50 protein-coding genes (2 of these 50 only partly in view) are annotated in these 57,671 nt (G+C 61.1%); 15 read left to right on the top strand and 35 right to left on the bottom strand.

Annotated features, from left to right (window positions below):
• The 5 genes from eno to rlmD form a co-directional block, all read right to left on the bottom strand.
• Positions 1-1,016, bottom strand: the 5' portion of a protein-coding gene (gene eno / locus ACJ8HN_RS15945; protein WP_033637140.1) for a phosphopyruvate hydratase. It extends 280 nt beyond the left edge of the window; only the first 1,016 of its 1,296 coding nucleotides appear in the window; it begins with the start codon at positions 1,014-1,016; its stop codon lies off the left edge, out of view.
• A gap of 81 nt (positions 1,017-1,097) precedes the next feature.
• Positions 1,098-2,735 carry a glutamine hydrolyzing CTP synthase gene (pyrG, locus tag ACJ8HN_RS15940; RefSeq protein ID WP_442523692.1) on the bottom strand — a complete coding sequence of 546 codons (1,638 nt, stop codon included), beginning with the start codon at positions 2,733-2,735 and terminating at the stop codon, positions 1,098-1,100.
• Between the two features lie 348 nt (positions 2,736-3,083).
• A complete protein-coding gene (gene mazG, locus ACJ8HN_RS15935; RefSeq protein ID WP_442523691.1) occupies positions 3,084-3,878 on the bottom strand; it encodes a nucleoside triphosphate pyrophosphohydrolase in 795 nt (264 codons plus the stop codon).
• A gap of 102 nt (positions 3,879-3,980) precedes the next feature.
• Entirely contained in the window at positions 3,981-6,212 is a 2,232-nt protein-coding gene (relA, locus tag ACJ8HN_RS15930) for a GTP diphosphokinase (protein WP_342124770.1), read from the bottom strand.
• Between the two features lie 9 nt (positions 6,213-6,221).
• Positions 6,222-7,571 carry a 23S rRNA (uracil(1939)-C(5))-methyltransferase RlmD gene (gene rlmD / locus ACJ8HN_RS15925; protein WP_442523690.1) on the bottom strand — a complete coding sequence of 450 codons (1,350 nt, stop codon included), beginning with the start codon at positions 7,569-7,571 and terminating at the stop codon, positions 6,222-6,224.
• Between the two features lie 66 nt (positions 7,572-7,637).
• On the opposite strand from rlmD, the gene barA reads away from it, so the two are divergent.
• A complete protein-coding gene (gene barA / locus ACJ8HN_RS15920) occupies positions 7,638-10,364 on the top strand; it encodes a two-component sensor histidine kinase BarA (RefSeq protein ID WP_442523689.1) in 2,727 nt (908 codons plus the stop codon).
• A 65-nt stretch (positions 10,365-10,429) separates the two neighbouring features.
• Here the strand turns inward: barA and degP are convergent, their stop codons facing one another.
• A complete protein-coding gene (gene degP / locus ACJ8HN_RS15915; RefSeq protein WP_033649228.1) occupies positions 10,430-11,869 on the bottom strand; it encodes a serine endoprotease DegP in 1,440 nt (479 codons plus the stop codon).
• Between the two features lie 180 nt (positions 11,870-12,049).
• On the bottom strand, positions 12,050-13,567 hold the full coding sequence (gene dgt / locus ACJ8HN_RS15910; RefSeq protein WP_033649226.1) for a dGTPase: 1,518 nt from the start codon (positions 13,565-13,567) through the stop codon (positions 12,050-12,052).
• Positions 13,568-13,696: 129 nt separating this feature from the next.
• Between dgt and mtnN the strand changes: the two genes are divergently transcribed.
• The 4 genes from mtnN (at position 13,697) to ACJ8HN_RS15890 (ending at position 16,266) form a co-directional block, all read left to right on the top strand.
• Positions 13,697-14,398 (top strand): 5'-methylthioadenosine/S-adenosylhomocysteine nucleosidase, encoded by a 702-nt coding sequence (gene mtnN / locus ACJ8HN_RS15905; RefSeq protein WP_033652925.1) that lies wholly within the window; start codon positions 13,697-13,699, stop codon positions 14,396-14,398.
• Positions 14,399-14,420: 22 nt separating this feature from the next.
• Positions 14,421-15,206 carry a vitamin B12 ABC transporter substrate-binding protein BtuF gene (btuF, locus tag ACJ8HN_RS15900; RefSeq protein WP_442523707.1) on the top strand — a complete coding sequence of 262 codons (786 nt, stop codon included), beginning with the start codon at positions 14,421-14,423 and terminating at the stop codon, positions 15,204-15,206.
• On the top strand, positions 15,206-15,820 hold the full coding sequence (locus tag ACJ8HN_RS15895) for a TRIC cation channel family protein (RefSeq protein ID WP_033637131.1): 615 nt from the start codon (positions 15,206-15,208) through the stop codon (positions 15,818-15,820). Before btuF ends, ACJ8HN_RS15895 begins: the two co-directional genes overlap by 1 nt.
• Before the next feature lie 200 nt (positions 15,821-16,020).
• Positions 16,021-16,266, top strand: coding sequence for a hypothetical protein (locus tag ACJ8HN_RS15890; RefSeq protein ID WP_442523688.1), 246 nt, complete (start codon positions 16,021-16,023; stop codon positions 16,264-16,266).
• A gap of 56 nt (positions 16,267-16,322) precedes the next feature.
• Here the strand turns inward: ACJ8HN_RS15890 and erpA are convergent, their stop codons facing one another.
• Together erpA and clcA are read right to left on the bottom strand one after the other, a co-directional pair.
• Positions 16,323-16,667: an iron-sulfur cluster insertion protein ErpA gene (gene erpA / locus ACJ8HN_RS15885; RefSeq protein ID WP_004932708.1), complete on the bottom strand. Its 345-nt coding sequence runs from the start codon at positions 16,665-16,667 to the stop codon at positions 16,323-16,325.
• A gap of 89 nt (positions 16,668-16,756) precedes the next feature.
• On the bottom strand, positions 16,757-18,196 hold the full coding sequence (clcA, locus tag ACJ8HN_RS15880) for a H(+)/Cl(-) exchange transporter ClcA (protein ID WP_033637129.1): 1,440 nt from the start codon (positions 18,194-18,196) through the stop codon (positions 16,757-16,759).
• A gap of 174 nt (positions 18,197-18,370) precedes the next feature.
• Here clcA and hemL point away from each other — a divergent pair, with 174 nt between their 5' ends.
• Positions 18,371-19,660, top strand: coding sequence for a glutamate-1-semialdehyde 2,1-aminomutase (gene hemL, locus ACJ8HN_RS15875; protein WP_033637128.1), 1,290 nt, complete (start codon positions 18,371-18,373; stop codon positions 19,658-19,660).
• A gap of 60 nt (positions 19,661-19,720) precedes the next feature.
• Here hemL and ampE read toward each other — a convergent pair whose 3' ends face one another.
• Both ampE and ampD read right to left on the bottom strand, forming a co-directional pair.
• The gene (ampE, locus tag ACJ8HN_RS15870) at positions 19,721-20,575 is read right to left on the bottom strand and encodes a beta-lactamase regulator AmpE (protein WP_025301586.1); all 855 of its coding nucleotides are present in this window, start codon (positions 20,573-20,575) and stop codon (positions 19,721-19,723) included.
• Positions 20,575-21,171 (bottom strand): 1,6-anhydro-N-acetylmuramyl-L-alanine amidase AmpD, encoded by a 597-nt coding sequence (gene ampD, locus ACJ8HN_RS15865; protein WP_033649217.1) that lies wholly within the window; start codon positions 21,169-21,171, stop codon positions 20,575-20,577. The genes ampE and ampD overlap by 1 nt, the downstream gene beginning before the upstream one ends.
• Before the next feature lie 84 nt (positions 21,172-21,255).
• Between ampD and nadC the strand changes: the two genes are divergently transcribed.
• The 4 genes from nadC (at position 21,256) to hofC (ending at position 25,417) form a co-directional block, all read left to right on the top strand.
• The gene (gene nadC / locus ACJ8HN_RS15860; protein WP_019455086.1) at positions 21,256-22,146 is read left to right on the top strand and encodes a carboxylating nicotinate-nucleotide diphosphorylase; all 891 of its coding nucleotides are present in this window, start codon (positions 21,256-21,258) and stop codon (positions 22,144-22,146) included.
• Positions 22,147-22,335: 189 nt separating this feature from the next.
• Positions 22,336-22,773 (top strand): prepilin peptidase-dependent pilin, encoded by a 438-nt coding sequence (gene ppdD / locus ACJ8HN_RS15855; protein ID WP_041033285.1) that lies wholly within the window; start codon positions 22,336-22,338, stop codon positions 22,771-22,773.
• Between the two features lie 5 nt (positions 22,774-22,778).
• The gene (gene gspE, locus ACJ8HN_RS15850) at positions 22,779-24,221 is read left to right on the top strand and encodes a type II secretion system protein GspE (RefSeq protein ID WP_442523687.1); all 1,443 of its coding nucleotides are present in this window, start codon (positions 22,779-22,781) and stop codon (positions 24,219-24,221) included.
• Positions 24,218-25,417, top strand: a complete 1,200-nt coding sequence (gene hofC, locus ACJ8HN_RS15845; RefSeq protein ID WP_442523686.1) for a protein transport protein HofC — start codon at positions 24,218-24,220, stop codon at positions 25,415-25,417. Before gspE ends, hofC begins: the two co-directional genes overlap by 4 nt.
• Before the next feature lie 52 nt (positions 25,418-25,469).
• Here the strand turns inward: hofC and ACJ8HN_RS15840 are convergent, their stop codons facing one another.
• The gene (locus ACJ8HN_RS15840; RefSeq protein WP_015376656.1) at positions 25,470-26,513 is read right to left on the bottom strand and encodes a GMP reductase; all 1,044 of its coding nucleotides are present in this window, start codon (positions 26,511-26,513) and stop codon (positions 25,470-25,472) included.
• 362 nt (positions 26,514-26,875) lie between these two features.
• Between ACJ8HN_RS15840 and coaE the strand changes: the two genes are divergently transcribed.
• From coaE to yacG, 3 genes are read left to right on the top strand one after another with little or no spacing between them, the layout of a single operon-like run.
• Positions 26,876-27,490, top strand: a complete 615-nt coding sequence (gene coaE, locus ACJ8HN_RS15835; RefSeq protein WP_442523685.1) for a dephospho-CoA kinase — start codon at positions 26,876-26,878, stop codon at positions 27,488-27,490.
• A 5-nt stretch (positions 27,491-27,495) separates the two neighbouring features.
• Positions 27,496-28,248, top strand: a complete 753-nt coding sequence (gene zapD, locus ACJ8HN_RS15830; protein WP_033637118.1) for a cell division protein ZapD — start codon at positions 27,496-27,498, stop codon at positions 28,246-28,248.
• A gap of 51 nt (positions 28,249-28,299) precedes the next feature.
• Positions 28,300-28,491 (top strand): DNA gyrase inhibitor YacG, encoded by a 192-nt coding sequence (gene yacG / locus ACJ8HN_RS15825; RefSeq protein WP_004932737.1) that lies wholly within the window; start codon positions 28,300-28,302, stop codon positions 28,489-28,491.
• A gap of 39 nt (positions 28,492-28,530) precedes the next feature.
• Here yacG and mutT read toward each other — a convergent pair whose 3' ends face one another.
• From mutT to secM, 3 genes are all read right to left on the bottom strand, one after another.
• A complete protein-coding gene (gene mutT, locus ACJ8HN_RS15820) occupies positions 28,531-28,935 on the bottom strand; it encodes an 8-oxo-dGTP diphosphatase MutT (RefSeq protein WP_049196040.1) in 405 nt (134 codons plus the stop codon).
• Between the two features lie 79 nt (positions 28,936-29,014).
• Positions 29,015-31,723, bottom strand: coding sequence for a preprotein translocase subunit SecA (secA, locus tag ACJ8HN_RS15815; RefSeq protein WP_049213091.1), 2,709 nt, complete (start codon positions 31,721-31,723; stop codon positions 29,015-29,017).
• Between the two features lie 82 nt (positions 31,724-31,805).
• Positions 31,806-32,336, bottom strand: a complete 531-nt coding sequence (gene secM / locus ACJ8HN_RS15810; protein ID WP_442523684.1) for a secA translation cis-regulator SecM — start codon at positions 32,334-32,336, stop codon at positions 31,806-31,808.
• A gap of 26 nt (positions 32,337-32,362) precedes the next feature.
• Between secM and ACJ8HN_RS15805 the strand changes: the two genes are divergently transcribed.
• Positions 32,363-32,878 carry a DUF721 domain-containing protein gene (locus ACJ8HN_RS15805; protein WP_442523683.1) on the top strand — a complete coding sequence of 172 codons (516 nt, stop codon included), beginning with the start codon at positions 32,363-32,365 and terminating at the stop codon, positions 32,876-32,878.
• A gap of 104 nt (positions 32,879-32,982) precedes the next feature.
• Here the strand turns inward: ACJ8HN_RS15805 and lpxC are convergent, their stop codons facing one another.
• The 16 genes from lpxC to mraZ form a co-directional block, all read right to left on the bottom strand.
• Complete coding sequence (gene lpxC, locus ACJ8HN_RS15800) at positions 32,983-33,900, bottom strand: UDP-3-O-acyl-N-acetylglucosamine deacetylase (protein WP_004932754.1); 918 nt, start codon at positions 33,898-33,900, stop codon at positions 32,983-32,985.
• A gap of 103 nt (positions 33,901-34,003) precedes the next feature.
• Complete coding sequence (ftsZ, locus tag ACJ8HN_RS15795) at positions 34,004-35,158, bottom strand: cell division protein FtsZ (protein WP_004932757.1); 1,155 nt, start codon at positions 35,156-35,158, stop codon at positions 34,004-34,006.
• A 74-nt stretch (positions 35,159-35,232) separates the two neighbouring features.
• The gene (gene ftsA, locus ACJ8HN_RS15790; protein ID WP_004932758.1) at positions 35,233-36,489 is read right to left on the bottom strand and encodes a cell division protein FtsA; all 1,257 of its coding nucleotides are present in this window, start codon (positions 36,487-36,489) and stop codon (positions 35,233-35,235) included.
• Complete coding sequence (ftsQ, locus tag ACJ8HN_RS15785; RefSeq protein WP_033637108.1) at positions 36,486-37,337, bottom strand: cell division protein FtsQ; 852 nt, start codon at positions 37,335-37,337, stop codon at positions 36,486-36,488. The genes ftsA and ftsQ overlap by 4 nt, the downstream gene beginning before the upstream one ends.
• A gap of 1 nt (position 37,338) precedes the next feature.
• Positions 37,339-38,259, bottom strand: coding sequence for a D-alanine--D-alanine ligase (locus tag ACJ8HN_RS15780; protein WP_033641257.1), 921 nt, complete (start codon positions 38,257-38,259; stop codon positions 37,339-37,341).
• Complete coding sequence (gene murC / locus ACJ8HN_RS15775) at positions 38,252-39,727, bottom strand: UDP-N-acetylmuramate--L-alanine ligase (protein WP_033637105.1); 1,476 nt, start codon at positions 39,725-39,727, stop codon at positions 38,252-38,254. Before murC ends, ACJ8HN_RS15780 begins: the two co-directional genes overlap by 8 nt.
• 84 nt (positions 39,728-39,811) lie before the next feature.
• Positions 39,812-40,876, bottom strand: coding sequence for an undecaprenyldiphospho-muramoylpentapeptide beta-N-acetylglucosaminyltransferase (murG, locus tag ACJ8HN_RS15770; RefSeq protein ID WP_004932773.1), 1,065 nt, complete (start codon positions 40,874-40,876; stop codon positions 39,812-39,814).
• A gap of 3 nt (positions 40,877-40,879) precedes the next feature.
• Positions 40,880-42,082, bottom strand: a complete 1,203-nt coding sequence (gene ftsW, locus ACJ8HN_RS15765) for a cell division protein FtsW (protein ID WP_047569331.1) — start codon at positions 42,080-42,082, stop codon at positions 40,880-40,882.
• Complete coding sequence (murD, locus tag ACJ8HN_RS15760) at positions 42,079-43,398, bottom strand: UDP-N-acetylmuramoyl-L-alanine--D-glutamate ligase (protein WP_033641855.1); 1,320 nt, start codon at positions 43,396-43,398, stop codon at positions 42,079-42,081. Before murD ends, ftsW begins: the two co-directional genes overlap by 4 nt.
• A 2-nt stretch (positions 43,399-43,400) precedes the next feature.
• Entirely contained in the window at positions 43,401-44,483 is a 1,083-nt protein-coding gene (gene mraY / locus ACJ8HN_RS15755; RefSeq protein WP_004932782.1) for a phospho-N-acetylmuramoyl-pentapeptide-transferase, read from the bottom strand.
• Positions 44,477-45,838: a UDP-N-acetylmuramoyl-tripeptide--D-alanyl-D-alanine ligase gene (gene murF / locus ACJ8HN_RS15750; protein ID WP_442523682.1), complete on the bottom strand. Its 1,362-nt coding sequence runs from the start codon at positions 45,836-45,838 to the stop codon at positions 44,477-44,479. The genes mraY and murF overlap by 7 nt, the downstream gene beginning before the upstream one ends.
• On the bottom strand, positions 45,835-47,322 hold the full coding sequence (gene murE / locus ACJ8HN_RS15745; protein ID WP_442523681.1) for a UDP-N-acetylmuramoyl-L-alanyl-D-glutamate--2,6-diaminopimelate ligase: 1,488 nt from the start codon (positions 47,320-47,322) through the stop codon (positions 45,835-45,837). Before murE ends, murF begins: the two co-directional genes overlap by 4 nt.
• Entirely contained in the window at positions 47,309-49,072 is a 1,764-nt protein-coding gene (locus tag ACJ8HN_RS15740) for a peptidoglycan glycosyltransferase FtsI (RefSeq protein WP_004932790.1), read from the bottom strand. The genes murE and ACJ8HN_RS15740 overlap by 14 nt, the downstream gene beginning before the upstream one ends.
• 42 nt (positions 49,073-49,114) lie before the next feature.
• Complete coding sequence (gene ftsL / locus ACJ8HN_RS15735; protein WP_012005204.1) at positions 49,115-49,435, bottom strand: cell division protein FtsL; 321 nt, start codon at positions 49,433-49,435, stop codon at positions 49,115-49,117.
• Positions 49,432-50,373 (bottom strand): 16S rRNA (cytosine(1402)-N(4))-methyltransferase RsmH, encoded by a 942-nt coding sequence (gene rsmH, locus ACJ8HN_RS15730; RefSeq protein WP_442523680.1) that lies wholly within the window; start codon positions 50,371-50,373, stop codon positions 49,432-49,434. The genes ftsL and rsmH overlap by 4 nt, the downstream gene beginning before the upstream one ends.
• 2 nt (positions 50,374-50,375) lie before the next feature.
• Positions 50,376-50,834: a division/cell wall cluster transcriptional repressor MraZ gene (gene mraZ, locus ACJ8HN_RS15725; protein WP_025159638.1), complete on the bottom strand. Its 459-nt coding sequence runs from the start codon at positions 50,832-50,834 to the stop codon at positions 50,376-50,378.
• 861 nt (positions 50,835-51,695) lie between these two features.
• Here mraZ and ACJ8HN_RS15720 point away from each other — a divergent pair.
• Entirely contained in the window at positions 51,696-52,136 is a 441-nt protein-coding gene (locus ACJ8HN_RS15720; protein WP_060439092.1) for an L-alanine exporter AlaE, read from the top strand.
• A gap of 37 nt (positions 52,137-52,173) precedes the next feature.
• Here ACJ8HN_RS15720 and cra read toward each other — a convergent pair whose 3' ends face one another.
• From cra to ACJ8HN_RS15700, 4 genes are all read right to left on the bottom strand, one after another.
• Entirely contained in the window at positions 52,174-53,178 is a 1,005-nt protein-coding gene (gene cra, locus ACJ8HN_RS15715; RefSeq protein WP_004932801.1) for a catabolite repressor/activator, read from the bottom strand.
• A gap of 218 nt (positions 53,179-53,396) precedes the next feature.
• The gene (gene ilvN, locus ACJ8HN_RS15710) at positions 53,397-53,888 is read right to left on the bottom strand and encodes an acetolactate synthase small subunit (RefSeq protein WP_004932806.1); all 492 of its coding nucleotides are present in this window, start codon (positions 53,886-53,888) and stop codon (positions 53,397-53,399) included.
• Positions 53,889-53,890: 2 nt separating this feature from the next.
• A complete protein-coding gene (gene ilvI / locus ACJ8HN_RS15705) occupies positions 53,891-55,609 on the bottom strand; it encodes an acetolactate synthase 3 large subunit (protein ID WP_049213085.1) in 1,719 nt (572 codons plus the stop codon).
• A 316-nt stretch (positions 55,610-55,925) separates the two neighbouring features.
• On the bottom strand, positions 55,926-57,671 hold the 3' portion of the coding sequence (locus tag ACJ8HN_RS15700) for an AMP-dependent synthetase/ligase (protein ID WP_033652908.1). 63 nt of this gene lie beyond the right edge of the window; the window shows 1,746 of its 1,809 coding nt (coding positions 64-1,809); its start codon lies beyond the right edge, outside the window; the stop codon is at positions 55,926-55,928.

The raw sequence follows: 57,671 nt of genomic DNA, 5'->3' as shown, positions 1-57,671 counted from the left end.
ATGGAGTTAGCGATGCCTTTCTCGATGCCTTCTTTCAGGATCTTGGTGTTGGTCACGAACAGATCGTCGCCCACCAGCTGGATTTTGTCGCCCAGAACTTTGGTCTGGTAAGCGAAGCCCGCCCAGTCGGATTCATCCAGGCCGTCTTCGATAGACACGATTGGGTACTGTTTGGTCAGATCTTCCAGGAAGTGAGTGAACTCTTCGGAAGTGAAGGCTTTGTTGCCTTCGCCGGCCAGCACGTATTTACCGTCTTTGTAGAATTCGGAAGCCGCGCAGTCCATCGCCAGAGTGACGTCTTTGCCCAGCTCGTAGCCCGCCGCTTTTACCGCTTCAGCGATAACCGCCAGCGCTTCGGCGTTGGAACCCAGGTTTGGCGCGTAGCCGCCTTCGTCGCCCACGGCGGTGTTCATGCCTTTGGCTTTCAGAACTTTCGCCAGGTGGTGGAACACTTCAGAACCGATGCGCACCGCTTCTTTCAGGGTTTTCGCGCCAACCGGCTGAATCATGAATTCCTGAATGTCGACGTTGTTGTCAGCGTGCTCGCCGCCGTTGATGATGTTCATCATCGGCAGTGGCATGGAGAATTTGCCTGGGGTGCCGTTCAGTTCAGCGATGTGCTCGTACAGCGGCATGCCTTTAGAAGCTGCGGCCGCTTTCGCTGCTGCCAGGGAAACCGCCAGAATGGCGTTGGCGCCGAAGTTGGATTTGTTTTCGGTGCCGTCCAGCTCGATCATGATCTTGTCGATGTTCGCCTGGTCTTTGGCATCTTTACCCAGTACTGCCTGAGCAATCGGACCGTTTACTGCAGCAACGGCTTTCAGTACGCCTTTACCCAGGAAACGAGACTTGTCACCGTCACGCAGTTCCAGCGCTTCGCGGGAACCGGTAGAAGCACCTGACGGCGCAGCAGCCAGGCCTACGAAACCGCCTTCCAGATGAACTTCGGCTTCAACAGTCGGGTTACCGCGGGAGTCGATGATTTCACGACCGATGACTTTAACGATTTTGGACATTAGGTTTTCCTCAGTACAAGTTAAACTAAAACTCCAGACAAACAGCGCGCGGTTCTCACCGCGCGCCGCCTACCAAATATTTTATTTCACCTGGCGCTTCTGATGCTCGCCTGCGGCTTTCACGAAGCCGGCGAACAGCGGATGCCCATCACGCGGCGTAGACGTAAATTCCGGGTGGAACTGACAGGCTACAAACCACGGGTGATTCGGCAGTTCAATGATCTCGACCAGCTTGTTGTCGGCGGAACGACCGGCGACACGCAGCCCTGCGGCTTCGATCTGCTTCAACAGCATGTTGTTAACTTCGTAACGGTGACGGTGACGCTCGACAATGGTCGGTTCGCCATACAGCTGACGCACCAGGCTGTTGTCGATCAGGTTGCACTGTTGGCCACCTACGCGCATCGTGCCGCCCAAATCGCTTTCTTCGCTGCGCACTTCGACGTTGCCGTCTTCGTCGCGCCATTCGGTGATCAACGCCACCACCGGGTACTTACAGTCTGGCATAAACTCGGTGGAGTTGGCGTTTTCCATGCCCGCCACGTTGCGAGCGAACTCCATCAACGCCACCTGCATGCCCAGGCAAATGCCCAGGTAAGGAATGTTGTTCTCGCGCGCATAGCGTGCGGTCATCACTTTGCCTTCCACGCCGCGGTAACCGAAGCCGCCCGGGATCAGGATCGCGTCCAGCCCTTTCAGCACTTCCACGCCGCGGGTTTCCACGTCCTGCGAGTCGATCAGCTTGATGTTCACGGTCAGACGGTTTTTCAGCCCGCCGTGCTTCAGCGCTTCGATCACCGACTTGTAGGCGTCCGGCAGCTCAACGTATTTGCCGACCATGCCGATGGTCACTTCGCCGCCCGGATTGGCTTCTTCGTAGATCACCTGTTCCCATTCGGCCAGGTTGGCTTCCGGTGCGTTCAAGCTGAATCGTTTACAAATATAATCGTCCAGCCCCTGAGATTTCAATAGGCCTGGGATTTTATAAATAGAATCAACGTCTTTCAGAGAGATAACCGCTTTTTCCGGCACGTTGCAGAAAAGCGCGATTTTAGCGCGTTCGTTAGCAGGAACTGCGCGATCGGAACGGCAAATCAGCACATCAGGCTGAATACCGATGGAAAGCAGCTCTTTTACGGAATGCTGGGTCGGCTTGGTTTTCACTTCGCCGGCCGCCGCCATGTACGGCACCAGCGTCAGGTGCATGTACAGGGTGTGCTCGCGGCCCACTTCCACCGCCATCTGACGGATAGCTTCGAGGAACGGCAGCGATTCGATATCGCCGACGGTGCCGCCGATTTCCACCAGCACCACATCGTGGACTTCGCCACCTTCGATGATGCGCTCTTTGATCGCGTTGGTGATGTGCGGAATGACCTGCACGGTCGCACCCAGATAGTCGCCGCGGCGTTCTTTACGCAGCACGTCGGAGTAGATGCGGCCGGTGGTGAAGTTGTTGCGACGCGACATTTTGGTGCGGATGAAGCGCTCGTAGTGACCCAAATCCAGATCGGTTTCTGCGCCGTCTTCGGTGACGAAAACTTCCCCATGCTGAATCGGGCTCATGGTGCCCGGATCCACGTTGATGTACGGGTCCAGTTTCATGATGGTAACGTTGAGGCCACGGGCTTCAAGAATAGCCGCCAGAGAGGCTGCGGCAATGCCTTTACCCAGAGAGGATACGACCCCGCCGGTCACAAAAATATAATTAGTTGTCATGCTGAACCTGAGAGTTTAGGTTTAAAGACGATGGAAGAACCAGGACGGGAAAGTAGTATACCCGAACCTCTCCTGACCTACAAACGATCGTTTTGCTGTCCATCATCTCGGCCGCCCTCCCGTGTTCATCAGGGTTTACTCCGCCGGCGCCGCATAAACCCTCCAGGTAAAACAAAGAGTTAGCAGAGAAAATTTCTTTTTACCGCCCCTCAGGAGCGATAAAACGCCTTAGATTTCAGTTTGTTGCCCTTTTGCTGCCGCCGGCAACCATGCGCCTCTAACCTGACCGCAAGCTTAACCGTTTCAGCTTGAGTGAACCTTGTCGTCGATCAACATTGTCGCGGCGATTCAGCTTTCCTGACGTTTCACCTGCTGCCAGGCCTCTTCCATCTGCTCCAGCGTGGCGTCTTCAAGCCGCAGCCCGCTTTGCTGGACAATCTCTTCCACCTGGCGGAAGCGGCGCTCGAACTTGCGGTTCGCCGCCTGCAGCGCGTTCTCCGCCTTGTGGCCTAAATGGCGCGACAGGTTCACCGTGGCGAACAGCAGATCGCCGATCTCCTCTTCCAGCTTGCTCTCGTCGACCACCGCCTGGCGGGCTTCGTGCATCACTTCGTCGATCTCTTCGTACACTTTGTCCAGCACCGGGCCCAGGGTGTTCCAGTCGAAGCCGACCGAGGCGCAGCGTTTCTGGATCTTGTGCGCTTTCATCAACGCCGGCAGCGCCTGCGGAATGTCGTCCAGCACCGAGTGCAGCGCTTTTTCGGCGCGCTCGCCGGCCTTCAGCTGCTCCCAGCGCGCCGCCACGGCTTCGCTGTCTCCGCCCTCGGCGTCACCGAAGATGTGCGGGTGACGGCGCTCCAGCTTGTCGCTGATGGCGGTGCACACCTCATCAAAATCGAACAGCCCCTGCTCCTTCCCCATTTGCGCGTAAAACACCACCTGAAACAGCAAATCGCCCAGTTCGTCACGCAGATCGGCATAGTCCTGCCGCTCGATGGCGTCCAGCACTTCGTAAGTCTCTTCCAGCGTATAAGGCGCAATGGTGGCGAAGGTTTGCTTGCGGTCCCACGAGCAACCGATCTGCGGGTCGCGCAGCGTTTTCATGATGTTCAGCAGACGCTGCAGCGGAGTGGATTGGGTCATAAAAAATCTCTGAGAAAGCATGGGGGCGCAGGGGAGCGCCCGCCGAATTCATGGATTTCGGGCCGCATCCGCTATCGATACGGCCCGAAAGGCGATGTGGGCTTAGTTGCCGTGCAGACGCTTGGCGTCTATCACGTCCGGCAGCTGGTTCAGCTTCGCCAGCACCCGGCTCAGCACCTGCTGGTTGTAGATTTCGATATCCATGTCGATGGTGGCCAATTGCTTCTTGGTGTCGCTGCGGCTGGCGACGCCCAGTACGTTGACCTTTTCGTTGGCCAGAATGGTGGTAATGTCGCGCAGCAGCCCGCTGCGATCGTTGGCCATTACGCGCACCACCAGCGAATAACCGCTGGAGTAGCTTTCGCCCCATACCGCGTCGACGATGCGCTCCGGCGCGTGCGATTGCAAATCGACCAGTTGATCGCAGTCCGCACGGTGGATCGAAATACCGCGCCCCTGGGTGATAAAACCGACGATGTCGTCGCCCGGGATCGGCTGGCAGCAGCGGGCGATGTGGTGCATCAGGTTGCCCACGCCTTCCACCACCACTCGGCCGTTGTCCTTGTTGCGGGTCGGCGGCGGCGCTTTCTGCTGCACCAGCTGGCGCAACGCCTCGCGATCCTGCTCTTCGGCGCTCGGCTTGTTGAACTTGCCCTGCAGGTAATTCACCATCTGGTTCAGGCGAATGTCCCCGCCGCCGATCGCCGCCAGCACCTCGTCCAGCGAGTTCATGTTGTAGCGCGGGATCAGCAGCTTCTCGGCCTCTTTCAGGCTGATGCCGAGGTGTTCCAGTTCGTTGTCCAACATCTGGCGGCCGGCGAGAATGTTCTTGTCGCGGTCCTGCTTGCGGAACCAGTTGTGGATCTTCGAGCGCCCGCGGCTGGTGGTGACGTAGCCCAGGTTCGGGTTCAGCCAGTCGCGGCTCGGGTTCGGCTGTTTCTGGGTGATGATCTCAATCTGATCGCCCATCTTCAGCTGATAGGTAAACGGCACGATGCGGCCGCCGATCTTGGCGCCGATACAGCGGTGACCGACGTCGCTGTGAATGTGGTAGGCGAAATCGAGCGGCGTAGAACCGGCCGGCAGATCCACCACGTCGCCTTTCGGGGTAAACACATAGACCCGATCGTCGAACACCTGGCTGCGCACTTCGTCGAGCATCTCGCCGGAGTCCGCCATCTCTTCCTGCCAGGCGATGAGCTTGCGCAGCCAGGCGATGCGCTCTTCGTAGCCGGAGCGCACGGTCACGCCCGCGCCCTCTTTGTACTTCCAGTGCGCGGCCACGCCCAGCTCGGCGTCTTCGTGCATTTGCCGGGTGCGGATCTGAATCTCGACGGTTTTGCCGCGCGGCCCCAGCACCACGGTGTGGATAGACTGGTAGCCGTTGGGTTTCGGGTTGGCGACGTAGTCGTCGAACTCGTCCGGCAGATGGCGGAAGTGGGTATGCACGATGCCCAACGCCGCATAGCAATCCTGCAGGCGCTCCGCCACGATGCGCACCGCGCGCACGTCGAACAGTTCGTCGAACGCCAGGTGCTTTTTCTGCATCTTGCGCCAGATGCTGTAGATGTGTTTCGGCCGGCCGTAGATCTCCACCCGAATGCCTTCGCTGGCCATTTCGGCGCGCAGCCCGGCGACGAAATCGTCGATGAACTGTTCGCGATCGATGCGGCGCTCATGCAACAGCTTGGCGATGCGCTTGTATTCTTCCGGATGCAGGTAGCGGAAGCAGAAATCTTCCAGTTCCCACTTCAGCTGGCCGATGCCGAGCCGGTTGGCCAGCGGGGCGTAGATGTTGGAACACTCTTTCGCCGCCAGCACGCGCTCGTCTTCCGGCGCGTCTTTCACCTCGCGCAGGTGAGCGATGCGCTCCGCCAGCTTGATGACCACGCAGCGGAAATCCTCCACCATCGCCAACAGCATGCGGCGCACGTTGTCGACCTGTTCGGAAGCCATCGAGTCGTTTTGGGTGGCTTTCAGTTGGCGAATGGCGTCCATGTCGCGCACGCCGTGCACCAGCGCGACGATGCCCTTGCCGAACGCTTCGGTCAGGGTCTCTTCCTGCACGATGCCGGCGTCCACCAGCGGGAACAGCAGCGCAGCGCGCATGCTGTCGTTGTCCATGCTCAGCGTCGAGAGGATTTCCACCATCTCCAGACCACGCCACAGCAGCAGCGAGGCGTCGGGGTGATTCTGGGTCTGCTGCTCACAATAACGCCAGGTTGCGGCCAATCGCTCACATGACTGCGGGTTAGGTAGCCCCAAGCCGGCTATCCACTCATCGAGAGCGAACTCACCCGCCGTATTCAGATGTGCACTTCTTACCGCAACCATAACTTCTCCCTACTTTGCAGCGACCTCTGGCGCGCGCTCGTTGATAAACAGCGCCATTGATTCAAGATGCCCCGTGTGCGGAAACATATCCAACATCCGCACGCGCGCAAGACGATAACCGGCGCTCAACAGCACTTTGCTGTCGCGAGCCAGCGTGGTGGGGTTACAGGAAACATACACCACCCGCGCCGGCGCCAGTTTTACAATGTGTGACATCACCCCGGCCGCACCGGCGCGGGCGGGATCCAGCATCACCTTATCAAACCCTTGTGCTGCCCAAGGTTGCCGCGCAACGTCGTCCTCCAGATTCTCGTGGAAGAACGATGCATTATTCAGCTTATTCTTATGTGCATTATATTGCCCATTCGCTACCAGCGTGGCAACACCTTCGATGCCCACCACCGCAGCGGCGCGGCGCGCCAGAGGCAGGGTAAAATTGCCCATGCCGCAGAACAGGTCCAGCACCCGATCATTGGGTTGAATGTCGAGCCATTCAAGGGCCTGCGCCACCATTTGTTGGTTTACGGCGTCATTGACCTGAATAAAGTCGCGCGGGCTGAAGTCTAAGCGTAGCCCGTCAACCTGATAATACGGCGTGTCACCGCACAGTTTTTCCACGCGATCGCTGTCCGGCGCCAGGTAAACGGCGAGGTTTTCCCGCTCGCCAAACGCCAACAACGCCTGCCGATCCGCCTCTTTCAGCGCGTCGAGATGGCGCAGCACCAGCAGCGGGCCGTTATCCGCCAGCACCAGCTCTACATGCCCCAGCCGCCGTACCGCCTGCAGCCCGCTCAGGCAGGCGCGCACCGGCGCCAGCAGCCGTTCCAGCTCCGGCCGCAGCACCGGGCAGTGCTCCACCGCCACCAGCTCGCTGGAGGCCGCCTGGCGAAAGCCCATCATCAGGCGCTGCGCCTTGGGCTGCCACGCCAGGCTCAGGCGGGCGCGACGGCGATAGCCGTATTCCGGGCCGGCGATCACCGGCTCCTGCTGCGGGGTCACCCCGGTTTCGCGGGCGATCATGCGCACCAGCGCCGCCGCCTTGCTCTGCTGTTGCAGCGCCTCATCCGCATGCTGCTGCTGGCAGCCGCCGCACACGCCGAAATGCGGGCAGCGCGGCGCCACCCGCTGTGGGCTGCGGCTCAGCAAGCGTTTTAGCTTGCCTTTGGCGAACTGGCGCTTATCTTCGGTCAGCTGGATTTCCGCCTGCTCGCCCGGCAATACGCCCGGCACGAACACCGCTTTGCCGTCGTGGCGCGCCACGCCCTGGCCGAAAGGATCGAGATCGCTCACCGTCACGGTGAAGATTTGTGAGCTCTGCCGGGTCGTCACGCGGCGTTTGGGAGAGTAGAATTGCGCCATATTTGTCGATTGTGTGCTGGTTCATTAAGCTAGTGTCAGCTGTCAATTCTCCCACATTGGAATCCCATGACCAAATACAGCCTGCGTGCGCGCATGATGATCCTGATTCTGGCCCCGACCTTGCTGATTGGTTTGCTGCTCAGCACCTTCTTCGTGGTGCACCGCTATAACGAGCTGCAGGAGCAACTGGTCGACGCCGGCGCCAGCATCATCGAGCCGCTGGCGGTGGCCAGCGAGTACGGCATGACGTTCCGCAGCCGCGAATCGGTCAGGCAGTTGGTCAGTCTGTTGCACCGCCGCCATTCGGACATCGTGCGTTCGATCACCGTGTTCGATGCGCAGAACAATTTGTTCGTCACCTCCAATTATCACCACAACTTCGCTCAGCTGCAGCTGCCGAAAGGCGTGCCGTTGCCCACTGAGCTGATGCTCACCCGACGCGGCGATTCGCTGATCCTGCGCACGCCGATCCTGTCGGAAAGCCAGTATCCGGATGAAACCGCCGACGGCGGCAGCCACCCCGACAACAACCTGGGCTATGTGGCGATCGAGCTGGATCTGCAGTCGGTGCGGCTGCAGCAATATAAAGAGGTGTTCGTCTCCACCCTGCTGCTGTTGCTGTGCATGTGCATCGCCATCCTGTTCGCTTACCGGCTGATGCGCGACGTGACCGGCCCGATCCGCAACATGGTGAATACCGTCGACCGTATCCGCCGCGGCCAGCTCGACAGCCGCGTGGAGGGCTACATGCTCGGCGAGCTGCACATGCTGAAGAACGGCATCAACTCGATGGCGATGTCGCTCACCGCCTATCACGAAGAGATGCAGCAGAACATCGATCAGGCCACCTCCGACCTGCGTGAAACGCTGGAGCAAATGGAAATTCAGAACGTCGAGCTGGATCTGGCGAAAAAACGCGCGCAGGAAGCGGCGCGCATCAAGTCCGAATTCCTGGCCAACATGTCGCACGAGCTGCGCACCCCGCTCAACGGCGTGATCGGCTTCACCCGGCAGATGCTGAAAACCGATCTGAGCGCGACCCAGACCGACTATTTGCAGACCATCGAACGCTCGGCCAACAACCTGCTGACCATCATCAACGACGTGCTGGACTTCTCCAAGCTGGAGGCCGGCAAGCTGGTGCTGGAGCATATTCCGTTCGCCCTGCGTGAAACGCTGGACGAAGTGGTGGTGCTGCTGGCGCCCAGCGCCCACGATAAGGGGCTGGAGCTGACGCTGGATGTGCACAACGACGTGCCGGAGCAGGTGATCGGCGACTCGCTGCGCCTGCAGCAAATCATCACCAACCTGCTGGGCAACGCCATCAAGTTCACCGAAACCGGCAATATCGATATTCGCGTCGAGCTGCGCAAACAGCTGGATCGCCGGGTGGAAGTGGAAGTGCAGATCCACGACACCGGCATCGGCATCTCCGAACGCCAGCAGTCGCAGCTGTTCCAGGCGTTTCGTCAGGCAGACGCCAGCATCTCCCGCCGCCACGGCGGCACCGGGCTGGGGCTGGTGATCACGCAAAAACTGGTGAAAGAGATGGGGGGCGATATCTGCTTCCACAGCCAGTTGAACCGCGGCTCGACCTTCTGGTTCCACATCACGCTGGATCTGAACGAGGGCATGCTGTCGCTGGCGCCGAGCCTGCCGGATCTGAACGGCAAAACGCTGGCCTATATCGAGTCCAACCCGACGGCGGCGCAGGCGACGCTCAACATGCTGAGCGTCACACAATTGGTGATCACCCACTCGCCGACGCTGGGCCAGCTGCCGCCAGGCCACTATGACTTCCTGCTGGCCGGCGTGCCCATCCCGTTCCGCGCCAATATGGCGCAGCACGAGGACAAATTGCTGGCCTCGCTGAAGCTGGCCGATCGGGTGATTCTGGCGCTGCCGTGCCAGGCGCAGATCGACGCCGAGCTGCTTAAACAACAAGGCGCGCTCGGCTGCCTGATCAAGCCGATCACCAGCACCCGGTTGTTCCCGCTGCTCAGGATGGAGACACCGACACGCCTCACCGCGCCGCCTGAGCGTAAACGCCTGCCGCTGACGGTGATGGCGGTTGACGACAACCCGGCCAACCTGAAGCTGATCGGCACGCTGCTGGGGGAACAGGTAGAAAAAACCCTGCTGTGCGAGAGCGGCGAGGAAGCGCTGGCACTGGCGCGCGACAACGTGCTGGATCTGATCCTGATGGACATTCAGATGCCGAAGATGGACGGCATTCACGCCAGCGAGCTGATCCGCCAGCTGCCGCATCACAACTCCACGCCGATCGTCGCCGTTACCGCCCATGCCGCCAGCGGCGAGCGCGAGCACCTGCTGCAGGCCGGGATGGACGACTATCTGGCCAAACCGATCGACGAGAAAATGCTGACCCGCGTGCTATCGCGCTACCACAGCGGCGACGTGGAAAACGCCGTCGCCGACGACGCGCCGCTGTCGCTCGACTGGCCGCTGGCGCTGCGTCAGGCGGCCAATAAACCGGATCTGGCGCGCGATCTGCTGCAAATGCTGCTCGATTTCCTGCCGCAGGTGCGCGAGCGGGTGCAAGCGCTGCTCGACGGCCAGCATGACGACGAGATCCTCGATCTGGTCCATAAGCTGCACGGCAGCTGCAGCTACAGCGGCGTGCCGCGCCTCAAGCAACTGTGTTTCTACCTCGAGCGGCAGCTGCGCCAGGGCGTCACCAACGACGAGCTGGAGCCGGAGTGGCTGGAGCTGTTGGATGAGATTGAACTGGTGATCCACGCGGCGCGCGCGCATCTGACGCAACCGGCCTGAATCCTCAGGCCATAACGCAAAAAGGCACGCCGCAGCGTGCCTTTCTTTTTAACGCCAGACGCCTATCACTGCGCCAGCAGGTACAGCTGGCTTTCGCCGCGCTGGATATTCAACGCCAGCACCGACGGCTTGCTGTCGAGGATTTTACGCAGCTCGCCCAGGTTCTGGATCGGCTGCTGGTTCACGCCCAGGATCACATCGCCCTTTTTCAGGCCGATACGCGCCGCGGCGCTGCCGGCTTTCACGCTGTCGACCTTGACGCCCTTCACATTGCCGACCTGGGTGTTGCTCAGCTCGGCGCCTTCGATGCCGGTGTAGATATTGCCCGAGGCCACCTGAGTCTGCGCGCTTTGCTCCAGCGTGACGTCAATCGTCACCGGTTTGCCGTCGCGAATAATGCCCAGCGACATCTTGCTGCCGACCGGGAGCGTGCCGATCTCCGCCCGGAACGAGGCGAAGCTGGAGATGGCCTTGCCGTTCATGGTGACGATCACGTCGCCGGCCTTGATGCCCGCCTTCGCGGCGGAAGACTTCGGCATCACCTGGCTGACGAAGGCCCCGCGCTGCGCGTCGACCTTCATCGCCTTGGCCAGCTCAGAGTTCAGCTCGGTGCCCATGATGCCCAGCTCGCCGCGTTTCACCTGGCCATATTCGACCATTTGCGCCGTCAGGTTTTTCACCATGTTGCTCGGAATGGCGAAACCGATACCGATGTTGCCGCCGTCCGGCGCCAGGATCGCGGTGTTGATGCCGATCAGCTCGCCGTTCAGGTTAACCAGCGCGCCGCCGGAGTTACCGCGGTTGATCGCCGCATCGGTCTGGATGAAGTTTTCATAGTTTTCGATGTTCAGGCCGCTGCGCCCCAGGGCGGATACGATGCCCGAAGTGGCGGTTTCACCCAGCCCGTACGGGTTGCCGATCGCCACGGTGTAATCGCCGACGCGCAGCTGATCGGAATCCGCCATCTTGATCGCCGTCAGATTCTTGAAGTCTTTCAGCTGGATCAACGCGATATCGGAACGCGGATCCTTGCCGATCACCTTGGCGTCGAAACGGCGGCCGTCGCTCAGCTGCACCTGGATCTTGTTGGCGTTGTCCACAACGTGGTTATTGGTCACCACATAGCCCTTGGCGGCATCGATGACCACCCCGGCGCCCAGCGCCTGGAATTTCTGCTGCGTGCCCTGCGGCTGGCCATCCGGCCCTGGCTGTTCGCCGCCCTGACACATCGGCGAGCCCTGGAATGGCGAACCGTCCTGGCAGAACGGCGAATCTTCGCCGAAGAACTGTTGGAACTGCTGCGGCATGCGCGGCGTATTGACCGTGGTGCTGCCCTCAACGTTAATGCTCACCACGGAAGGCATCACCTTTTCCAGCATCGGCGCCAGGCTCGGCAGCTGTTGGGTGTTGGAAGAGGCGGTTTCAGCGGCGCTGGCCGTGACCGGGCCCATCGCCATACCGATACTGAATGCCAGTGCGCTCAGAACTAATGCGGTTTTTTTCATCTGTGTGTCTCTTATAAAGTCGTTCAAAAAGAATGGCCGTCTTGCGTGCTTATTCAGAGTTAATTAATAGCCCGAAGTTCCGGCACAGATGATTGGCAATAGTAAACAAATATTGTCCGTCTTTACAAAAGTCGAGACAGCCAACCGGTTGGAATTGCTGACAATTATTCTTCAGTTGAATTATTCCGCCGCCATCAATCGACGATATTCATCATAGGCGTAAAGGTCGGTCATTCCGCTGATATAGTCCTGCAATAAACGGGCGCGGAAATAATATTCCCGAATGGCTTGCTGCTCCGGCGATAAATGCTGCAGCCCCTCTACCGCCTCCGCATACGCCAGCCGATGCTTGGTAGACAGCTTGTGGAACAGGCGCGTTTCGATCGGGTAAGCGCGGTGGCTGTCCTCGCGCACCAGCTGGCTGAAGTCCGCCAGCGACATCGCCAGCAGCGGGCTGTAAATGTCCAGCAGGCCGCTGATCACCCGGTAGCCTTGCAGCTCGAGCTGCTCGACCTCCGGGTGGTTGAACACGTGCTTGAACGCCACATTTTTAAATATTTTCAGCAGCCGGTACGCCGGGCTGGAATCCTCCAGCAGCGCCTGATTGAAACTGCCCTGATAGACCGCGTCCAGATTGTCGATAAAGCGCTGCGCCGCGTGCGGCACCAGCCGCGCCACGGTAAACACCCGCAGATACATGAAGAACTGATCTTCCGCGCTGCGCCGCGCGCCGCCGCGATCGATCTTGCGAAACGCGCTGGCGACGGTCTTGTCGAACAGATCGCCCGGCGCCACTTCGCCCCACTCTTGAATCAGGTGCTGATACAGCTGCTCGACGGTGAAAATGCTCTTCTCCACCGCGTCTTCCAGATCGGCCACGCAGTACGAGATATCGTCGGCGGCCTCCATGATATAGGTCAGCGGGAAACGATCGAACTCGCCCATGTGCAGCTCGCGCCGCAGCCGATCGACGAAGGCCTCTTCCGCCAGATAGTAGCCGGGCTTTTTCATCAGATAGCTGTGGCTGGCGGGGATGTCGCTCGCCCAGTAGGCCGGGCGGGTGTATTTCAAAATGCAGCCGACCTGCGCGTAGGTCAGGTTGAGCTTCAGCAGGCTGTACACCATGCGGATCGCCTGGGCGTTGCCCTCGAAGTGGCTGAGATCCTGACGGATCCGGCTGCGCAGCCGGTTCAGATCGCTCTCCCCTTCATGCAGGCGCAGCGTCGCCACCTGGCAGCGATCGTGGCTGCCCGGCTCGCTGCCGCAGCTGGCGGGATCGAGCCGTTGGGCGAACCAGTCGTTGATCGCCGACTCGCCGAAGTGACCGAACGGCGGGTTGCCGATGTCGTGCATCAGGCAGGCCATTTCCACGATGCTTTCAAACGGATCGAGCAGCCGGGTCAGGCCGAGCTCATCAATTCTCCCCGCCTGTTTGAAGCGGTTGAGGATCTCTTTGGCGATGTGGCGCCCGACCTGCTGCACCTCCATCGAGTGCGTCAGGCGGCTGCGCACCGCCGCGTTGCGCTCCAGCGGAAACACCTGGGTTTTTTGCTGCAGACGGCGAATGGCGGCCGAGTTGACAATGCGCCCGCGATCGCTCTCGAACTGCCGCACGATGTCATACTCTTCCTCGGCCTCGATAGGTTTGCTGAAAGGCCGTTGGAAGCTGATTTTTTGCTTGAAGTCGATCCCGGACATCTGTTTCTCCGCCGTTGCGCCCTGCCCCCGTGATAACAATTCCCGGCGGCGGATGCAACGCATTATCTCTCTCACACAGCCATGATAGACTATGCCGCAATTCTCACGGCCAATCAGCGAGTGTTATTTATGAAAGTAGGCATCATCGGCGCAATGGAGCAGGAAGTCACCCTGCTGCGCGAGCAAATCGAAAACCGTCAAACCATCCAGCGCGCGGGCTGCGAAATCTACACCGGCCAGATCGGCGGCGTTGAGGTGGCCCTGCTGAAATCCGGCATCGGCAAAGTTTCTGCGGCCATGGGCACCACCCTGCTGCTGGAACACTGCAGCCCGGATCTGGTGATCAACACCGGTTCCGCCGGCGGCCTGGCCAGCACCCTGCGCGTGGGCGATATCGTGGTGTCGGAAGAAGTGCGCTACCACGACGCCGACGTCACCGCTTTCGGCTACGAGCCGGGCCAGATGGCCGGCTGCCCGGCGGCGTTCGTCGCCGACGACGCGCTGATCGCGCTGGCGGAAGGCTGCATCAAACAGCTGGATCTGCACGCGGTGCGCGGCCTGATCTGCAGCGGTGACGCCTTCATCAACGGCGCCGAGCCGCTGGCGCGCATTCGCGCCACCTTCCCGCGCGTCGCCGCCGTGGAAATGGAAGCCGCGGCGATCGCCCACGTCTGCCATCTGTTCGGCACGCCGTTCGTGGTGGTGCGCGCCATTTCCGACGTCGCCGACAGCGAGTCGCACATGAGCTTTGACGAGTTCCTGGTGGTAGCGGCCAAACAGTCCACGCTGATGGTCAACGCCATGCTGCAAACCCTGGCCAAGCGCGGTTAATGTGAGGCTGCGCTTTACCTCGATGCTCTGTTTGTTGGCGCTCTGGCTGGCCATGCCGGCCGGCGCCGCTCAGCGGGTGATCAGCCTGGCGCCCAACGCCACCGAACTCGCCTATGCCGCCGGCATGGGCGATGTGCTGGTGGCGGCGAGCGCCTATTCCGATTATCCGCCGCAGGCCGCCAGGCTGGAGCAGGTGGCCACCTGGCAGGGCATCAATCTGGAGCGGGTGCTGGCGCTCAAGCCGGACCTGATCCTCGCCTGGCGCGGCGGCAATCCGCAGCGCGTGCTGGATCAGCTCGCCGCGTTCGGCATCCCAATTTTCTATGCGGACGCCGACACCCTCGAAGGGATCGCCGGTTTGCTGGATAAGCTGGCGCAATACAGCCCGCACCCGGAGCAGGCGCATCAGGCGGCGGAAGGCCTTCGCCGCCAGTTCGCCGCTCTCAGACAACAGTACGCCGCTAACTCGCCACGGCGCGTGCTGCTGCAGTTCGGTACCCAGCCGCTGTTCACCAGCTCCGGCGCCACATTGCAAAGCCAGGTGCTGGCGCTGTGCGGCGGGCAGAACGTCTTCGCCGACAGCCGCACCCCTTGGCCGCAAATCAGCCGCGAGCAGGTGCTGGCGCGTCGGCCGCAGGCCATCGTCATCACCGGCGGCGCGAAAGAAGCCGCCAATGTGAAAGCCTTCTGGGCGCCGCAGCTGCAGGTGCCGGTGATCGCGCTGAACGAAGACTGGTTCAACCGCGGCGGGCCGCGCATCCTGTTGGCGGCGCAGCAGCTGTGCCGCCAGTTGGCGGAGATCCGCTGATGCTGGTGTTCTGGTTGGATATTCTCGGTACGGCGGTGTTCGCCATCTCCGGCGTACTGCTGGCCGGCAAGTTGCGCATGGATCCGTTCGGCGTGCTGGTATTGGGCGTGGTCACCGCGGTCGGCGGCGGCACCATCCGCGACATGGCGCTGGCCAACGGCCCGGTGTTCTGGGTCAAGGATCCCACCGATCTGGTGGTGGCGATGATCACCTGCGTCTTGACGCTGCTGCTGGTGCGCCAGCCGCGCCGTCTGCCGCAGTGGGTGCTGCCGGTGCTGGACGCCGTCGGGCTGGCGGTGTTCGTCGGCATCGGCGTCAACAAGGCCTTCGCAGCCGGCACCGGCCCGCTGGTGGCAATCTGCATGGGGGTGATCACCGGCGTCGGCGGCGGCATTATCCGCGACGTGCTGGCGCGCGAGATCCCGATGATCCTGCGCACCGAGATTTACGCCACCGCCTGCATCATCGGCGGCATCGTGCACGCCACGGCGTTTTACACCTTCAGCATGCCGCTGCAACAGGCCATGATGCTGGGCATGATCATCACCCTGGCCATTCGGTTGGCGGCCATCCGCTGGCACCTCAAATTGCCCGCCTTTATTCTCGAACGCTGAGCCGTCGCCCTGTGGGGCGGCGCTTGGCAACGCCGCATTGGGTGATTCATTAGACTAAAAACGGGCTTGGTGGTATTATTTTCACCCAATAAATAGCGTAGTGACGATGTAAAATTCTGTTATCCGCAGGTTAATCCCTTCCCCGCGCTGTTAAACCTTTTTAACTTTTTGCCGATAAGTCATCACAAGATTGCTTACGGATGGCTATTCCCGCAATGATGAAAAAAATTCTGCTTGCCTGCTGTGGCACCCTGCTGAGTGGCGCCGCGCATGCCGATGCCGTCAGCGGCCGGATCGGCGTTACTCTGACCATTGAACCGCAATGCGCCGTGCGCCTCGAGGTCGCCGCCCCACGGGCCGAATGCAGCCATGCGGCGGCGCAGCCGAACATTACCCGCCAACCGGCGCTGGAGAACGGGGCGGAAGTGATCCTCGTGGAATGGTAGGCATAAAAAAACCCGCCGGCCGTAAGGCGAGCGGGTTGATATTCTGACAGGCAAACTCAGATGCTGAACGACGAACCGCAACCGCAGGTGGTTTTGGCATTCGGGTTGGTCACCACGAAGCGCGACCCTTCCAGCCCTTCGGTGTAGTCCACCGAACCGCCGACCAGATACTGCAGGCTCATCGGATCGACCACCAGCGCCACGCCCTGCTTCTCGATGGTCATATCGCCATCGTTGACCTTGTCGTCAAAAGTGAAGCCGTACTGGAATCCGCTGCAGCCGCCGCCGGTAATGTAAACCCGCAGCTTAAGGTTCGGGTTTTCTTCGTCAGCAATCAGGAACTTAACCTTGTTTGCTGCTGCCTCGGTAAATTGCAGGGGCAGTGCCGTTTGATCACTCATACTCTTTACTCCCAACATTGTTCAGCATCAGATCGCTACTATGGCTGCCTGATTAATATTAACGATTATCCGATACCTGAGTGTTGCGTTCAAGTATTCACCGCATTTGTTGTATTTTCCTTACCTGTTTTCTCCGCCGCTTCCCGCGCCAGCTGCGCCTCCTGCCTTTGCAGCGTGCGGGCCAGGATCGACGAATACAGCGGCTTGCCGCCGAGCAGCTGCGCCACCACCGTGGCGCCGAGGCAGGTGATGATCATCGGTAAAATGAGTTGGTAGTTGTCGGTCATTTCCAGCACCAGCACGATGCCGGTCAGCGGGGCGCGCACCGTAGCGGCGAACAGCGCCCCCATGCCGGCGATGGCGAAGGTGCCCGCCTCGATGCCGTACTGCGGGAACAGGTGCGCCCCGGCCAGCCCGAAGGCGGTGCCAAACAGCGTGCCCAGCGCCAGCATCGGCGCGAAGATGCCGCCCGGCGCGCCGGAGCCGAAGCACAGCAGCGTAGTGAAGATGCGGGTAATAAAGATGAACATCAACATGCCGACGCTGTAATTGCCCGCCGCGGCGATCGGGATCAGCCCAAAGCCGCCACCCGCCGCCTCCGGCTGGATCAGCCCCAGAATGCCGCACACGCCGCCGAGCAGCCCGCCCATCAGCAAGACATTGCGCATTCTGCCGCCGTGCAGGCGCGCAAACATATCCTGAGTGCGGAAGATCAGCGCGTTGAATCCCACGCCCACCGCGCCGAATATCGCCCCCAGCACCAGATAGAGCCACAGGGTATTAATGGGCGCCGAAGAAAGTTTGTCGACCGCGATCACCGAGCCCTGGCCGTTAAACAGCTGGAACACCACGCTCGACATGATAACGCCGATAAACACCGCTTTAATCGAGATCAGGTTGTAACGAAACTGCGGCCGCATCTCTTCGATGATGAACAAGATGCCGGCCAGCGGCGCGTTGAACGCAGCGGACAACCCGGCGGCGGCCCCGGTCGCCAGCAGCGTATGACGCGCCTCGGCGCCGCGAATGCGCAGCACGTCCAATACCATGCGCCCGACGTTGCCGCCCATTTGCACCGTGGGCCCTTCGCGCCCCAGCACCATGCCCGCCCCCAGCGTGCCCATGCCGCCGATGAATTTCACCGGGATCACGCGCCACCAGCGCACCGGCCGCAGCTCCTCCAGCGCGCCTTCGATCTCTGGAATGCCCGAGCCGCCCGCCTCAGGGGCAAAGCGCCGCACCAGGTAATAGCCCAGCGCCGCCAGCGCGGCAGACAGGATAAACGCCAGCGGCCACACCAGGATCCAGGAGTCGGCGACCTGCGCCAGCGAAGCCAGCCGCTGCTGCTGCACCCACTCCACCGCCTTATCGAAGGCCACACCGAGCAAACCGGCCAGCGTCCCCACCAGCGCGGCCATCACCAGGATCGCCACCGGCGTTTTATCGCGGCGAATAAACTGACGCACCGCATCGCTGCGGCTAAGACGCGGGCTCAACGTCCCGACTGGCTGTGATTGTGATTCCGTCATCGCGAGTAATTCGTTAGGTAATTTGTAATACAAATAGGCAAGGCGGTTATTCTACCCCAACCCGGCGGCGGGCGCTGCCGTTAATGGTATCTGACTGTGATCGTTTCATAACGCGGCGCTCTCCTCTAGAATAGCGCGGTCAAATCATTCAAAAGAGAATCCAGGAGCCGATTTATGAGCCTACACAGCAAGTCCGAAAGTCTGTACGCCCAGGCGCAACAGTTGATCCCCGGCGGGGTGAACTCTCCGGTGCGTGCATTCACCGGCGTGGGCGGTGTGCCGCTGTTTATCGAGCGGGCAGACGGAGCTTATCTGTTCGATGCCGACGGCAAGGCCTATATCGACTATGTCGGTTCCTGGGGGCCGATGGTGCTGGGGCACAACCACCCGGCGATCCGCGACGCGGTGATCGAAGCGGCGCAGCGCGGTCTGAGCTTCGGCGCGCCGACCGAGATGGAAGTCAAAATGGCGCAGCTGGTCACCGAGCTGGTGCCGACGATGGATATGGTGCGCATGGTGAACTCGGGCACCGAAGCCACCATGAGCGCCATCCGCCTGGCGCGCGGCTACACCAACCGCGACAAAATCATCAAGTTCGAAGGCTGCTACCACGGCCACGCCGACTGCCTGCTGGTGAAAGCCGGTTCCGGCGCGCTGACCCTCGGCCAGCCGAACTCACCGGGCGTGCCGGCCGATTTCGCCAAGCACACCCTGACCTGCACCTATAACGACCTGGATTCGGTGCGGGCCGCCTTCGAGCAGTACCCGTCCGAGATCGCCTGTATCATCGTCGAGCCGGTTGCCGGCAACATGAACTGCGTGCCGCCGCTGCCGGAATTCCTGCCGGGCCTGCGCGCGCTATGCGACAAGTACGGCGCGCTCTTGATCATCGATGAAGTGATGACCGGCTTCCGCGTGGCGCTGGCCGGCGCACAGTCCTATTACGGCGTCGAGCCGGATCTGACCTGCCTCGGCAAAATTATCGGCGGCGGCATGCCGGTGGGCGCCTTCGGCGGCCGCCGCGACGTGATGGACGCGCTGGCGCCGACCGGCCCGGTCTACCAGGCGGGCACCCTGTCCGGCAACCCGATCGCCATGGCGGCGGGCTACGCCTGCCTGACCGAAGTGTCGCAGGTGGGCGTGCACCAGACGCTGACCGAACTGACCGAGATGCTGGCCGCTGGCCTGCTGCACGCGGCGCAGGAAGAGAATATCCCGCTGGTGGTCAACAACGTCGGCGGCATGTTCGGCCTGTTCTTCACCGACGCGCCGGCGGTCACCTGCTACCAGGACGTGATGCAGTGCGACGTGGAACGCTTCAAGCGCTTCTTCCACCTGATGCTGGAGGAAGGGGTGTATCTGGCGCCGTCCGCCTTCGAAGCGGGCTTCATGTCCGTAGCGCACAGCAAGGAAGACATTCAGCGCACCATCGACGCCGCGCGTCGCTGCTTTGCCAAGCTGTAATCCCGGCCGAATGGCCAAAAAAACGGGCGCCTCGGCGCCCGTTTTGCTTTTCGCTGCCGCTTAAAGCAGCGTGCCGTAAATGGTCAACAGCGCCACCACCACCACGATGATCATCGTCACCTTGCGCGCCAGCGTCACCGCCGCCCGCGGCGTTTGCACCGGATCCATATGCGGATCGCGCGCCAGCGAGAACTGCGCCAGCCGCGTCAGCACCTGATACGACGATGAATGCCGATCCCCCAGCGAGGCGAACCAGGCCGGCAGCGCCCGCTCGCCGTGGCCGAACAGCGCATAGGCCACCCCGGCCAAGCGCACCGGGATCCAGTCCAGCCAGTTCAGCAGGTGATCGATGCCCGATTGCGAACGCTCCAGCGGCGTATTGTGGCGCGCCAGCCAGGTTTGATAGGCGCGCAGGAAGGCATACCCCGCCAGCGCGATCGGCCCGTAAGGCCCAAAGACCACGAACCAGAACAGCGGCGCCAGGTAATAACGGAAGTTGATCCACAGCAGCGCGTTTTGCAGCTCGCGCAGGCGCAGCTCTTCGCTGCAGTCCACCGGCAAACCGTGGATCAACGCCAGCTCTTCCGCCATCTGATCGCTGGCGTGGGTATCGCCCTGCCGCGCCGCTTTCAGGTAGGCGCGGTAGTGTTTGCGCTTGATGCCGGCGCCGACGCACAGCAGATCGATGACGATCCACAGCAGCAGCGTCACCACGCCGAAGAACAACCCGTGCGACAGCCACAGAACGCCCCAGACGACCACCATCCAGGCGGCGGTCATCGCCAGCGTCTGCGCCAGCGAAACCCGATGCAGCCGCTGAAACACCACTTCGAGACGGTGATCCAGCTGCCAGTGTTCTCCCAGCTTAAACAGGCGCTCCCAGGCCAAAACCAGCAACAGCGTAAACAGCGTCATTAGCGATTCCTCTCCCTTTTTCTTGTCTCAAGCATAGCGTCGGCGGGCGCGCCGCGTTGTTCCAGAGATGCCAGATAGCGATCCCAATCGAACGCCGGCCCGGGATCGGTCTTGCGGCCGGGGGCGATATCGCAATGCCCGGCGATATTGGCCGCCAGCGGCGGATAATGTTCGGCCAGCAGCGCGGTGACCGCCTGCAGCGCGCGGTATTGCGCCTCGGTGTAGGGTAACTGGTCGGTGCCTTCCAGCTCGATGCCGATGGAGAAATCGTTGCACCGGTCGCGCCCCTGATACAGGGAAACACCCGCGTGCCAGGCGCGCTGGTCGAAGGGCACGTACTGCACGATCTCCCCGTCGCGGCGGATCAGGCAGTGCGCCGACACCCGCAGCTGATGGATCTCGGCAAAATAGGGATGCTGTGCGGGATCGAGCGTGCCGGTAAACAGCTGGTCGATATAGGGGCCGCCGAACTCGCCGGGCGGCAGGCTGATGTTGTGGATGACCAGCAGCGACGGCGGCTCGTCATCCGGGCGCCGATCGCAGTGCGGCGAGACCACTCGCGTCACCCCGATAATCCAGCCATTTTCCAACTGCATCAGACACCTCTCTGCGGTGGTACTTATTCCTGCAACAGAGTAGCATGTTCCCCTACGATCTAACCGTCCATTTCGGAGTTTTCCATGCCGACACGCCGCTACAGTGCCGACAGTCGCCGCACCGAGCTTCTTGAACGAATTGAAAGTGATATTCCCTATGCCGTCGCCCAGGCGCTGCGCGAAGACCTGGGGGGTGAAGTCGACGCCGGGCGCGATATTACCGCGCAATTGTTACCGGCGGACAAGCAGGCCGAAGCCACCGTCATCACCCGCGAAGCCGGCGTATTCTGCGGCCGCCGCTGGCTGAATGAGGTCTTTATTCAATTGGGCAACCAGGTGCAGGTGGAGTGGCTGGTGGCGGACGGCGACCGTCTGACGCCGAACCAACCGCTCTGCCGGCTGCGCGGCCCCGCACGAGTGATGCTGACCGGCGAGCGCACCGCGCTGAACTTCGTGCAGACGCTCTCCGGCGTGGCGACCGAGGTCAGCCGCTATGTGGCTCTGCTGGAAGGCACCCGGACTCGCCTGCTCGATACCCGCAAAACCCTGCCCGGCCTGCGCACCGCGCTGAAATACGCCGTGCTGTGCGGGGGTGGCAGCAACCACCGGCTGGGGCTGTCCGACGCCTTCCTGATCAAGGAAAACCACATCATCGCCTCCGGCTCTATCAAGAACGCGGTGGAAAAAGCCTTCTGGCTGCACGCCGACGTGCCGGTGGAAGTGGAAGTCGAATCGCTCGATGAACTGCAGCAGGCGCTGGACGCCGGCGCCGACATCATCATGCTGGACAACTTCAGCGTCGAGATGATGCGCCAGGCGGTCGCCCAAACCCAGGGCCGCGCCCAGCTGGAAGTATCCGGCAACGTCACCAGTGAGACGCTGCGCACCTTCGCCGAGACCGGCGTGGATTACATTTCGGTCGGCGCGCTGACCAAGCATGTGACCGCGCTCGATCTGTCGATGCGCTTCAAATGATCCCCTCGCCCCCGGCCGCTGCCGGGGGCGTTACCGTAAAATTGCGAAGCCCCTCGCACCCTTTTATTCACCGCTGCAAACAACGTCATTACTGATGGAAGCGCGCCGAGAAACGCGCAAAAGCCCCTCGCCGTGCCCCCGCGCAAACCGCTACCGTTGCCTTCCACACCCTTATGGAGGAGACAACGCATGGAAACGCAACGCGGCTTTACCCTGATAGAACTGATGGTGGTGATCGCCATCATCGCCATCCTCAGCGCCATCGGCATTCCCGCCTACCAGCGCTACATCCAGAAAGCGGCGATGACCGACATGCTGCAAACCATGTCGCCGTACAAACTGGCGGTCGAGCTGTGCGTGCTGGACGAAGGCGCCCCCACCGGCTGTGAAGCCGGCAGCAAAGGCATTCCCACCGGCGGCACGTCGCGTTACGTCAGCGGGGTGAAAGTCGTCAAAGGCGTGATCACCCTGACCGGCACCCAAACGCTGCAGGGGCTGGCGGTGGCATTAACCCCCAAAGTGAACGCCGATGGGCTGACCCGCTGGAGCCGGCTGTGCAGCAGCGAAAACGCAACGCTGGTTGAAGTGTGCCAGGAAGTCTTCCGCTTCGACAACGCGGCGGAGTAACGGCGATGAACGCGCAAATCAGCGAAGAAGTTCACGCCCTGTGCCGGCGCTATCAGGCGCTGGCGCTGAACGAAGATCCGACCACCCTGACGATCGCCCTCAACGAAGAGGCGCCGCAAGGGCTGCTGGCGGCGCTGCGTTTCGCCACCGGCAAGCGCATCCATCTGGAGCAATGGCCGGCGGCCAGGCTGGAGCAGGCGCTGAACCAACGCCAGGAACCGCTACCGGCGCCGCTGGCGGCCGAAGAAGACAGCGCCGACATCGCCTACCCCGACGACGGCGACGCGCCGGTGGTGCAGTTCATCAACCAGACGCTGCGCCTGGCCATTCAGCGTCGCGCCTCGGACGTCCACTTCGAGCCCTTTCGGCAGCATTTTCGCATTCGCCTGCGCATCGACGGCGTGCTGCAAACCCTCGCCTCGCCGTCACCCCAGCTGACCGCACGCCTCATCGCCCGGCTGAAGATCCTCGGCCAGCTGGATATCGCCGAGCGCCGTCAGCCTCAGGACGGGCAGCTCAGCCTGACGTTGGACGGCGCTCGCTATGCCATGCGTATCGCCACTCTGCCGACGCTACACGGCGAAAAGGTGGTGCTGCGCGTTCAGCAGGGCGAACAGCAGGAGCTGCCGCTGGATCAACTGGGCATGGGCCGAGCGGATCTGGCGCGCTACGCGACGGCGCTGGCCTGCCCGCAAGGTTTGATCCTGGTGACCGGCCCGACCGGCAGCGGCAAGACGGTCACGCTGTACAGCGGTCTGCGTCAGTTGAACGATGCGCAAAGCAACCTGTGCAGCGTCGAAGATCCTGTCGAGATACCGCTGTTCGGCGTCAATCAAACCCAGATCAACGCCAAAACCGAGCTGAGCTTCGCCCGGGTGCTGCGCGCCCTGCTGCGCCAGGATCCGGATGTCATCATGATCGGCGAGATCCGCGATGCGGAAACCGCCGAGATCGCGGTCAAGGCCGCGCAAACCGGCCACCTGGTGCTGTCGACGCTGCATACCAACTCCACCGGCGAAACCCTGACGCGCCTGATGCACATGGGTATCCCCGGCTACCTGCTCGCCGGCTGCCTGAAGCTGGTCATCGCGCAGCGGCTGGTGCGCAGGCTGTGTCGCCACTGCCGCTACCCGCACAGCCAGCCGACGCATTTTCCTGCCTCGGTCTGGCCGGAGCCGCTGACCGCCTGGCGCGCCGACGGCTGCGAGCATTGCTTCGGCGGCTACTATGGGCGCATCGGCGTGTATGAGCTGTTGGCCATTACGCCGGAAATACAGGCGGCGTTGCTGGCGAACGCCGCGCCCAGCCTGCTGGCGGATGTCGCCCGCGAGCAGGGGCAGCTTTCGCTGCTGCAGGCCGGGCTGGCGCTGGCCAGCGAAGGCACGACCTCGCTGGAAGAACTGTACCGCGTGATCGACGTCGTCCAGCTCGGCGTAACCGCACCATGAAAGCGCGCCGGCTGTTTCTTTGGCAGGCTTTCGACGCCCAGGGCGCCTTGCGCCGCGGCGAACTGATGAGCGATGAAAAGCGGCAGGTGAGCCGGTTGCTGATCGAACAAGGCCTGCAACCTTGGCGGATTGGGCACGGCAAACGCATCACGCCCGGTCAGTGGCGCGGAGAACCGTTAATCCACTTCACCCGCCAGCTCGCCACTCTGTTGCAGGCCGGGCTGCCGCTGGTCAATACGCTGCAGCTGCTGGCGACAGAGCACCCTTCGGCAGCCTGGCGTTGCCTGTTGCGCCAGTTGGCAGAACAGGTGCGTGAAGGGCAGCCGCTCTCCGAAACCCTTGCCGCGCAGCCAGGCGTTTTTCCGCCTATCTATCGCCAACTGATCGCCATCGGCGAACTGACCGGCAACCTCGATCGCTGCTGCCTGCAGCTGGCACAACAGCAGGAAGCCCAGCTGCTGCTGCGCCGCAAAGTAGCGAAAGCGCTGCGCTATCCTCTCTTCATCTGTGCGGTGGCGCTGCTGGTCAGCGTGCTGATGCTGGTGATGGTGCTGCCGGAATTCGCCAAGGTTTATCAGTCGTTCGATGCGCCGCTGCCCTGGTTTACCCAAGGGTTATTGGGGGTGTCCGCGCTGCTGATCGCCGTTGGCCCCTATTTGGCGCTGCTGCTCGGCGCATTACTGTTCGGCTATTGCCGCTGGCTGCATCCGCGCCCGCCGTGGCGCCGACGTGAGCAGGCCGCCTTGCTGCGCCTGCCGCTGATCGCCCGGCTGGTGAGCGGCGGCGCGCTGAGCCAAACCTTTCGTATTCTGACCATGACCCAACGCGCGGGGCTGACGCTGGTGGAAGGCTTGAACGCGGCGGCGCTGGCGGCCGACCATCTGCTGTACCGGCAGGCGCTGGAGCAGGTGCAGCGGCAGCTCGCCGAAGGCGAGGCGTTTCATCACGCCCTCGCCCTGCAACCGCTGTTTCCGCCGCTGTGCCGGCAGCTGGTGCGGGTGGGCGAAGAATCGGGCTCGCTGGACGCCTTACTGGATAAATTGGCGCAGTGGTATGAACGGCAGACGCACGAGCTGGCCGATACGCTGGCGCAAACGCTGGAGCCGCTGCTGATGCTAGTGGTGGGCGGGATTGTCGGCGCTTTGGTGATCGCCATGTACCTGCCTATCTTTCAACTGGGCAGCGTGCTGGGATAAAAAAGAGGATAGCGGGCACCGCAGTACGCGACGCCCGAATGCAAGGTGCGGCTTATTTGCTGCCGAAGACGCGGTTTTCCTGCTCCGCCACGCGGATAAAGGTGGTGCGCTTGGTCAGCTCTTTCAGGCGCTCGGCGCCAACGTAGGTGCAAGCAGAGCGCAGGCCGCCGAGGATATCGCGCACGGTAAACTCCACCTCGCCGCGCAGCGGCAGCTTGACGGTTTTGCCTTCGGCCGCGCGATACTCCGCCACGCCGCCGACGTGGCGCTTCATCGCCGACTCGGAGCTCATGCCGTAGAACAGCATGAACTTTTCGCCGTTCTCTTCCACCACGGTGCCTTCACACTCGTCGTGGCCGGCCAGCATGCCGCCCAACATCACGAAGTCAGCGCCGCCGCCGAAGGCTTTAGCGACGTCGCCCGGCACCGAGCAGCCGCCGTCGCTGACGATTTGGCCGCCCAGCCCGTGGGCCGCATCGGCGCATTCGATCACCGCCGACAGCTGCGGGTAGCCCACGCCGGTCTTCACGCGGGTAGTACAGACTGAGCCCGGGCCGATGCCAACCTTAACGATGTCGGCGCCGGAGAGGATCAGCTCTTCCACCATCTCGCCGGTCACTACGTTGCCGGCGCAGATCACGTGATTCGGGCAGGCTTCGCGCGCTTTCTGCAGGAAGGCGACGAAGTGTTCAGAGTAGCCGTTGGCCACGTCGATGCAGATGAATTTCAGCGCCGGAGACAGGGCCAGGATCTGCTGCATTTTGGCGAAGTCGGCTTCGGAGGTGCCGGTGGACACCATCACGTGGCGCAGCACCGATTCCGGCATGCGCTGCACAAAGTCAGCCCATTGCTCGACGCTGTAATGTTTGTGTACGGCGGTGAGAACGTCGAAAGAAGCCAGGGCCTCGGCCATGCGGAAGGTGCCCACCGTGTCCATGTTGGCGGCGATAATTGGCACGCCGGACCAGCTGCAACCTGAATGCTTGAAGGTAAACTGACGTTCCAGTTCAACCTCGGAACGGCTTTTCAGCGTGGAGCGCTTAGGGCGGATCAACACGTCTTTAAAGCCCAACTTCAAATCTTCTTCAATACGCATGACTTATGATTTCCTGGTTAATGGCGACGGATCGCAAGGAGGATGTTCGAATCTCTGCCCGACGGCTTTCCAGTGGCGCAAAAAGGCGGCGGCGAGATTAATGCCAGTTCCAGTGACGTTATAATACGCGCTAATAATCGCCGAACAAGACTGCGAATTCGCCTTTATTTACGCTACAATCCGACAAATTTACCTGCATAATCGCAGTGTGATTGCCCGCTCATTTTTGCCGTGCCGCTGCGCTTTTTCTCGCCGCCCGAACGGTGCCGACGCGCAAGCGCCGCCTGCCGACTTGCACTTCTGCGCGATCGCTTTATGATTCGACTATTATTTTTTTATGAACATCGGATGCACCTAACACCATGGCCTACATTGTTGCGTTGACCGGGGGCATAGGCAGCGGCAAGACGACCGTCGCGAACGCCTTTGCGCGCCACGGCGCAACCCTTGTCGATGCCGACGTGATCGCCCGTCAGGTCGTCGAGCCGGGCACCCCTGCCTTGGCCGCGATCGCCGAACGATTTGGTAATGAAATGTTGCTGCCGGACGGCGCGTTGAACCGCGCTGCGCTGCGTCAGCGCATCTTTAGCCATCCCGATGACAAAACCTGGCTGAACCAGCTGCTGCATCCGCTGATACACCGTGAAACCCAGCGCCAACTGACGCAGGCCGCCAGCCCGTACGCGCTGTGGGTGGTGCCGCTGCTGGTGGAAAACGGCCTGCAGGATCGCGCCGATCGGGTGCTGGTGATCGACGTCGACGCCGAAACCCAGCTGGCTCGCACCATCGCGCGCGACGGCGTCAGCCGTGAGCAGGCGCAAAGCATTCTCGCCGCCCAAGCCACGCGCCGGCAGCGCCTCGCCGTGGCGGATGACATTATTGACAACAGCGGCGCCGCTCAGGGGATAGAGCCACAGGTCGCCGCACTGCATCGTCGCTACCTTGAACTGGCGGCAACAGCGCCCCAACAGGATTAAACTGCATGAGTGATGTTTCCCCAACCGTTCTCTTTGAACACCCGCTGAACGAAAAAATGCGCACCTGGCTGCGCATCGAATTCCTGCTGCAACAGCTGCACGGCCAACGCGCCCTGAGTGAAACCGCCATCGCCCTCACCTTCTTTCGCACCGTCTCCGACTTGCTGGACGTGCTGGAGCGCGGCGAAGTGCGCACCGAACTGCTCAAAGAGCTGGAGCGCCAGCAGCAAAAACTGCTGGCCTGGGCCGATGTGCCGGGCGTGGACATGGCGCTGATCGATCAGCTGCGCGGCCAGTTGAAGTCGCGCGCATCGGCGCTGATGGCGGCACCGCGCCTCGGTCAGGCGTTGCGCGAAGACCGGCTGATCGGCCTGGTGCGTCAACGGCTGAACATTCCCGGCGGCTGCTGCAGCTTCGATCTGCCGACCCTGCACATGTGGATGCACGCGCCGCAGCAGGATCGCGACGCCGACGTCGCCGCCTGGCTGCAGTCGCTGGATCCGCTGAACCAGGCGCTGACCATGGTGCTGGATCTGATCCGCCAGTCCGGGCCGTTCCGCAATCAAATCAGCCTGAACGGCTTCTTCCAGGATAATGCCGAAGGGGCAGATCTGCTGCGCCTGCGCCTCCATCTGGCGCCGCAGCTTTATCCGCAGATTTCCGGCCACAAGACGCGTTATGCCATTCGTTTCCTGCCGCTGGACAGCGAAAATGGCGTGGTGCCTGAACGCCTGACGTTCGAACTGGCCTGTTGTTGAACTTGTGAAAGAAAGCCTTCTCAGCACTGACAGAAGGCGTAAGGAACCGTTATGACGACCGTAGTAAAATGCCCAACCTGTGGCACCGGCGTGGTTTGGGGTGAAGTCAGCCCGTTCCGGCCGTTTTGCAGCAAGCGCTGCCAGCTGATCGATCTCGGCGAGTGGGCCGATGAAGAGAAGCGCATTCCGAGCAACAGCGATCTGTCGGAAAGCGAAGACTGGAGTGAAATGGACGATCGCTGATCGCCCACGGTTGGCCTGGCGGGCGCCAGGCCACGCTTGTCATTGCGCGGCGTTCGCCTGCGCCACCAGCAGTCGGATGATGCCGACGTTGGCTTCCGGGAATTCGTCTTCACGCAGCTCCGCCTGTTTTACCCAGCGCATCGGTTGCCCTTCACGGCCGAACGGCTCGCCTGCCCAGGCCTCCACCAGATAAAAATTCAGCGTCACGATGCGATCGCTGAAGCGATGCTCCACCACCTCCAGCAGCTCGGCACGTTCGGCTTCGATACCGGTCTCTTCCCGCAGCTCGCGGCTCAGCGCCTGTTCCGGCGTTTCACCCTGTTCGATCTTGCCGCCGGGAAACTCCCAGAACCCGGCCATGTGCGCGTCGGCGGCGCGGCGGGTAATAAAGATCTCCCGTTGCGCATTGCGGATGATGCCCACGGCGATATTCAGATGTTTCATCTCACCCTCCTGATGGGTGTCAAAAAACAGGGGCTCAGCAAGCTGAACCCCTGGTATTATCGGTTAACCGCGGCCGGCATTACTGCAGGCGGCCGTGGCACTGCTTGTATTTCTTGCCGGAGCCGCATGGGCATGGATCGTTGCGGCCCACTTTACGCTCGGCGGTCGCCGGCGCGTTCGGATCTTCGGTCACCAGCGCGTTCTCGTCGTGGTGGCTCAACTGTTGGTGCTGCGCCAGACGCTCAGCCTCTTCACGGCGCTGCTGTTCCAGCGCTTCCACCTCTTCCGGCATCCGCACCTGTACCTTGCTCAGCACGCTGATCACTTCGTATTTCAGCGATTCCAGCATGGTGGCGAACATGTTGAAGGATTCACGCTTGTACTCCTGCTTCGGATCCTTCTGCGCATAGCCGCGCAGGTGGATACCCTGACGCAGGTAGTCCATCGCCGCCAGGTGCTCTTTCCACAGGGAGTCCAGCGTCTGCAGCATCACGCCCTTCTCGAAGTTGCGCATCATTTCGCTGCCGACCACGTCTTCCTTACGCTGGTACTGCTCTTTGGCGTTCTCCAGAATGCGTTCGCGCAGCGTCTCTTCGTGCAGCTCCGGCTCTTTGTCCAGCCATTGTGCGATCGGCATCTCCAGATCGAAGTCGTTCTTCAGGCGCTCTTCCAACCCCTGAATGTCCCACTCTTCTTCCAGCGACTGCGGCGTGATGTAGTTGTCGATGGTGCTCTTGAACACGTCCTCGCGGATGCTGGCGATGGTTTCGCTCACGTCGGACACGTCCAGCAATTCGTTACGCTGGCTGTAGATGGCGCGGCGCTGATCGTTGGCGACGTCGTCGTATTCCAGCAGCTGCTTACGGATGTCGAAGTTGCGGCTCTCTACCTTGCGCTGGGCGTTGGCGATCGCCTTGGTCACCCACGGGTGCTCAATCGCTTCGCCTTCTTTCATACCCAGTTTACGCATCATGCCGGACACGCGATCCGAAGCGAAGATACGCATCAGGGCATCTTCCATCGACAGGTAGAAGCGGGATGAACCGGCATCGCCCTGACGACCGGAACGGCCGCGCAGCTGGTTATCGATACGGCGCGATTCATGGCGCTCGGTGCCGATGATATGCAGGCCGCCCGCCGCCAGCACCGCGTCGTGGCGTTCTTTCCAGGCGGCTTTGATGGCTTCGATCTGCTCTTCGGTCGGCGCTTCCAGCAGCGCCACTTCGGCCTGCCAGCTGCCGCCCAGCACGATATCGGTACCACGGCCCGCCATGTTGGTGGCGATGGTCACCGCGCCGCTCTGGCCGGCCTGGGCGACGATATCCGCTTCCATGGCGTGGAACTTGGCGTTCAGCACCTTGTGCTCGATGCCCGCTTTGGTCAGTTCGCGGGAAACCACTTCGGATTTCTCGATCGAGATGGTGCCCACCAGCACCGGCTGGCCTTTGGCGGTACGCTCGCGGATGTCCTCGATGATGGCGCCGATCTTCTCTTTCTCGGTCATATATACCAGATCCGGCATGTCCTTACGGATCATCGGACGGTTGGTTGGCACCACGATGGTGTCCAGCTTGTAGATCGAGCTGAATTCGAAGGCTTCGGTATCAGCGGTACCGGTCATCCCCGCCAGCTTCTCGTACAGACGGAAGTAGTTCTGGAAGGTGATCGAAGCCAGCGTCTGGTTCTCGTTCTGGATCTCCACGCCTTCTTTGGCTTCCACCGCCTGGTGCAGGCCGTCGGACCAGCGGCGGCCCTGCATGGTACGGCCGGTGTGTTCGTCGACGATGATCACTTCGCCGTCTTTCACGATGTAGTCAACGTCGCGGGTGAACAGCACGTGGGCGCGCAGCGCGGCGGTAACGTGGTGCATCAGCATGATGTTGGTCGGTGAGTACAGCGACTCGCCCTCATCCATGATGCCGGCTTCCACCAGCATCTCTTCGATCAGGATCAGGCCGCGTTCGGTCAGGTGAACCTGGCGCGCCTTCTCATCCACCGAGAAGTGCCCTTCCCCCTTGAAGGTGTCGGAGTCTTCTTTTTCCTGGCGGATCAGTTTAGGGATCAGCTTGTTGACCTTGATGTACATCTCGGAGCTGTCTTCGGCCGGGCCGGAGATGATCAGCGGCGTACGCGCTTCATCGATCAGGATGGAGTCCACCTCATCCACCAGCGCATAGTGCAGTTTGCGCTGCACGCGCTCTTCCGGGCTGAACGCCATGTTGTCGCGCAGGTAGTCGAAGCCGTATTCGTTGTTGGTACCGTAGGTGATGTCGGCGGCGTAAGCTTCACGCTTGGCCGGCGCCGGCATGCCCGGCAGGTTGATACCGATGCTCAGGCCGAGGAACTCGAACAGCGGACGGTTGTTTTCGGCGTCACGCTGCGCCAGATAGTCGTTGACGGTCACGACGTGCACGCCGCGGCCGCTCAGGGCGTTCAGGTAAGCCGGCAGCGTCGCGGTCAGGGTTTTACCTTCACCGGTGCGCATCTCGGCGATGCAGCGATCGTTCAGCACCATGCCGCCCAGCAGCTGCACGTCGAAGTGACGCATGCCGAACACGCGTTTGCTCGCCTCACGCACTACGGCGAAGGCTTCCGGGATCAGGCTTTCCAGCGATTCGCCCTTCTCCAGGCGCGCGCGGAATTCGTTGGTTTTCGCTTTCAGCTCATCATCGGACAGTTTTTCCATGTCCGGTTCCATGCGGTTGATCTGCTCAACCACTTTGCGCATGCGGCGCAGGGTACGATCGTTACGGCTGCCAAAAACTTTGGTTAATAATTTCACTAACATGATGTTTGATATCTCTGTCATGACGGCCTGACACGGCAGTCAACTTGCTATTATTTATGGTTTTTGTGCCCGAAGGGCGGAGTCAGACGAGCGCGGCAGGCCCGGCGCGAATGCCCTGTACCTGCGCCACCCACAGGCCGGTCTGGTGCCGTGCCAGCGTTGGCAGCACCTCAAGGTGGGTGTGGCGAATGATGGTCGGCGGCTTCGGCTCGTGCGTCAGCAGCGCGTTGAGGGTGGACAGCAGCGCCAGTTGCGCCACCTGCAAAGGGGGTTCGGCTTCGGCTTCGCTCTCCTGCACCCGCGCATAAACCGCCTGCGGAGCCAGCGCGAAAGAAAGGTGACGAATGACGGTGCGCAGCGCATGTTGCTGCCAATAATCTACGCTGAAGGTAGGACGGCGGTGCGCGTCCTGCAGCAGGGCCAGGCTGTTGAAGGTGCCATTGGCCGCATTTTGCCGGTTAAGGCTGGACGACGTATTCGGCAGTGCGGCCTGATCGGGGGCGCCGGGCAAATTGGAAGACGCGCCAAGCGTGGCCGCAACCATCCCTAACAGGAGATGGGGCCAGAAATAACGTCTGCCAAATTGTCGCCAACGATTTAGAATACCGATCACGAGTTTATAATCCGCCGGAGCCCATTATGCGCGATAGCCGTCCACAATTATTAGATGTCCTGTTCGACGACGCGTCTGCCGGCAGCAAAGGGCCGCTGCATAACGTCCAGCAACGCGCGGTGGCGCTGCTCAAGCTTAACCGTGCAGTGAAGAGCCTGTTGCCCGCTCCCCTGCATCCCTGGTGCCGCGTCGCGAATTTCCGACAGGGTATTTTAGTGCTCGAAACGGCAAATGCCAGCTGGATGATGCGCTTGCGCTACGAACAACCCGCTCTGCTGTCTGCACTACGAGCGCAAATTCTACCATCATTGTCGTCGATCGACATCAGGATTAATCCGGCCTTGATGGCGAAAGGCAGCCACCAGGTGCAAAACGCAGAGAAAGCGCCGGAAAAACCCGTGCCGATGCGGCATTTGAGTCTGAAAAGTGCGGAAGAGCTGAGAGGGTTGGCGAGCCGTAGCCCGGAGAAACTGCGCAAGATATTGGAACGGCTGGCTGCATTGGCCGGAGAGGGTACCAACACAACCAGTCGTGATAAGTGATCAGCGACACAGCTGCAAAACATCAGACGGCATCACGAGCCTGAATTCTCAGGCTCTCAGAGGATGCGCCTGCCATTATTTGCAGCAGGCGAGGAATTCAGACCTTACGCCAATACGGTGGACGGTGCCTTGAATGCCAACGGCATTTCGGCTTCGTCCTGGAAGGTCACGTATTCCCACGCTTCCTGCTTGGCCAGTACGGCCTGCAGCAGTTTGTTGTTCAGCGCGTGGCCAGACTTGAACGCGGTGAACGCGCCAATGATGTTGTGGCCGCACATGAACAGGTCGCCGATGGCGTCCAGCATTTTGTGACGTACGAATTCGTCTTCGAAACGCAGACCGTCTTCGTTCAGCACGCGGTAGTCATCTACCACGATAGCGCAATCGAAGCTGCCGCCCAGGGCCAGGCCGCGGGACTGCAGGTATTCGATGTCGCGCATAAACCCGAAGGTGCGCGCGCGGCTGATTTGACGCACGAACGACTCAGCCGAGAAATCGAGACGATAGCGCTGAGAGCTGGCGTCGATAGCCGGGTGGTTGAAGTCGATGGTGAAGTCCAGGCGGAACCCGTTATGCGGGGACAGCTCAGCCCATTTGTCGCCATCTTCAACACGCACGGTCTCTTTCAGACGCAGGAATTTCTTCGCCGAGTTCAGTTCTTCGATGCCGGCATCCAGCAGCAAGAACACGAACGGACTGGCGCTGCCGTCCATGATTGGGATTTCAGCGGCGTCGACTTCGATAACGATGTTGTCGATGCCCAACCCAGCCAGCGCGGCGTTGAGGTGCTCAACGGTCGAAATACGCACGTCATGCTCATTCACCAGGCAAGTACAGAGCATGGTATCACGCACGGATTTTGCATCAGCCGGAAAATCAACCGGTGGATTCAAGTCAGTGCGACGATAGATGACCCCGGTATTAGCCGGCGCTGGGCGCATTGTCAGCGTGACTTTCTTGCCGGTATGCAAACCGACGCCAGTCGCCTGAACAATACGTTTTAATGTCCTTTGTTTGATCATCGTTTTATCTCGCAATGTTATCCATCCTACCAGCCAAGCATACAGCATGGCTGGCGGGACAGTTTAGCACAAAGAGCGGAGATTCCAAATTCTCAGGATATTCTTAGTCTGCCTGTTTACGCAGGAAGGCTGGAATATCAAGATAGTCGGGCTCTTTATTCGGTTGCGCAGCTTGGTCGTTGACCACCTTGGCGGCAGGTTTCACTTCCTGCGGCAGAGGCGACATGCCGTGCTGCTGATAACGGTGATCCATCACCGGCTGGCTGGCCTGCTTATTGGTCACCAGGGTGATTTCAGGACGTTTGTCCATACCGATACCGGTTGCAACCACGGTAACGCGCAGTTCGTCGTTCATTTCCGGATCCAGCGAGGTACCGATAACCACGGTCGCGTTGTCGGAAGCGAACGCACGGATGGTGTTACCCACGGTTTCGAACTCATCCAGACGCAGGTCGAAGCCGGCGGTAATGTTGACCAGCACGCCGCGCGCGCCGGACAGGTCGATGTCTTCCAGCAGTGGGCTGGAGATCGCCATTTCGGCCGCTTCTTCGGCACGGTCTTCACCGCAAGCCACGCCGGAACCCATCATCGCGTAGCCCATTTCGGACATCACGGTGCGCACGTCGGCGAAGTCGACGTTCATCAGGCCCGGACGGGTGATCAGCTCGGCGATACCCTGCACCGCGCCTTTCAGCACGTCGTTGGCCGCGCCGAACGCATCCAGCAGAGAGATGCCGCGCCCCAGAACTTTCAGCAATTTGTCGTTCGGGATGGTGATCAGCGAGTCCACGTGTTTGGACAGCTCAGCGATACCCTGCTCCGCGAATGCCATGCGCTTCTTGCCTTCGAAGTTGAAAGGCTTGGTCACCACGGCCACGGTCAGAATACCCAAATCTTTAGCCACTTCAGCCACCACTGGCGCCGCACCGGTACCGGTACCGCCACCCATGCCGGCCGCGATGAAGACCATGTCTGCGCCGTCCAGCGCTGCGCGCAGGGCTTCGCGGTCTTCTTCCGCTGAATTGCGACCCACTTCCGGGTTCGCGCCCGCACCCAGACCTTTGGTAATACCGCTACCGATCTGGATGGTTTGGCCAACCGCCGTTTTGCGGAGCGCCTGGGCGTCCGTGTTCACAGCGAAGAATTCAACACCTTCGATGCGCTCGCGCACCATGTGTTCAACGGCGTTGCCACCGCCGCCGCCGACGCCGATGACTTTAATCACCGCGTCATTGGTTAGTTCCATTGGTTCAAACATAGTTTCTCTCCGTTTTGTGCCTGTCGCTGCGAGATCATAAAAAGATTACTCAGCATGATCTCTTTGTTGAAACATTAAAACTCTTTTCTCAGCCAGCTATTGATGCGTTTAAACCAATTGCCCACCGAGGCGCGTTTTTCTACTTCCGTCTCACCGCTCAGGTGAGACTCTTTTCCATAGTGCAGCAGACCTACCGCCGTCGAGTAGTAAGGCTCCTGCGCATAATCCGTCAGACCCGTGATGTTCAAGGGTTGGCCGATGCGTACCTGAGTGTGGAACACCCGTTGCGCACAGGCTGCCAGGCCATCAATCTGGGCGGCGCCACCGGTCAGCACGATACCTGCCGCCAGATGATGCTTCACCCCTTGCTGACGCAGTTGCTCCTGCAATTGCAAAATTTCATCGTTAACCAGATTCAACAGTTCGGTGTAGCGTGGCTCAATGACTTCAGCCAGCGTCTGTCTTTGCAGACTGCGCGGAGGACGTCCCCCGACGCTAGGCACCTCTACATTCTCATCCTTGCTAACAATCGACCCAAGCGCACAGCCGTGTCGAACTTTAATCGCTTCCGCGTCGGTCGGCGGCGTGCCGAAGGCGTAGGCGATATCGCTGGTGACCACGTTCCCGGCATAAGGGATCACTTTGGTGTGGCGCAGCGCACCGCCGGTGTACACCGCCATATCCATGGTGCCGCCGCCGATATCCACCACGCAAACGCCGAGTTCGCGTTCATCTTCGGTCAGCACCGCGTAGCTCGCGGCCAGACCGGCGAAAATAAGTTGGTCAACTTTCAGGCCGCAACGTTCCACGGCCTTGACGATGTTCTTCGCCATATCGTTATGGCAGGTAATCAGATGCACCTTGGCCTGCATGCGCACGCCGGACAGCCCAACCGGGTTTTTAATGCCTTCCTGATAATCGATGGCGTATTCCTGAGGAATCACGTGCAGGATGCGGTGTTCGTCGCGCACGCGCACCGATTTGGCGGTGTGCACCACGTTCTCCACGTCATCCTGCGTCACTTCCTCTTCCGAAATCGGCACCATGCCGATTTCGTTCTGGCAGCTGATGTGTTTGCCCGACAGCGCCAGATACACCGAGGAGATCTGGCAGTCCGCCATCAGCTCGGCCTGATCGATGGCGCGCTGTACGCACTTCACCACCGACTCCAGGTCGTTTACGCCACCCTTATCCATGCCGCGAGACGGGCAGCTGCCCACCCCGATAATGTTGACCATGCCATCGGGCAGAACTTCCCCTACCAATGCGGAGACTTTTGCAGTACCGATCTCCAGTCCAACTACCAGTTTTCTGTCCGTCGACTTGATCATTGTTGTTTTGCCTGTGCCTGATTCTGTTGCTGATTACTGTTTTGCTGACCGCCAAGCGCCTGCGGATCGACCAACACCGGAGCCCACCCTACCGAAGCGCCGGACTCGTAGCGCAGATCGACATAGCTGACACGCTTGCTCTCCGCCTGGCCCTGCTGCTGCAATACCGGGTAAAGCTCGATAAACCGCTGCAAACGCCCATTGCGGTCATCGCGCCCCAGCTCAAGCCGGACATCGTTGTCCAGCGCCAGCTGCCAGGAATGGCGCGCGGTCATCGCCGCCATTTTCAGCGTATATTTGCTGGCCGCCAACGAAGCGCTCATCGCCCGATAGCCTTCCAGCACATCCTGCTCGCTCCCTTCCGGCCCGTAGAGCAGCGGCAACTTCTGCTTGCCCGCCCGCTCCGCCGGCACGCTGAACGCTTTGCCTTCGGCGTCCACCATGTGCAAATCGTTCCAGCGCGCCACCGGGACGTACTCCACCAGATGGATCTTCAGCTCATCCGGCCATTGTTTGCGCACGCTGGCCTGCTTGATCCACGGCAGACGCTCGATCTGCTGCTGGATAACGTCCACATCCTGCGTCATAAAGGTGCCGGGCGCGCCCAGCGCCAGGATCGCCTGACGAATATCATCGTTGGTGGTGTAGTGGCGTTCGCCGGTCACCACCAGCCTTGAGAGCGGCAGGCGACTGGCGTCTTTCATCCAGCCAAGCACCGCCCAACCGCTCCACACGACCGTTCCCAACACCATCAGCAGGAAAATCATTCCCGCCAACTGGGTTCCATTGCTGCGGCGCGGGCCGTTATCCACCTCGCGATCGCGCGCATTCAGGGCAGCTTGCGACATATCAGTCGGCCAACTCCAAAATTCTCGCCACCAACTGCGAGAAGCTTAATCCAAACTGGCGCGCTGCCATCGGCACCAGGCTATGACTGGTCATGCCCGGAGAGGTATTCACCTCAAGCAGATAGAAGCTGCCATCGCTGTCTTGCATCACGTCGACGCGACCCCAGCCGCTGCAGTCCAGGCCGCGATAGGCGCGCAGCGCCAACGCCGCCATCTCGGCTTCCTGCTCGGCGCTCAAACCGCTCGGGCAGAAGTACTGCGTGTCGTCCGAAATGTACTTGGCCTGATAGTCGTAAAACACGCCGGCCGGCTGGATGCGGATCGACGGCAGCACCTGGTCGCCCAGCATCGCCACGGTGTATTCCGGGCCGCTCAGCCATTTCTCCACCAGCACATCGTCGTCATGACGGAAGGCCTCTTCCAGCGCGGCTTCCAACGCGGCGCTCTCGGTGACCTTGCTCATGCCGACGCTGGAGCCTTCTCGGCTCGGCTTGACGATCAGCGGCAGGCCGAGATCCGCCACGCGCGCCAGCAGCGCTGCTTTTTCAGCGCCGAGATACAGCTGGCGATTCAGCGCCACGTAAGGCGCCACCGGCAAGCCCATCGACTGCCACACCATCTTGGTGCGCCATTTGTCCATGGTCAGCGCCGAGGCCATCACGCCGCTGCCGGTATAAGGCAGCTCGAGGAACTCCAGCAGCCCCTGTAGGGTGCCGTCCTCGCCGCCGCGGCCATGCAGCGCGATAAACACTTTGGTGAACCCCTGCTCTTTCAGCTGGGTCACCGGGAAATCGCGGGTATCGACGCCGTGCGCATCGATACCGGCTTCGCGCAACCCGGCCAGCACCGCGGCGCCGGATTGCAGGGAAACGTCACGTTCAGCGGAGGTGCCGCCCAGCAGAACTGCAACTTTATCAGCCATGGTGCTCCTCCTCTTTCTTCGGCGGCTGCAGCTTCAGCTCGGCCAGTTTACGGGCGATTTTGCCCACGTTGCCGGCGCCTTGCACCAGCACCAGGTCTTCATCCTGCAGCAGCTGCGCCAGGGTTTCCGGCACGGTATCGGCATCGGAAACCAGGATCGGATCCAGCTTACCGCGGCTGCGGATGGTGCGGCACAGCGAACGGCTGTCCGCGCCCGGGATCGGCGCTTCGCCGGCGGCGTACACGTCGAGCATCAGCAGCACATCCACCTGCGACAGCACGTTGGCGAAATCGTCGTACAGATCGCGGGTGCGCGTATAACGGTGCGGCTGGAAGATCATCACCAGACGCTTGTCCGGCCAGCCGGCGCGCGCCGCTTTCAGCGTGGCGTCCACTTCGGTCGGATGGTGGCCGTAGTCGTCCACCAGCATCGCGCTGCCCGCTTTGCCGTTGACCGGCTCCAGCGGGAACTCACCGAGGAAATCGAAGCGGCGCCCGGTGCCCTGGAAGCCCGCCAGCGCGCGCAGGATATCCTCGTCGTCGATGCCTTCTTCGGTCGCTACCGCTACCGCCGCTGCGGCGTTCAACGCATTGTGGCGGCCCGGCGCGTTCAGCGTCACCGTCAGCAACGGCTTGTCCTGACGGCTCAGGGTAAAGTGCCCCTGCGGCCCAATCTGCCGGTAGTCTTCGATGCGCACATCGGCATCGTCACTGAAGCCGTAGGTGGTGATATGGCGACCCACGCGCGGCAACAGCTCGCGCACTACCGGATCGTCGATGCACATCACCGCGCGGCCGTAGAACGGCAGGTTGTGCAAGAAATTGATAAACGTCTGCTTCAGGTTCTCAAAGTCGCCCTGGTAGGTGTCCATGTGGTCGGCTTCGATGTTGGTGACCACGGCCACCATCGGCTGCAGATGCAGGAACGACGCATCGCTCTCATCCGCTTCCGCGATCAGATAACGGCTGGACCCCAGTCGCGCGTGGGTGCCCGCCGCCTTCACCAGCCCGCCGTTGACAAAGGTCGGGTCCAGGCGGGCTTCGGCGTAAATGCTCGAGACCATCGCCGTGGTGGTGGTTTTGCCGTGCGTGCCGGCGATAGCGATGCCGTGGCGAAAACGCATCAGCTCCGCCAGCATCTCTGCGCGGCGGATCACCGGGATGCGCGCTTCACGGGCGGCGACGATCTCCGGGTTGTCGGCGGAGATGGCGGTAGACACCACCACCACGCTCGCATCCAGCACGTTTTCCGGACGGTGATTGAAGTAAATCGTCGCCCCGAGCGCGCTCAACTGTTGGGTGACCGGATTCGGCGCCAGGTCGGAGCCGCTGATCTGATACCCTTCGTTTGCCAACACTTCGGCGATACCACCCATGCCGGCACCACCGATGCCGACAAAGTGAATGTGCCGGACGCGACGCATCTCGGGCACGATAGTACGTAGTTTCGCCAGTTGTTGTGTATTCATCACTCTCTCTAATACGGATCCGGTACCCCGGCCCTACATCACATTGCTTTTATTCAGGTTCAGCGCACCGAACCCCTGCACTCGTTACTTGGCGAGCCGCACCAGCTCCGCCGCCACGCGCTCGGTGGCGTCCGGAATGGCGACCGCGCGCGCTTTCTCGGCCATGGCCAGCAGCGTCTTGCGATCCCAGCTCGCCAGCAGTTCGGCCACCACATCGGCGTTGAACTGCGGCTGTTCGATAATCTTCGCCGCGCCGGCTTCTTCCAGCGGGCGCGCGTTCCAGTACTGCTGACGGTCCTTATGCATGAACGGCACGAAGATCGCCGGCAGCCCCGCCGCCGCGATTTCGCTGACGGTCAACGCGCCGGAGCGGCAGACCACCACGTCGGCCCAGGCGTAGGCGGCGGCCATGTCGTCGATGAACTCGGTCACCTTGTGCTGCGTCTGCCCTACCCTTTCGTAGTCGCGCAGCACCGTTTCCAGCGCGCCCTTGCCAACCTGATGCCAGAGCGTAATTCTATCGCCCAAACGCGCCGCGACTTCAGGAACTGTCTGATTCAGCACGCGCGCGCCCTGACTTCCGCCAATCACCAGCACGCGGATCGGGCCTTCACGCCCTTGCAACCGCTCCGCCGGCAACGGCAGCGCCAACACGTCGGTGCGCACCGGGTTGCCCACCACCTCGGCGTTCGGGAACGCGCCGGGGAAGGCCTGCATCACTTTGGCGGCGATGCGCGCCAGCCAGCGGTTGGTCAAGCCGGCGATGCCGTTCTGCTCGTGCAGCACCACCGGGATGCCGCACTGCCAAGCCGCCAGGCCACCGGGGCCGGAAACGTAACCGCCCATCCCCAGCACCACATCCGGCTGATAGCTGCGCATGATGGCTTTCGCCTGGCGCACCGCCTGCCAGATCCGCAGCGGCGCAGTCAGCTGGGCCTTCAGGCCTTTGCCGCGCAGGCCGGAGATGCGGATAAAATCAATCTCGATCCCATGCTTCGGCACCAGATCGGCTTCCATTCGGTCTGCGGTTCCGAGCCAGCGCACCTGCCAGCCCTGCGCCATCAGATGATGCGCGACCGCCAGCCCCGGGAACACGTGCCCGCCGGTACCGCCTGCCATCACCATTAAACGCTTAGGTTTCCCGCTCATCCCTTACCTCTTCACAAACGCCTGAGCCTTGGTCAGGCGCGTTTCATAATCAATTCGCAGCAACAGCACGATGGCCGTCGACATAATCAGCAAGCTTGAACCGCCGTAACTGATCAGCGGCAGCGTCAGACCTTTGGTCGGCAGCATGCCCGCCGCGGCGCCGACGTTAACCAGCGCCTGGAAGCTGAACCATACGCCGATCGCGCAGGCCAGGAAGCCGGAGAAGCGTTGGTCGATCTCCAGCGCGCGGCGCCCGATGGACATCGCGCGAAAAGCGACGAAGAATACCATTAACAGGGCTAAAACCACACCGATATAGCCCAGTTCTTCACCCAAAATGGAGAAGATGAAGTCGGTGTGCGCTTCCGGCAAATACTCGAGTTTCTGTACCGAGTTGCCGAGCCCCTGCCCCCAGAACTCGCCGCGGCCAAACGCCATCAGCGACTGGGTCAGCTGGTAGCCGCTGCCGAACGGGTCGGCCCACGGGTTCCAGAACGAGGTCACGCGGCGCATACGGTACGGTTCCGCGATGATCAGCAGCACCACGGCGAACACGCCGGAGCCGATGATCGCCAGGAACTGCCACATTTTCGCGCCGGCCAGGAACAGCATCGCCAGCGTGGTGATGAACAGCACCACCACGGTACCGAGGTCCGGCTGCGCCAGCAGCAGCACCGCCAGCACCACCATCACACCCATCGGCTTGCAGAAGCCCCAGAAGTTGCTGCGCACCTCTTCCACCTTGCGCACCAGATAGCTCGCCAGGTAGCAGAACAGCGACAGCTTGGACAGCTCCGCCGGCTGAATACGCAGCGGGCCGAGCGCGATCCAGCGCGAGGCCCCGTTTACCGAGCTCCCCACCACCAGCACGATCAGCAGCATCACGATCGACATCAGCAGCATCACGTTGCTGTAGCGCTGCCAAACTTCCATCGGGATACGCAGCGTCACCAGCGACAGACCGAACGCCAGGCCGAGGTACAGCGCGTCACGTTTGGCGAACAGGAACGGATCGTCTGCCAGGCGTTGGCCGATCGGCATCGACGCCGAGGTCACCATCACGAAGCCGATGAATGCCAACCCGAAGGTCAGCCACAGCAGGGTGCGATCGTACAGCACCATGTTGACCGCATCGTTGTCGCGCGCGCCGGTCACCCAGTCTTTCATCCGTTCTGTCAGCCCGAAGTTCGGCAAGCGTAGTTTCATCCGCCAAGCTCCTGCGCCAAGCGGGCGAACTCATCGCCGCGCACTTCAAAATTACGGAACTGATCGAGGCTGGCGCAGGCCGGCGACAGCAATACCATGTCGCCGGGCTGTACGCGGCCGGCGATGGTGCGCATCGCCTGCTCCATGGTCTCGGTCAACGTCGCCACTTCCGGCCGCAGCTGTGCCAGCTGGGCGCCGTCGCGGCCAAAGCAGTACAGACGCACGTTGTCGCCCTGCAGATAGCGCGCCAGCGGCGAGAAATCGGCGGACTTGCCGTCACCGCCCAGCAGCAGATGCAACGTGCCGTCTACCTGCAGGCCGTTCAGCGCCGCTTCGGTGCTGCCGACGTTGGTGGCTTTGGAATCGTTGATCCAACGCACGCCGTTGTTCTCCCAAGCCAACTGGAAGCGGTGCGCCAGGCCGGTGAAGGTGGTCAGCGCCTTCAGGCTGGACGCGCGCGGAATATTGACCGCATCCGCCAACGCCAGCGCCGCCAGGGCGTTGGTGTAATTGTGGCGGCCGGTCAGTTTCATCTCGCGCGTATTCAGCACTTTCTCACCGCGCACCCGCAGCCAGGTTTCCCCCTGCTGACGGTTCAGGTGATAGTCGCCCACGTCGGCGCCGAAGCTGACGCAGCGCTCGTCGGCGCCGCGCACCGGCATGGTCAGCGCGTCGTCGGCGTTCACCACGCACACCGCGGCGTTTTCATACACGCGCAGCTTGGCGCCGCGATACTGCTGCAGGCCGAACGGATAGCGATCCATATGATCTTCGGTCACGTTCAGGATGGTCGCCGCCGCCGCTCGCAGGCTATACGTCGTTTCCAACTGGAAGCTGGACAACTCCAGCACGTAAAGCTGGCATTCCTGACGCAGCAGGCTCAGCGCCGGCAGGCCGATATTGCCGCCCACGCCCACCGCCCAACCGGCGGCTTTCGCCATCTCGCCCACCAGGGTGGTGACGGTGCTTTTACCGTTGGAGCCGGTGATCGCCACGATCGGCGCCTGCGCTTCACGGCAGAACAGTTCGACGTCGCCGACGATTTCCACGCCGGCGTCCGCCGCGGCGCTCAATGCCGGGGTCGCCAGCGCGACGCCCGGGCTGGCGACGATCAGATCCGCCGCCAGCAGCCAGTCCTGATTCAGATCGCCCAGATGGCGCTCCACGCTTTCAGGCAGTTTGTCCAACCCTGGCGGCGCGATACGGGTATCCATCACGCGCGGCGTCACGCCGCGCGCCATGAAGAAATCGACACAGGACAGGCCGGTGAGGCCCAACCCGATGATGACGACTTTTCTACCCTGATAGTCTGCCATGATTAACGCACCTTCAGCGTTGCCAGGCCAATCAGCACCAGCATCAGCGAAATGATCCAGAAGCGCACGATAACGCGCGGCTCCGGCCAGCCTTTCAATTCATAGTGGTGGTGAATCGGCGCCATGCGGAAAATGCGTTGCCCGCGCAGCTTGAAAGATCCCACCTGCAGGATCACCGACAGCGTCTCCACCACGAACACGCCGCCCATGATCACCAGCAAGAACTCCTGACGCAGCAGCACCGCGATGGTGCCCAGCGCGCCGCCCAGCGCCAACGAACCGACGTCGCCCATAAACACCTGGGCCGGGTAAGTGTTGAACCACAGGAACCCGAGGCCGGCGCCGACGATGGCGGTACACACGATCACCAGCTCACCGGCATGACGCAGATACGGAATATGCAGGTAGTTGGCGAAGTTCATGTTACCGGTCGCCCAGGCCACCAGCGCGAAGCCGGCCGCCACGAATACCGTCGGCATGATCGCCAGGCCGTCCAGGCCATCGGTCAGGTTGACCGCGTTGCTGGTGCCGACGATGACGAAATAGGCCAGCAGGATATACAGCAGGCCCAGCTGCGGCATCACGTCCTTAAAGAACGGCACAACCAGCTCGGTGGCTGGCGTGTCTTTTCCTACGGCGTACATGGCGAATGCGACAATCAGCGCAATCACCGACTGCCAGAAATACTTCCAGCGGGCGATCAGCCCTTTGGTGTCCTTACGCACCACCTTGCGGTAGTCGTCGACGAAGCCGACGATGCCATACCCCACCAGCACGAACAGCACGCACCAGACATACGGGTTGGACGGGTAAGCCCACATCAGCACCGAAATGGTGATGGAGGTCAGGATCATGATGCCGCCCATGGTCGGCGTGCCACGCTTGCTGAAGTGCGACTCGGGGCCGTCGTTACGCACCACCTGGCCGAAGGACATTTCTTGCAGGCGCTTGATCACCCGCGGGCCCATCCACAGCGACAGGAACAGCGCGGTCAGCAGGCTGACAATGGCTCGGAACGTCAGATAAGAAAAGACGTTGAAGCCTGAGTAATACTTGACCAAATGCTCGGCCAGCCAAACTAACATGGTGCTTTCTCCTGTAACGCGCGTACTACCTGCTCCATTGCGGCACTACGTGAACCTTTGATTAACACGGTAATGACCGCATGTTCCGACAGTAATTCCGCCACGCGCGCGATCACTGCAGTCTTGTCCTGATAATGTTCGCCGTTGCCGGAGGCTTCGCTCAGCACGCGGCTCAAACCGCCGACGCTGATCACTTTGTCGACCCCGGCCAGACGGGCGGCTTCGCCCACCTGACGGTGACACTCTTCCGCTTCCGCACCCAGCTCGGCCATATCGCCGACCACCATCACGCGGTAGCCCGGCATCTCTGCCAGCACCTGCGCCGCCGCGGTCATCGACCCGACGTTGGCGTTATAGCTGTCGTCCAGCAGCAGCTTGCCTTCGGCCAGCGCCACCGGGAACAGACGCCCCGGCACCGCCTGCAGCTGTTTCAGCCCCTGACGCACCGCTTCGAGGGTGGCGCCCACCGACATCGCCAGCGCCGTCGCCGCCAGCGCATTGGCCACGTTGTGGCGCCCCGGCAGCGGCAGCGCGATCTCGGCGGTGCCGAACGGGCTGTGCAGCGTGAACTGCGTGCCCGCGCCGTTTACCCGCACGTCGTCCGCGAAGAAGTCCACGCCTGCGGCGGCCTGCGGCGAGAAGCGCCAGACGGTTTTGCCGCCCAGCATGTTCTGCCAGTGCGGCCAGTCGTTGTTATCGGCGTTGATGATCGCCACGCCGTCGGCCGGCAGGCCGGTAAAGATTTCACCTTTCGCCTGGGCGACGCCGGCCAGCGAGCCAAAGCCTTCCAGGTGAGCCGCCGCCAGGTTGTTCACCAAAGCGGTCTGCGGCCGCGTCAATGCGGTGGTGTAAGCAATTTCGCCAATGTGGTTAGCGCCCAGCTCAATCACGGCAAAATCATGCTGCGGTTCCAGACGCAGCAACGTCAGCGGCACGCCGATGTCGTTATTGAAGTTGCCGGCGGTATACAGCACTTCGCCGCATTCGCGCAGAATGGCGGCGGTCATTTCTTTCACCGATGTCTTGCCCGAGGAGCCGGTCAGCGCCACCACGCGCGCCGGCACCTGCTGACGCACCCAGGCGCCAAACTGCCCCAGCGCCAGACGGGTGTCTTGCACCACCAGCTGCGGCACGTCCACCAATAAGCGCTTACTGACCAGCAGCGCCCCGGCGCCTGCGGCTACGGCATCCGCCGCGAAGTCGTGAGCGTCGAAACGCTCGCCTTTCAGCGCCACAAACAGGCAACCGGCGGTCACCTTGCGGGTGTCTGTCGTCACCTCGACAATTTGGCAATCGGCGCCAATCAGCTCAGCGCTCAATACCTCAGCCAGTGTCTGAAGAGAGACAGGGATCATGCCAGCACCCCCAGCAGTCGGGCGACCGTCGTGCGGTCGGAGTAATCCAGGCGGCGGTTGCCCACCAGCTGATAATCTTCGTGGCCTTTGCCCGCCACCAACACCACATCCTGTTCCTGCGCCTGCATGATGGCGCTGGTTACCGCTTCGGCGCGGCCGTGGATCACCAGCGCCTGCCCGGCGTCCAGCAATCCGGTCAGGATGTCGTTGATAATCGCGCGCGGCTCTTCGGTACGCGGGTTGTCATCGGTGATCACCACGCGATCGGCGAACTGTTCAGCGATGCCGCCCATCAGCGGACGCTTGCCCTTGTCGCGATCGCCGCCGCAGCCGAACACGCACCACAGCTGCCCCTGGCAGTGCAGGCGCGCGGCTTCCAGCGCTTTCTCCAGCGCATCCGGCGTGTGGGCGTAATCCACTACCACCGTCGGTTTGCCCGGCGCGTTAAACACTTCCATGCGGCCGCAGACCGGCTGCAGACGGCTGCCGGTTTCCACCAGCGCCTCCAGCGGATAGCCCAGCGACAGCAGCGTCGCCAAGGCCAACAGCAGGTTGCTGACGTTGAACGCGCCCATCAGGCGGCTTTCGATCTCGCCGTCACCCCAGCTGGAGCTGAAGCGAACGGTGGCGCCGTTGTCGTGATAGTCGACCGCCGTGGTTTTCAGCCAGCGGCCGTGGCAGCCCGGCTGCAGGTTGCCCTGCATCGTCACCACCACCGCATCCGGCAGCTTGCTCAGCCAGCGCTGACCGACTTCATCGTCGGCGTTGATGATCGCCTGCCCCACGCTGTGGGCGGCGAACAGCGACCATTTGGCCGCCTCGTAATTGGCCATATCACCGTGGTAATCCAGGTGATCGCGGCTCAGGTTGGTGAAGACCGCCGCGGCGAACGGCAGCGCCGCCACCCGGTGTTGCACCAGACCGTGGGAAGAAACTTCCATGGCGGCGAAGGTCGCGCCCTGTTCCGCCAGCTCGTTTAATACGTGTTGAACATCCACCGCAGAACCGGTGGTATTCTCGGTCGGGCACACCTGGCCCAGCAGGCCGTTGCCGACGGTGCCCATCACCGCGCTGGTTTCGCCCAGCAGTTGGCTCCACTGCGCCAGCAGCTGCGTAGTGGTGGTTTTGCCGTTGGTGCCGGTCACGCCGACCAGACGCAGACGCTCGCCCGGCTGGTGGTAAAAACGCCCGGCCAGCGCGGAAAGGCGCTGGTTCAGTTGGCTCAGGTAGATCACCGGCACGCCGTGCATTTCAACGATGGCGCCGTCTTCGGCCTGACCGTCAGCTTCGGCGATCACGGCGGCGACGCCCTGCGCGATGGCCTGCGGAATATAGCGGCGTCCATCCGTTTGATGGCCGACAACGGCGACAAACAGATCCCCGGCAGCCGCCACACGGCTGTCTAATGTCATTTCCCGCAGCGCGCGCCCGGGTGCCGTCGGCACCCACGGGGCGAGTAAGTCGCGCAAATTACGATCTGCCACCTGAACCCTCTTTCTTGTTAATCACTAATTCGCTTTTGTCACCGGTAGGCAACGCGTCAGGCTCGACGTTCATGGTGCGCAATACGCCGCCCATGATGGCGCCGAACACCGGCGCGGAGATTGCGCCACCATAGTATTTCCCACCCTGCGGGTCATTGATGACGACCACCAGGGCAAAACGGGGGTTACTTGCCGGCGCGACGCCGGCGGTATAAGCGATGTATCGGTTGACGTATTTGCCGTCCGGGCCCACTTTTTTCGCGGTACCGGTTTTGATGGCGATACGGTATCCCTTGATGGCGGCTTTCACGCCGCCGCCGCCCGGCAGGGCCACGCTTTCCATCATGTGCACCACGGTGCGCACCAGAGGCTCAGGGAAAACGCGCTCGCCGGCGACCGGAGGGTCAACCTTGGTGATCGACAATGGGCGATATACGCCCAGGCTGCCGATCGTTGCATAGACTCGCGCCAACTGTAACGGAGTTACCATCAGCCCGTAGCCGAAAGAGAAGGTGGCCCTCTCTATGTCAGACCACCGTTGTTTTTTTGGGTATATGCCACTGCTTTCTCCGACCAGCCCCAAATTGGTCGCTTTTCCCAGCCCAAAACGAGAGTAAGTATCTACTAACGCTGAGGACGGCATCGCTAACGCCAGCTTTGAAACACCGACGTTACTCGACTTCTGCAAGATCCCGGTCAATGACAGCTCCGAGTACCGCGCCACGTCTTTGATCTCGTGGCCCTGAATGCGGTACGGGATGGTGTTCAGCACGCTGTTTTCTCTCACCACGCCGTTTTGCAGCGCGGTCATCACCACCATCGGCTTCACGGTTGAACCGGGTTCAAAAATATCGGTGATAGCGCGGTTACGCATGGTCTCTTTCGGCGTACCGGCCATGTTGTTCGGGTTGTAAGACGGGCTGTTGGCCATCGCCAGCACTTCGCCGGTGTTCACGTCGATCAGCACCGCAGTGCCCGACTCGGCCTTGTTGAACGCCACCGCGTTGTTCAGCTCGCGATACACCAGCGCCTGCAGGCGTTCATCGACGCTCAGCACCAGGTTGTGCGCCGCCTGGCTGTCGACGGAGGAAATATCTTCGATTACCCGGCCGAAGCGGTCCTTACGCACCGTTCTCTCGCCCGGTTGCCCGGTCAGCCAGCGGTCGAAGCTCTTCTCGACGCCTTCGATGCCTTGCCCGTCGATATTGGTCACGCCGATGATATGCGACGTCACCTGCCCCGCCGGATAGTAACGGCGCGACTCCTGCCGCAGGTAGATCCCCGGCAGCTTGAGTTTGTGGATGTAGTCGCCGATCGCCGGGTTCACCTGGCGCGCCAGATACACGAAGCGCCCTTTCGGGTTAGCGTTGATGCGGTTTGAGAGTTGATCCAGCGGGATGTTCAGCGCATCGGAAAGCGCTTTCCAACGGCTGTCCAGCGTGATGCCGCCGCGCTCGTTCAGCTCTTTCGGATCCGCCCACACCGCATTGACCGGCACGCTGACCGCCAACGGCCGGCCGGCGCGATCGCTGATCATGCCGCGCGCGGTCGGCACTTCCTGCACGCGTAGCGAACGCATGTCGCCTTCTTTCACCAGACGATCGGGGTTGATGACCTGCAGGTACGCGACGCGCAGCATCAGGCCGACCATCGCCAGCAAAATGCAGCCGCACAGCAACGCAAAACGCCAGCTGACAAAGCTGGCCTGATCTTCCTGGCGTCTCAACTTACCGGGGCGCGCTGCTTTCATGCGTTTCCTTTCTACTCCGTGTCATTATTCCGGTTAAACCATTCATTGTTTAACGATGATATTTTCCTGCGATGGATCAACGTGTTGCATCTGCAGTTTTTCTGTCGCGATACGTTCAACCCGGCTGTGATCGCCGAGGGCGTTCTCTTCTAAAATCAGGTTGCGCCACTCGATATCCAGCGCATCGCGCTCCAGCACCAGCTGTTCGCGCTCGGCGGTCAGCAGGCGGGTGCGGTGCGCGGTGGTCACCACGAAAACCGCGGAGACCAGTGACGCAATCAGTAAAATCAGGGGGATCTTGGCATTGCGCAGCAGATCGCCGCCAATCACCCCGACCAGGCCGTGACGTTCGTTGCCGATCACGCGGGCATCCTCTCAGCAATACGCAGCACCGAGCTGCGCGCACGCGGGTTGCCCGCCACTTCCGCTTCCGACGGCATCATTTTGCCCAGCGCTTTCAGCGTTCGCCCGCCCATGCCGCGCAGTTGCTCTTCGGTCAACGGAATGCCCGCCGGCACCTGAGCGCCGCGGCTGTGGTGACGCATAAAGCGTTTGACGATGCGGTCTTCCAGCGAGTGGAAGCTGATGATCGACAAACGGCCCCTTGGGGCCAGCACTTCCAGCGCGCCGTCGAGCGCACGCTCGATCTCTTCCAGCTCGCTGTTGATATAGATGCGGATCGCCTGGAAGCTGCGCGTCGCCGGATGCTTGTGCTTTTCACGGAACGGGCTGGCATCGGCAATCAGATCCGCCAACGCTTTGGTGCGCGTCATCGGCTCCACGCGGTTTCTTTCCACGATGGCGCGCGCGATGCGCTTGGCGAAACGCTCTTCGCCAAAGGTTTTCAGCACCCAGGCGATGTCGTCCGCTTCGGCCTTCATCAGCCACTCTGCGGCGGACAGGCCGGTGGAGGGATCCATGCGCATGTCCAGCGGGCCATCGCGCATAAAGGAAAACCCGCGCTCTGCGTCGTCAAGCTGCGGCGAAGAAACGCCCAGATCGAGCAGAACGCCGTCGATCTTGCCCACCAATTCACGTTCCCGCACGTAGTGCGACAACTCGGAGAATGGGCCGTGTACGATGGTAAAACGAGGATCTTCAATAGATTTGGCGGCTGCAATCGCCTGAGGGTCACGGTCAATCGCCAGCAAGCGTCCTTCCGGCCCCAGTTGGGACAGAATCAGACGAGAATGGCCACCGCGACCAAAAGTACCGTCGATATATATGCCGTTGCTGCGGATGTTGAGGCCGTTGACGGCTTCGTCCAGCAGGACGGTGGTGTGTTTATAGTTTTCCAACATGCTTATAGCGACAAGTCCTGTAGCCGCTCAGACAACGGTTCCTGAGTCGACTGTTCAGCGTCAATATCATCCTTGACTTGTTGATACCAGGTCTGTTCATCCCACAGTTCAAACTTGTTGAACTGACCGACCAGCATCACTTCTTTCGTGAGCCCGGCGTGTTGCCGCAGCGTATTGGCGAGCAGCAAACGACCGGCACTATCCATCTGACACTCACTGGCATGCCCCAGCAACAGGCGCTGAACGCGGCGCTCGGCGGGATTCATGCTCGACAGACGTGATAATTTTTGTTCAATAATTTCCCATTCGGGCAAAGGATAAAGCAGCAGGCAGGGCTGATGGAGGTCAATGGTACAGACCATTTGGCCTTGCGATTCCTCGTTGAGCAATTCCCGATATCGGGTAGGTACGGCGAGCCGCCCTTTGCTGTCGAGGTTGACCATCGTCGCTCCACGGAACATTCCTGAGCTACCCCTTAGTGACCGTTTTCACCACTTTACCCCACAAATTCCCACACAATGGAGTTTACGGAGGGTATGAAAACCTTGTCAAGCCAGAGCGCCAGCGCTTTGGCAATATTTCTCTGGTCATTTTGGGAGCTGACTCGCGAAAGAAACTCTGATTATTCGACGATTAAAAATTAACACCATGATAAACGGAGAGAATTTTCTAAGCGGAAAGAATCTGATTAAAAACCTGACGAACTGGCGATTAATTAACTCATTACTTCCTTCTGCAAGCCATGTCTCATTTTTCAGCTCGGCAATCTCAGTGCGGTAACCGCTGGCGAGCCGCGCCCGCCAAGGCTCGGCGCCTGGCGAATCGATCGCGGAATAAGGCCATAACTCCTTGAGTTAATAACGCTCAATCGTTATTCACCGTAAAACCGGTCGCTATTTTACTTCAATTTGCACTGCCGTGATGAGGCCGCGAAAAAAATAAATGCTCGGATATTACGAGCAGAAGTAATTTCGATTTAAATCAATTTGGTAAGATTATTCCCAAAATACCTGTTTACAATTATGGTTTCATTTTCTTACACCTTTATTTCCACAATTTCTGCCGGAAAAAATCTCCACTTGAAGCAAAAAATCGCAACCACATGTTTTTAATGAATTTATTTTAAAATGCCGATTTTAATCCCTCCGCCCTCACCTCTTCCCCGGTTCCGCGGGACAAAAACCGAACAAATGTTAAAAATAAAAATATAAACCTAGTTAAAAAACACAATACAGATTAGTACACTATAAAAAACGCAAAAACCCAGACTTAACATCCAAGCATTAATAATTTAACAGCAGGTTAACCAAGGGGGATGACACATGCTTTCGCCCGCCGCTCACTGGCGTAGCGCCGCTGCCGATACGTTCGCACTGGTGGTGTACTGCTTTATCGCCGGCATGGCGATAGAAGTGTTGATCTCCGGCATGAGCTTTCAGCAATCCCTCTCTTCGCGCCTGCTGTCGATTCCGGTCAACATCCTGATCGCCTGGCCCTACGGCCGCTATCGCGATCTGTTTATCCGCACGGCGCGCCGCTGCCCGCGCGGCCAGTTCGTGCTGCGCAACCTCGCCGACCTGCTGGCCTACGTCAGCTTCCAGTCGCCGGTTTATGCCGCCATTCTGTGGAGCGTAGGCGCCGACGGCCCACAAATGCTGGCGGCGGTGACCAGCAATGCGCTGGTCTCCATGGCGATGGGCATGGTGTATGGCTATTTCCTGGAATATTGCCGGCGGCTGTTCCGGGTGGCGGGCTACGTCTAAACCAGGAGCCCGCCAAAGCGAGCTCCCGTAGAGCGAACTATTTGCGGCTCAGGCTGCCGCGGCGGAACAGATTGCGGCGAATACGCGTCAAACCCGGCTTGGGTTTACGCGGTTCGTCCAGGCTGGCCAACACCAGCTCGAGCACGCGTTCGGCCACGTCGCGATGGCGCTGCGCCACCGCGAGCACCGGGCACTCGAGGAAATCCAACAGTTCATGGTCGCCGAAGGTGGCAATCGCCAGATCGGTAGGCAAACGGCCGCGTTGCTTCAGCGTCACGTCCATCACGCCCTGCAACAGCGAGAATGAGGTGGTGAACAGCGCCTGCGGCATCGGGTGCGTTTTCAACCATTCGGCGAACAGCGCGCCGGCGGCTTCACGTTCATAGCTGTTGGCGTACAGGTAATCGACATGGCGGGGATCCTCTTGCCAGGCCTGACGGAAGCCCTGCTCGCGCAGGAAGCTCACCGAAAGCTCCGGCAAGGCGCCCAGATACAGCACCGATTCCGCCGGGAAGGTGCGCAGCTCCTGCGCCAGCGCAAAGGCATCTTCCTGATCGGCCCCGACGACGCTGATGAAATGCTCGCGATCCAGCGCGCGGTCCAGCGCGATAATCGGCAGCGGATCGTTGGCCCAGCGTTGATAGAAAGGATGTTCCGGCGGCAAGGCGGTGGAAACGATGATGGCGTCCACCTGGCGCTGCAGCAGGTGCTCGATACAGCGCATTTCGTTGTCCGGCTGATCTTCGGAACAGGCGATCAGCAATTGGTAACCACGCTGGCGCGCCTGGCGCTCCAGGTAGTTGGCGATGCGGGTATAGCTGGTATTTTCCAGATCCGGGATCACCAGACCGATAGAACGGGTACGCCCGGCGCGCAGCCCCGCCGCGACGGCATTCGGGTGATAGTTATGCTCCCTGACCACGGCCATCACTTTCTCGACGGTTTTATCGCTGACACGATACTGCTTCGCCTTGCCGTTGATGACGTAACTGGCCGTCGTGCGCGAAACGCCCGCGAGACGCGCGATTTCATCCAGTTTCACATGAACCCCTTAATGACGCTGAAAATAGAAGTGAAGGCTGTGCTCGGATTAACCATGACATCCCGTGCGGTTATTCAATCCAGCCTCTGCGATCTAACAGCAGAAAACACTGCCTAGCAACCGCTTTTGCCGAAAGGTGCCAGCAATCGGGCAAAAAATACCGAAAAACAAAGGGCGCAGCCACGCCGCGCCCCCGATTATTCGCCGCCAGACCGCGCTCAGCGCATGATTTTGTCGCCGCGCGACACGCCGACCACCCCGGAACGGGCCACTTCCACGATCTCCGCCACTTCACGCACCGCGCTCAGGAAAGCGTCGAGCTTGTCGCTGGTGCCGGCCAGCTGTACCGTGTACAGCGTCGCCGTCACATCCACGATCTGGCCGCGGAAAATGTCGGCGCAGCGCTTCACCTCTTCACGGCCGTAGCCGCTGGCCTGCAGCTTCACCAGCATGATCTCGCGCTCGACGTGGGCGCCCTGCACCAGCTCGCTGACGCGCAGCACGTCCACCAGCTTGTGCAGCTGTTTCTCAATCTGCTCCAACACTTTCTCGTCGCCGACGGTCTGGATAGTCATGCGCGACAGCGTCGGATCGTCGGTCGGCGCTACCGTCAGGCTCTCGATGTTATAACCGCGCTGGGAGAACAGCCCGACCACGCGCGACAAAGCGCCGGATTCGTTTTCCAGCAAGACAGATAAAATACGGCGCATGATCAGGTCCTCTCAGTTTTGCTAAGCCACATTTCGTCCATGCTTCCGCCGCGGATCTGCATCGGGTAAACATGTTCGGTTTCATCGACGGTCACGTCGACGAACACCAGCCGCTCTTTTTCCGCCAGCGCCAGCGCCAGCTTGCTCTCCAGCTCATCCGGCGTGCGGATGGCGATGCCGACATGGCCGTAAGCCTCGGCCAGCTTGACGAAGTCCGGCAGCGAATCCATGTAGGACTGCGAGTGACGGCCGGAATAAATCATGTCCTGCCACTGCTTTACCATGCCCAGATAGCGGTTGTTGAGGTTCACCACCACCACCGGCAGGTTATATTGCAGCGCGGTGGACAGCTCCTGAATATTCATCTGAATGCTGCCGTCGCCGGTCACGCACACCACGGTTTCCTCCGGCAGCGCCAGCTTGACGCCCAGTGCCGCCGGCAGGCCGAAGCCCATGGTGCCGAGGCCGCCGGAGTTGATCCAGCGGCGCGGTTTATCGAACGGATAATAGAGCGCGGCGAACATTTGGTGCTGGCCGACGTCCGAGGTGACATACGCATCGCCTTTGGTCAGGCGGTGCAAGGTTTCGATCACCGCCTGCGGTTTGATGGTGCCGCTGTGCTTGTCGTAACCCAGGCAGTCGCGGGCACGCCACTGCTCGATAGACTGCCACCAGTCGCGCAGCGCGTCGTGATCCTGCGCTTTCTCGTCCTGTGCCAACAGCTCCAGCATCTGCACCAACACCTGTTTGGCATCGCCGACGATCGGAATATCGGCGTCCACCGTTTTGGAGATCGAGGTCGGATCGATATCGATATGCAGCACGGTGGCGTCCGGGCAGTATTTGGCCAGATTGTTGGTGGTGCGATCGTCGAAACGCACGCCGACGGCGAAGATCACGTCGGCGTGATGCATGGTTTTGTTGGCTTCATAGGTGCCGTGCATGCCGAGCATGCCGACGCTCTGCCGGTGGGTGCCAGGGAAAGCGCCCAACCCCATCAGGCTGCTGGTCACCGGCAGATTCAGCTGCTCCGCCAAGGCCAACAGTTCGGCTTCGCAACTGGCGTTGATCGCGCCGCCGCCGACGTACATCACCGGCTTTTTGGCCGCCAGAATGGTTTGCAGCGCGCGTTTTATCTGCCCGCGGTGCCCCTGCACCGTCGGGTTGTAAGAACGCATGCTCACGTCCTGCGGGTAGGCATAAGGCATCCGCACCGCCGGGCCGACGATATCTTTCGGCAGATCGATCACCACCGGGCCGGGCCGGCCGCTGGAAGCCAGGAAGAACGCCTTCTTCAACACCGCCGGGATGTCTTCGGTGCGTTTTACCAGGAAGCTGTGCTTCACCACCGGGCGCGAAATCCCCACCATATCGCACTCTTGGAAGGCGTCGTAGCCGATCAGCGAGCTGGGCACCTGCCCCGACAGCACCACCATCGGGATCGAGTCCATATAGGCGGTGGCGATACCGGTAATGGCGTTGGTGGCGCCGGGGCCGGAGGTCACCAGCACCACGCCCACTTCACCGGTGGCGCGCGCGTAGCCGTCGGCCATGTGCACCGCCCCCTGCTCGTGGCGCACCAGAATATGATCGATCCCTCCAACCGTATGCAGGGCGTCGTAGATATCGAGCACCGCCCCGCCGGGGTAGCCGAATACATGCTTAACGCCCTGATCGATCAACGATCGGACGACCATCTCGGCTCCTGACAACATCTCCATGGGTTTGCCTCCAGGCTTGCTTATTCTTCTCTGGCGCCGGAACGTGGCGCCTGCTGCGGGGCAATGCCCCAAAGTTTTTATGGGTTGTCGCTATCGAATTAACATAACGTCAGAATTTGGGGCAGGCAAACGACAAAATGGCTTAGCGGAGGCATGGTTATTGCCAAGCGGCTGGATATCACGGCTTTATAAAAACAATGCGCTAGCCGCAGGGTTGTCAGGCTAGGCATTGTTTCGAACAGAGGGAAAATTACAGAACTAAATCAGGTGAAGGATATGCCGCTTTTTTCGCCGGGCACATGGCCCGGCGGCGGCGTCAGGCCTGTTCCTGGTACATTGAATCGATTTCGCGCTGATAGCGCTGCAGGATCACTTTGCGGCGCAGCTTCAGCGTTGGCGTGAGCTCTCCCAACTCCATGGAAAAGGCTGCCGGCAGCAGGGTGAACTTCTTCACCTGTTCGAAGCGCGCCAGCTCCTTTTGCATCTCGCGCAGGCGCTTTTCGAACATCTCGAGGATTTCGCCGTTGCGCAGCAGTTCCAGGCGATCCTGGTATTTCAGGTTGACTGACTTCGCATACTCTTCCAGCGACTCAAAGCACGGCACGATCAGCGCAGAAACGAATTTACGCGCATCGGCGATGATCGCCACCTGCTCGATAAAGCGATCCTGCGCCAGCGTGCCTTCCAGCATCTGCGGCGCGATGTATTTGCCGCCGGAGGTTTTCATCAAATCCTTCAGCCGTTCGGTGATGAACAGGTTGCCCTCTTCATCGATCGCACCGGCGTCGCCGGTTTTCAGCCAGCCGTCCTCGGTAAAGGTCGCGGCGGTTTCCAACGGTTTGTTGAAATAGCCGCGCATCACGATCGGCCCGCGCACCTGGATTTCATTTTCCTCGCCAATGCGCACCTCGACCTCCGGCAGCGGTTTGCCGATAGAGCCGAAGCGGAAATGCCCCTCTTCCCAGCAGGAGACGGTGGCGCAGGTTTCGGTCATGCCGTAACCGTACTTGATGTTGACGCCCATCGCCTGGAAAAACAGGATCACATTGTCGTCCAGCTTGGCGCCCGCCGCCGGCAAAAAGCGCACCCGGCCGCCGAGGATACCGCGCAGCTTGCTCAACACCAGCTTGTCGGCCCAGCGGTGGGTGAAGTCGAACACTTTGCCCAACGGTTTGCCGGCCCGCTCCTGCAGGAACTTGCGCTCGCCGCAGACGATCGCCCAGTGGAACAACGCACGGCGCAGCCAAGGGGCGCGCGCCACTTTTTCATGCACCGCGCTGAAAATCTTCTCGTAGAAACGCGGCACCGCACACATCAGCGTCGGGCGGACCTGCCCCATCGCTTCCCGCACCCAATCGGTATTCGGCAGGAAGACGTTCTGCGCGCCGGAATGCATCACAAAGAAGCTCCAGGCCCGCTCGAACACGTGCGACAGCGGCAGGAAGCTGAGCGACACATCCTCTTCGCCGACCGTCAGCCTTTCATCATGCAGGTAGAGCTGCGCCGCCAGGTTGCGGTAGTCCAGCATCACCCCTTTCGGCTCGCCGGTAGTACCCGAGGTATAAATCAGGGTGAAGAGATCCTGCAGGTCGCACTCTTCAATACGCTGCCGACGTTGAGCGGCAAAAGCCGCCGGATCGGCAGCGCGCTCGAAGGCGCTCAGATGCTGTGCGATCTCGCAGCCGCGCAGATCGGCCCCCTCGTCGAAGACGATAATGTGCCGCAGCTGTGGGCAGACGCCGCGCAGCGCGATGGCGGCGTCAAGCTGCGCCTGCTCACCGACGAACAGTATGCGGATGTCGGCGTCGTTGGTGACAAACGCCGCCTGCGCCGGCGTATTGGTGGAATAGAGCGGTACGCTGACGCCACGCAGGTGCAGGATCGCGAGATCGGTCAACGACCAGGCCATCGTGTTATTGGCGAAAATACCGATGCGTTCTTGCACTTCGACGCCCAGCCCCAGCAGCCCGGCGGCGATGCGATCGATGCGGGCGGCGGCCGCTCCCCAGGTCAGTTGCAACTCGCCGTTGGGCGACCATTGGCGAAAAGCTGTGCGATCGGC

This window comes from Serratia sp. CY29653 (assembly GCF_052169255.1).
In the GTDB taxonomy this organism is placed as follows: Bacteria; Pseudomonadota; Gammaproteobacteria; order Enterobacterales; family Enterobacteriaceae; genus Serratia; species Serratia sarumanii.
Note: the sequence above shows the minus strand (reverse complement) of the source record. Positions and strands in the feature narration are given on the sequence as shown.

What these genes read in the sequence shown, in the direction of transcription:
- relA (WP_342124770.1), bottom strand. Translation starts at nt 6,212, where the DNA reads ATGGTTGCGGTAAGAAGTGCACATCTGAATACGGCGGGTGAGTTCGCT.
- ftsW (WP_047569331.1), bottom strand. Translation starts at nt 42,082, where the DNA reads ATGAAACTACGCTTGCCGAACTTCGGGCTGACAGAACGGATGAAAGAC.
- gspE (WP_442523687.1), top strand. Translation starts at nt 22,779, where the DNA reads ATGAACGCGCAAATCAGCGAAGAAGTTCACGCCCTGTGCCGGCGCTAT.
- degP (WP_033649228.1), bottom strand. Translation starts at nt 11,869, where the DNA reads ATGAAAAAAACCGCATTAGTTCTGAGCGCACTGGCATTCAGTATCGGT.
- ACJ8HN_RS15840 (WP_015376656.1), bottom strand. Translation starts at nt 26,513, where the DNA reads ATGCGTATTGAAGAAGATTTGAAGTTGGGCTTTAAAGACGTGTTGATC.
- ACJ8HN_RS15805 (WP_442523683.1), top strand. Translation starts at nt 32,363, where the DNA reads ATGCGCGATAGCCGTCCACAATTATTAGATGTCCTGTTCGACGACGCG.
- nadC (WP_019455086.1), top strand. Translation starts at nt 21,256, where the DNA reads ATGCCGACACGCCGCTACAGTGCCGACAGTCGCCGCACCGAGCTTCTT.
- ACJ8HN_RS15720 (WP_060439092.1), top strand. Translation starts at nt 51,696, where the DNA reads ATGCTTTCGCCCGCCGCTCACTGGCGTAGCGCCGCTGCCGATACGTTC.
- ilvN (WP_004932806.1), bottom strand. Translation starts at nt 53,888, where the DNA reads ATGCGCCGTATTTTATCTGTCTTGCTGGAAAACGAATCCGGCGCTTTG.
- lpxC (WP_004932754.1), bottom strand. Translation starts at nt 33,900, where the DNA reads ATGATCAAACAAAGGACATTAAAACGTATTGTTCAGGCGACTGGCGTC.
- ftsQ (WP_033637108.1), bottom strand. Translation starts at nt 37,337, where the DNA reads ATGTCGCAAGCTGCCCTGAATGCGCGCGATCGCGAGGTGGATAACGGC.
- erpA (WP_004932708.1), bottom strand. Translation starts at nt 16,667, where the DNA reads ATGAGTGATCAAACGGCACTGCCCCTGCAATTTACCGAGGCAGCAGCA.
- murD (WP_033641855.1), bottom strand. Translation starts at nt 43,398, where the DNA reads ATGGCAGACTATCAGGGTAGAAAAGTCGTCATCATCGGGTTGGGCCTC.
- ampD (WP_033649217.1), bottom strand. Translation starts at nt 21,171, where the DNA reads ATGCAGTTGGAAAATGGCTGGATTATCGGGGTGACGCGAGTGGTCTCG.
- murC (WP_033637105.1), bottom strand. Translation starts at nt 39,727, where the DNA reads ATGAATACACAACAACTGGCGAAACTACGTACTATCGTGCCCGAGATG.
- rlmD (WP_442523690.1), bottom strand. Translation starts at nt 7,571, where the DNA reads ATGGCGCAATTCTACTCTCCCAAACGCCGCGTGACGACCCGGCAGAGC.
- ACJ8HN_RS15740 (WP_004932790.1), bottom strand. Translation starts at nt 49,072, where the DNA reads ATGAAAGCAGCGCGCCCCGGTAAGTTGAGACGCCAGGAAGATCAGGCC.
- ppdD (WP_041033285.1), top strand. Translation starts at nt 22,336, where the DNA reads ATGGAAACGCAACGCGGCTTTACCCTGATAGAACTGATGGTGGTGATC.
- ACJ8HN_RS15890 (WP_442523688.1), top strand. Translation starts at nt 16,021, where the DNA reads ATGGCTATTCCCGCAATGATGAAAAAAATTCTGCTTGCCTGCTGTGGC.
- mazG (WP_442523691.1), bottom strand. Translation starts at nt 3,878, where the DNA reads ATGACCCAATCCACTCCGCTGCAGCGTCTGCTGAACATCATGAAAACG.
- ftsA (WP_004932758.1), bottom strand. Translation starts at nt 36,489, where the DNA reads ATGATCAAGTCGACGGACAGAAAACTGGTAGTTGGACTGGAGATCGGT.
- mraZ (WP_025159638.1), bottom strand. Translation starts at nt 50,834, where the DNA reads ATGTTCCGTGGAGCGACGATGGTCAACCTCGACAGCAAAGGGCGGCTC.
- hofC (WP_442523686.1), top strand. Translation starts at nt 24,218, where the DNA reads ATGAAAGCGCGCCGGCTGTTTCTTTGGCAGGCTTTCGACGCCCAGGGC.
- ACJ8HN_RS15780 (WP_033641257.1), bottom strand. Translation starts at nt 38,259, where the DNA reads ATGGCTGATAAAGTTGCAGTTCTGCTGGGCGGCACCTCCGCTGAACGT.
- zapD (WP_033637118.1), top strand. Translation starts at nt 27,496, where the DNA reads ATGAGTGATGTTTCCCCAACCGTTCTCTTTGAACACCCGCTGAACGAA.
- ftsZ (WP_004932757.1), bottom strand. Translation starts at nt 35,158, where the DNA reads ATGTTTGAACCAATGGAACTAACCAATGACGCGGTGATTAAAGTCATC.
- ampE (WP_025301586.1), bottom strand. Translation starts at nt 20,575, where the DNA reads ATGACGCTGTTTACGCTGTTGCTGGTTTTGGCCTGGGAGCGCCTGTTT.
- coaE (WP_442523685.1), top strand. Translation starts at nt 26,876, where the DNA reads ATGGCCTACATTGTTGCGTTGACCGGGGGCATAGGCAGCGGCAAGACG.
- yacG (WP_004932737.1), top strand. Translation starts at nt 28,300, where the DNA reads ATGACGACCGTAGTAAAATGCCCAACCTGTGGCACCGGCGTGGTTTGG.
- btuF (WP_442523707.1), top strand. Translation starts at nt 14,421, where the DNA reads ATGCTCTGTTTGTTGGCGCTCTGGCTGGCCATGCCGGCCGGCGCCGCT.
- clcA (WP_033637129.1), bottom strand. Translation starts at nt 18,196, where the DNA reads ATGACGGAATCACAATCACAGCCAGTCGGGACGTTGAGCCCGCGTCTT.
- ilvI (WP_049213085.1), bottom strand. Translation starts at nt 55,609, where the DNA reads ATGGAGATGTTGTCAGGAGCCGAGATGGTCGTCCGATCGTTGATCGAT.
- hemL (WP_033637128.1), top strand. Translation starts at nt 18,371, where the DNA reads ATGAGCCTACACAGCAAGTCCGAAAGTCTGTACGCCCAGGCGCAACAG.
- secA (WP_049213091.1), bottom strand. Translation starts at nt 31,723, where the DNA reads ATGTTAGTGAAATTATTAACCAAAGTTTTTGGCAGCCGTAACGATCGT.
- barA (WP_442523689.1), top strand. Translation starts at nt 7,638, where the DNA reads ATGACCAAATACAGCCTGCGTGCGCGCATGATGATCCTGATTCTGGCC.
- ACJ8HN_RS15895 (WP_033637131.1), top strand. Translation starts at nt 15,206, where the DNA reads ATGCTGGTGTTCTGGTTGGATATTCTCGGTACGGCGGTGTTCGCCATC.
- murF (WP_442523682.1), bottom strand. Translation starts at nt 45,838, where the DNA reads ATGATCCCTGTCTCTCTTCAGACACTGGCTGAGGTATTGAGCGCTGAG.
- mtnN (WP_033652925.1), top strand. Translation starts at nt 13,697, where the DNA reads ATGAAAGTAGGCATCATCGGCGCAATGGAGCAGGAAGTCACCCTGCTG.
- murG (WP_004932773.1), bottom strand. Translation starts at nt 40,876, where the DNA reads ATGAGCGGGAAACCTAAGCGTTTAATGGTGATGGCAGGCGGTACCGGC.
- dgt (WP_033649226.1), bottom strand. Translation starts at nt 13,567, where the DNA reads ATGTCCGGGATCGACTTCAAGCAAAAAATCAGCTTCCAACGGCCTTTC.
- mutT (WP_049196040.1), bottom strand. Translation starts at nt 28,935, where the DNA reads ATGAAACATCTGAATATCGCCGTGGGCATCATCCGCAATGCGCAACGG.
- mraY (WP_004932782.1), bottom strand. Translation starts at nt 44,483, where the DNA reads ATGTTAGTTTGGCTGGCCGAGCATTTGGTCAAGTATTACTCAGGCTTC.
- rsmH (WP_442523680.1), bottom strand. Translation starts at nt 50,373, where the DNA reads ATGTTGGAAAACTATAAACACACCACCGTCCTGCTGGACGAAGCCGTC.
- pyrG (WP_442523692.1), bottom strand. Translation starts at nt 2,735, where the DNA reads ATGACAACTAATTATATTTTTGTGACCGGCGGGGTCGTATCCTCTCTG.